We start from the raw sequence: 55,561 nt of genomic DNA on the forward strand, positions 1-55,561 counted from the left end.
AGATTTTAAACCATAAGTTTATTTACGGGTGGATCTTATATGATAATTATATATATATATATATATATTGATAAAAAGGTTAAAAATTCTTTAATAACCATTGAATATATGAAATATTTTAACTAATAAATTAACAATTATGTCTATAAATTCATACATATATTTATTTTTAGCAAATAAATAACCTTCATTAAAAAGGTTTATAGTTGCGATTTTAAAAAATAAAAAAGGTGAGTTTAACACCTTTATTAAATTTTTTTATTTTAAATATTTACTTTTTTAGGATGGATTTTTAGTTGAAATCAATAGTTTTTGAATCTTCTTTTAGCTTTTTTAGCCTTTTTTGCTGTTCATCAATTATCTTATTGATAAAATTGTGCATTTTTTCAACGGCATTATATGGTCTAATATAAAACGGTTCATATGGATTTGATATATATACCTTAAATTGAATTTTTTCTCGCAATTTTTTAAAGGCTTGTTCACGATATTTAATAAGTTCTTCCTTAGGATAAGTAATACCAATATTAGATAAATCAGATTCCTTTATTACTTTTCCATCAGAGGTAATAAATGTATTTCCAAAATCTTTATATTGTGAATATGTTTTTTCTAAAGTTTGAACTTGTTTGATATACTCTTTAACTAAATTAGCTCGTTGTTCAACATCTCAAAGAGTTGTTGTGTCGTCAATTGGACGATTTATCATATTGAAATAATCATAAATTTGATCTTCAATTTCTTCTATTTGAATTTCCAAAACATCTTCAAAAAAATTTTTAACCTTATTAATTTCGGATTCAACAAAACCACTAAATTTAGCACTTATTTCATCTTCCAATTCTTTATGATTTTTTGTATCCTTCTTTAAATCTCTTAATAAAGTATCTTTTTCTTCCTGAGTAAATGGCAATTTTTTACCACTAAAAACTTCGAATAATGCATTTATTTTTTGATCACTTGTTATTATAAAAGGTTCATCATCTTCATCTCAAGGAACATTGTGTTCTGGTTCATTTGGAAACAAAACTATTCCTTTATCATTGTTTAATAAAAAATCAAAACCTTGCTTGCCTTCTTTTGATCTATCATAATGTTTATATAAATTCTTGTAATAAAAATTATCAATTACATTCTTAATTTCTTCATTAGTTGGGTCACTAAGATCAATTTCAATTTTTGGTGCTTCGTTTTTTATATTATTTATAAGATTATTGTTAGTATTGATTGAATCAACTGAGTCTAGATTAATTGCATTCTTAATTAATAGATCTTTAATTGGTTTATTTTGTTTTATTAAGTCTGTAAGAACTTCTTTTGAATGATGTTTCTTTAAATCTTCATAAACAATTTTGGTATTATTGCCAAACTCTTGATTTTTATCTTTATTTGGAGTTTCTGGTTTCTTTGGTTCTGCTGGTTTTTCTGGCTTGCTTGGTTCAATTGGTTTTTTTGGTTCTTCTGGTTTAGCAGGATTTGCACATGATAGAGCTATAATTGGTGTTGCCAAAACAGGCAAAAATCCTAGAAAAAGTAATTTGCTTTTTTTCATTTTTTTTCCTTTCAATTTAGTATTTTTTATAATTATATGACCAACCAAAAAAAAAAAAAAATAGCGCTTTTTTTAAAGAAAAATCATATTTTAAATTAAAAATTTATGGCTAATTTAACTTACTATACACTTTTTTTCCATCACTTAATTTTTGTATAATATTTCTAATTTTAGGCTTAAAAAAACTAAAGTTTTATACTGTCATAAACCAATGCAAATAAAAACATAAATAATTCATTAATACATATTAATAAAAAACGCGATAAAAAAATGAAAGTCACAAATTAAGCTTAAATTAAACATAAAATAAATAGTTTATATATTAATATTTAAGAATTTTTTAACCGATATTTCATTTTTAAAAAATATATACTTTAATAATATATGTTATCGGCCTTGATTATACTCATTTTTTGTTTCACTAGAGGCATTTATAATAATTGATACACGAAATAAAATAATAAAAAACTCAAATCATTATTTGTGACTTGAGTCTAATTATTTTATTTTGCCTAATGTATTCTTATTTTTGGTTATTATCTAAATTTCCTTATTTAATTAGAATGTTCAATATTTTATTTTCAATATAAATAACTTTAATCACTTGCTTGTCTTTTAATCATTTTTTAATTGAATCAAGCTGCATTGCCTGCATAACAATTTCATCATTGTTCCAAATTGGTCGAATTTCTAACTGACCACGCAACTTTCCGTTAATTTGTACACCAATTTGCGGATTTTTTTCAATAATTAAATTAGTTTTGGCAATTGGTCATTTTTGGTAAAATATCGATTTTTCACCAATCATTTCCAAAAATTCTTCTGCTATATGAGGAGCGAAAGGTGAAAATAAAATAGCAAAGTTTTTAATAATTTCTAATGAATTAATTTTTTCAATATTCACAAGAAAATTAATAAAGACCATAAACTTGCTTATTGCTATATTAAACTTATATTTTTCAATATTTTCACTAATATCCAAAATAAGTTGATTAATATTGCTATCAAGTTCCTGATTTTCGTCAGTTATATCGATGTTTTTTCTTAATTTATCAACAATAAGATAAATTCTATCGAGTCATTTTCTAATTCCGTTGAGAGAATCTGTATTTCATGACTTTGGCTCAGTTAAGGGGCCCATAAACATCTCATATAACCTTAGGGCATCAGCACCATGTGATTCAACTAGACCATCAGGATTGATGACATTGCCAAGAGATTTTGACATTTTTTGTCCATCTGGTCCTAAAATTAAACCTTGGTTTATTAACTTTTGAAATGGTTCCTTGGTATTGACAATGCCTAAATCATATAAAAATCTATGTCAAAATCTAGCATATAATAAGTGTAATACGGCATGCTCTTGGCCGCCAATGTATAAATCCACTGGCAACCATTGATTAAATCTTTCCTTTGCTTCTTGACTATCAAGCGGCAAATATGTTCCGTCATCATTTTTTAAAATATAGGCCAGAAAATATCAACTAGACCCTGCTCATTGGGGCATTACATTAGTATCATGTCGATATATCTTATTATCAACTTCAACATATAATCAATCCTTAATGTTGGCAAGCGGTCCTTCTGTTGAGCCTGATGCTTTAATATTATTAACCTCAGGAAGTTTTACTAAATTATCAACTAAATAAATTTTATTATTTTCATCAAATAAAACCGGAAACGGTTCGCCCCAATATCGTTGACGTGAAAATACTCAATCTCTCAATTTAAAATTAGTTTTATTATCAACGACACCCATCGCATTTAATTTATGATAAATAACTTCTGTTGCTTGTGCTTTTTTAAGGCCATTTGCGATATCAGAATTAATATGTTTAGAATCGTCAACAAACGGTAACTTCTCCGCTTCTAATACTTGTTTAATAGTTAAATTATATTTTCTTGCAAACTCATAATCCCTGGCATCATGAGCAGGAACAGACATTATTGCCCCTTCGCCATAACTCATTAAAACATAGTCAGAAACTCAAACCGGAATATTTTCATTTGTTAGGGGATGGCTAACATATGCCCCAGTGAACAAGCCTGTCTTGTCTTTATTAAGTTGTGTTCTTTCAAGGTCGTTTTTTGTTTTTGTTATATTTATATAATCGATAATTAATTTCTTATATTCATCTGTACAAATTTCTAAAAGCAATGGATGCTCAGGACTAATAATAATCGATGAAACACCATAGATAGTATCTAATCTGGTTGTGAAGGTTGCAATATTTTTCTTTGAATTTTTAAGATTTCATCTAACAATATGACCTTGTGATTTTCCGATTCAATTTTTTTGTAATAATTTTAAACTTTCGGGTCAATCAAGGCTAGCCAATCCCTCTAGGAGTTTATCAGCATATTTAGTGATCTTTAGGACTCATTGCTTCATCGGCTTCTTGACGACAGGAAAATTACCGCGCTCCGAAACTTTTTGCCCGTTAATTTCAATAATTTCTTCGTTGGCCAATACTGTGCCCAATCCTTCGCATCAATTAACGTCAATTTCCTCAATTGAAGCAAGTCCATGTTTATATAATTCCTTAAAAATTCATTGAGTTCAGATATAAAACTTGGGATCAGTAGTGTTAATTTCTTTATCATAATCATATGAAAATCCCATTAGTTTTAATTGTCTACGAAAGTTATTAATATTTTTTATTGTGAAGGGGGCTGGGTGGTTTCCAGTCTTAATTGCATATTGCTCAGCAGGTAACCCAAAAGCATCTCAGCCAATTGGATGCAATACATCAAATCCGTTTAATCTTTTGTAACGTGAAATTATATCTGTTGCAGTATAGCCTTCAAGATGTCCAACATGTAAACCAGACCCCGAAGGATATGGGAACATATCAAGAATATAGGCCTTTTTATTGCTTTTTTTTGTTGTCTTAAATGATCTATTTTGTTCTCAAAAATCTTGTCATTTTTTTTCTATTAGTTTATGGTTATACATGTTATTAATTTTACATTAATATCTTTTTTTACAAATATAATGTTGTTTAATTTCTTACAAAAAACATTAGCACTGTTTTTACATAAATTATTGTAAAATTTAATATATTATTTTTAACTGTAATACAACAAAACAATAAAGGAAAAAATATGGCTGAAGAAAGTAAAGATTATAAAGACACATTATTAATGCCACAAACAGAATTCTCAATGAAAGCAAATCTTGCTGATAAGGAAATTATCTTCCAAAAAAAATGAGAAGATGAACAACTATATCAAAAAATTTTAGCTTCCAACAAAGGGAATAAAACATTTGTTTTGCATGATGGACCTCCATATGGGAATGGGAATATTCATGTTGGTCATGCGTTAAATAAAATCCTTAAGGACATAATTGTACGATTCAAAAATATGCAAGGCTTTTATGCTCCATTTACACCCGGTTGAGATACTCACGGGCTTCCTATTGAACACAAAATGTTAGTAGAGCGAAAAATGACTGCAAAAGATTTTTCAGTTGTGGAACTAAGAAGAGCATGTGAAGAGTATGCCCTAAGTCAGGTTGCAAAACAAATGGAACAATTTAAAAAGCTTTCATTGCTAACTGATTTTAAAGAAATTTATGTTACTTTAGATAAAAGATTTGAAGCACAACAATTAAGACTTTTTAAAAAAATGCTATTTGATGGTTTGATATACAAGGACCTAAAACCAATATATTGATCGCCTTCTTCACAATCTGCCCTAGCAGAAGCTGAAGTTGAATACGCAGACCATATTTCACCATCAATATTTGTTGCCTTTAAGATTACAAAAGGCAATAATATTGTTTGTAAGGATGAAAAACTAATTATATGAACAACTACTCCGTGAACATTAATTGCAAATTCAGGTGTAGCTATCAATTCAGAATTTGAATACATCAAAATAAAAGTTAATAATATTACTTACATTTTAGCCGAAGGCCTAGTTGAATCAGTTGCTCAACAATGTAAATGAGAAAAATATGAAATTATTAGAAGCAGTTTCAAAGGTAAAGACTTATTAGGAATAAAATACGAAAGTCCAATTAATAAACTAATTTGCCCAGTCGTTGAGGGGCACCATGTTACACTTGAAAATGGGTCAGGATTAGTCCATATGGCACCTTTATTTGGCGAAGATGATTTTATTATTGGAAATAAAAACAACCTTGAAAAAATTATGCACGTCAATGATGATGGGACATTAAATGAAAAAGCACTTCAATTTAAGAACATTTTCTATGATGATGCTAATCCATTAATTGGTAATTTCTTAGAGGAAAATAATTTGTTGCTTGGATTCAAAAAGATAAAACACTCATATCCTCATGATTGAAGAACCCATCTTCCAATTATGTATCGCGCCACTCCTCAGTGATTTGTATCTGTTAAAAAGATTAAAGATAAAATTCTAAATGAAATAAATAATGTTAAAACATATAACGAGTGATCAAAAAACCGTCTTGAATTAATGCTTGAAAATCGCGATACTTGATGTATTTCAAGACAACGAAGTTGAGGTGTTCCTATTATTGTTTTTTATGACAAAAACAAAAATCCAATATTGGAAGAAGAAATATTTGACTATGTCATAAATCTTATAGAAAAACATGGCTCAAACATATGATATGAAAAAACAGCAGACGAATTATTACCTAAAAAATATCAAAAACTTGGATACACTAAGGAAAATGATATTATGGATGTTTGATTTGATTCAGGATCAACTTCACTAGGCGTTAAACCAGCTGCTATTGAGGCGCCATTTGACTTATATCTTGAAGGTTCAGACCAATATCGTGGTTGATTTAATAGTTCAATGATAAATTCGGTTGCTTGAAGAAATAAAAGTCCCTTTAAGTCATTTCTATCGCATGGTTTTACCCTCGATGGCAAGGGGCGCAAGATGTCTAAATCATTAGGAAATACAGTTGACCCGCTAGAAATAGTAAAAAAATATGGTTCAGATATTTTAAGATTATGAGCTGCAAACTCTGAATACACGGCCGATATTACAATTGATAATAAGATTTTGGAACAAAATGTCGAAATTTATCGTAAATTAAGAAATACAATCAAATTTATGCTAGGAGCACTATTTGACTTTGATTTTAATTATGTTAGTCTTGAATCTATTCATGCATTAATGTTTGAAAAAATAAATAACTTGGAAGCTAAAATTCTATCTTTTTATGAAAATTATAAATTTGTAAATGTTATTAAAGAAGTAAATAATTTTATCATTGATTTAAGTTCTTACTACATCACAATTACAAAAGATATTTTATATCTAAATAAACAAGATAACTATGAAAGAAGACAAGTTCAAACCGTTTTTGCTAAAACCATTAAAACTTTATTGCAAATACTTGCTCCTATACTTCCAACAACTATGGAGGAAGTATATCAATATTATAACGAACCTAATAAGCAAGAATCTGTACACTTATTAAAATGAAATCTAAATAAAACTTTTTCAACAAAGCTAAGCGATAAATGACAAGAATTTTTTGATCTAAAAGACGAGGTTTATAGATTAATTGAAGAAAAGATTAAATTGCAAGAAATTAAGAGACAAAACGAGGCATTTGTAACTATTACAACTAAATCAGAATTCATAAAATCATTACCACTAGCTAAATTACTAATGATTGCTAAATTAACCATCGGAAACGAAATGAAGGTTGAAAAACGCGAATCATATAAATGTCTAAGATGTTGAAATCACTTTGAAAAAGATCAATTTAGTTTTAAAAATGAAATTTGCTTTAGATGCGAGGAGGTTATTGATGCAAGAAAATAAAAAGGAAAAATACTTTTCAAAAGAATATTGAAAAACAAATTGAAAATTCATTCTTGTTAACATAGCATTTTTTTTGGGAGCATTATTTATTTTCTTATTAATAGACCAACTTACAAAGGAATATATTTTTAGATGAAAAGATAAAAGCATTTTATCTCCAGATCTAGACTATGAAATCGGCAACAAATTTATAATCTTTAAATCAGTTTTTCACGCTGGCACTACGTTAGGTTTTTTTGAAAGCAATTTGCCAGTCTTGCACACATTTAGTTTTGCCATTATTTTAGGTTCACTATGAGGCGTAACTTTTGTTAGAGAAAAGCATTCAATATGCATAACTATTTTTCTTGGTTTAGTAAGTGCTGGATCTATGGGTAATATGATTGATAGATTTATATTCGGTGGCGTAAGAGATATTATGAATTTTCCGTGAGCAAACCAAGGAGTTTTAAATTTTGCTGATATTTGATTAGTTTTAGGAGCAATAAGTGTGGTTTTATCGATTGTAACCATACATTGAATAAAACATTATAAAAAGAACAAACTAACAAAAGACGAAAATAAGGTTTAACTAAACCTTATTTTTTTCGCTCTTTTTTCATATATTTGTTATATTTCCAAGTTTATAAATTAAAAATTTATAGGGAGGAAAAATGAAAAAATTAAGTGAAAAAGAATGCGATGAAATTGCTGGCGGATTTGCTATATCAGCCTTAATTACTTCTATATTAGGAGCAATTCCAATAATCACCTCAGCAATAAGCTCTACCGTAGGTCTAATAAGATCAGTAAATTCTTCAAAGGGCGAAATTAAAACCAAAGATTTCAATGCAAAATGGGAAGACACTGATAATAACATTGGCTTCAATGTTGGCTTTCATTACTGCTTGTAAATAAAAAACTAGGAAACTTTCCTAGTTTTTTATTATTAATCTTCTTTTTTGAAATAAGTACTTATTTTTTTGATTTTTCTAATATCTTGTTAAATCTTTCTACACGACCACGTGCCTTAACGTCTGTACGATTTCCGGTGTAGAATGCATGACAATTAGAGCAAACATCTAAAGATACTTTTTCAGCGGTTGAACCAAAAATAAAATCTGTGCTACACGATGAACATGTTGCATGAATTTCAGAATATTTTGGATGAATTTCCTTTTTCATAGAATATGCTCCTTATATATTATTTATTGAAGTTAATTAACTAGCAAAAATTATAACATAAAAGCGTTATTTTTTACTCATTAATATTTTTTCATTTTCACTCAACAACTTCTGGCATATCGTAGCCAAATTCATGAATATATTCATTATGTTCTTGTATTTTTTTGTTCATTAAATCGATAAAATTTTGTTCCTTAGAACCATATAATTTCTCTATTGCATCTTTAGCAATGTGATATCTATCCATTTCGCTTAATTGTCTGATATCAAAACTAGTTGTTATATCACCATTTTCACGATAACCATGAATAATTAAATTGTGATTTGTTCGATCAAAGAAAATATCTCTTATTAAACCTTCAAATCCATGGAAAGAAAACACAACTAGTTTATCTCTTGTAAATGCCTTATCAAATTCCTCGTCACTAATTCCACGTGGATCGATCTTAGGATTTCTTAATTTTAATAAATCAACAACATTAATATACTTGATTTTAAGCTTAGGAAAATGACTATGAACAATAGAAATTGCTGCTAGTGTTTCTAGGTTCGGTTCAACACCAGATGATGCAAAGACAATATCAGGCATTTCTGTTTCCTTAACATTTGAAGCTCAATCAATAACCTTATAGCCTTTTTCAACAAGTTCTTTTGCTTCATCGATATTGAAAAATTGTTCTCGCGGTTGCTTAGAAGCAACAATTAGATTGATAACATTTCTTTCAGTTAATGATTTTTCCATAACAGCCAAAAGTGTATTAGAATCTGCAGGCAAATATTCTCTTATTAATTCAGGACGTTTGTCGGCAAGATGGCCTAAAAGGCCAGGATCTTGGTGCGTATAACCATTATGATCTTGTTGAAATGCTGTTGAAGTTGCAATAATATTTAGAGATGGATAATCATTTCTTCATTTCAATTCTAAAGACTTCTTTAATCACTTCATATGTTGAGTTAACATTGAATCGATAACCCGTAAAAATGATTCATATGAAGCAAAAAAACCATGGCGTCCAGTCAAAACATAACCTTCTAAAAAGCCTTCAGCCTGGTGCTCACTTAATTGTGAATCAATAATTCTACCAACAGGACCAACAAATTCATCATATTTGTCCGAATATTCCTCTAACCATTGACGCTTAGTAACTCTAAAAAGTTCAAATAATCTATTTGATTTTGTTTCATCAGGACCAAAGACCCTAAAATTATCAGGATTTTTTGTTACAACATCAGCCATATATTTTCCCAGCTCAACCATATCCTGCCCTTTATTTTTACCAGGATATTCAACATTAGTAGCAAATTTTTCTCATGGAGATAAATCTAGATAGCGTGAATTGATTCCTCCGTTTGTTATTGGATTTGTTGCCATTCTTTGCTTACCTTTTGGAGCCAGGTTTTTAATTTCAGCTAGAATAGTTCCGTTTTCATCAAAAAGTTCTTCAGGTTTATATGATTTTAGTCACTTTTCTAACTCTTTAATGTGAGTAACATTAAAAGCACTAACAGGCAAGGGCACTTGATGTGCTCTAAAACTGCCTTCAATTGCTTGTCCATCTCAATCTTTTGGACATGTCCAACCTTTCGGGGTTCTAACAACTAGCATAGGCCATAATGGTCTTGTTACATTATTTGGCCCGACTAATTCTGCCTTAGCCTTAATATTTAGAATATCTTCAATAGCTTGATCCATAATTTCAGCCATTTCTTGATGAATTTCAACGCTAGTTTTATTACCGCTTCATTCAAAGAAATATGGATTTCAACCTAAACCTAAAAAATATTGTTCAATTTCCTTTTTTGGTTTTCTTGCTAAAAGAGTTGGATTAGAAATTTTCCCACCATTTAGATGAACGATAGGAAGAACAACGCCATCATTCACTGGATTAATAAACGAATTTGAAAATCATCCAGCACAAAGGGGCCCAGTTTCGGCCTCACCATCGCCTATAACCGCAGCTGCAATCACACCAGGATTATCCAATATTGCTCCTGTTGCATGCGATAATGAATAGCCTAACTCTCCACCTTCATGAATTGATCCAGGTGTTTCAGGAGCAGCGTGACTTGCTGTTCCACCAGGAAATGAAAAACGCTTGCACATTCGTTGTATCCCTTTTTCATCCTGTGAAATTTGGGGATAAATTTCTGAATAAGAACCATCCAAATATGAGTTAGATATCATGACTTGGCCACCATGTCCAGGACCCTCTATATAAAACATATTTAAATCATATTTATTAATAACACGGTTTAAATGGGTATAAATAAAATTTTGTCCAGGAATTGTTCCTCAGTGACCAATAGGATATAATTTAATATCATCTTTTGTTAATTCTTTTTTTAATAATGGATTGTTTCTTAAATAGATTTGAGCAACACTTAAATAATTAGCTGCTCTAAATCACTTATCCATTAATTCAAAATATTCTTTTTTATCAAAATTACTATTCATATTCCTCCATAATATATTTTTGCAAAAAATATAGTAATAATATTTTACATCAATTTATTAAGAAGTAAAGGGGTTAATAGCTAATCATACATAAAAACAAAAAATGCCCTACAATAAACATAGTCATTTTTTTAAAAACACATTTTATTGTCAATTTCTCCAAAAAAGCGTATGTAGAGTTTCTTGATTTAATGACAACTGTATTCTTTTTTGTTATATCAATTTATTATAATTTTCTACAATAGTTTTTAGTTATAAAAAGCCATTTTTTTAACATATGTTTAATAACTAAATCTAGACCATTTACTGAAAATAAATTTTAATTGAGAATTTTATTTGTTTTGTGATGAATTACAACTGATAAATAAATATAATTTAATTTTTTGATGTTTCAATATATGAAACTACAATATTTGGCGTATCTCTATTACAATTTCTTTTTTTACATAATCAATAAACAAAGAACTCAAACCTCTTATTTCTTCTTCTTCTTCTTTTCTTTTAGCTATTTCCTATTAGCAACTAATTAAAAAATCCAAGCACAAATGTGACTGGATTTTTTATCTATGTTCAACAAAAGCAAGTAATTTTATAATCCTAATTCCTCATCAGTCGGAATATCTAGATTTGAACCAACATAAGCAAAAATTTCGGGACTTTGTTTTAAATATTTACCATCTAAAATTCTTTGAACAGATTTTATCGTATCTTCCAACGAAACATAAACACCGGGAGATTTTGTAAAGTGTTCAGTCATAAAGAAGTTTTGAGTAAAGAAATTTTCCAATTGAAGAGCCTTTTTAACTGCATTCTTACTTTGTTCATCTAATTCATCAAATCCTAGAATCAAAATAACATCTTCAAGGTCTTTATATGCTTTTAAAATTCTTTTTGTTTCTATGATAGCGTCAAAGTGTGCTTTACCAATAATTTTTTCATCAACAGAATGTGATGAAGAAGCTAGAGGGTCAAAAGCAGGGAAAATATTTTTTGAGGTTTGATTACGCGATAAAACAAGATTACCATCAAGGTGGTTAAATACTGCAACGGCTGATGGATCACTTAAATCATCCATTGGCAAGAAAATAGTTTGGAATGATGTTATTGATCCATTTTTGTTTCTAAATAATCTATTTTCAACATTAGCAACATCTGATTCTAATGTAGATTGATAACCACCTACAGAAGGTTTTTTACCCAATGAAGCAGAAACCTCATTTTCAGCCTGAATAAAACGATAAATATTATCAATAAATAATAAGACATCATCTTTTTCATAATCTCTTAAATATTCGGCAGCTGTAATACCAATTGGTACAATCGACATTCTAGCTCCTGGTGATTCATTCATTTTTGAAATATACATTACTGAATTCTTCATTAAATTTGATGATTCTAACTCATCAAATAATTCAATAGCTTCACGTGATCTTTCTCCGGAACCAATAAAAATATTTGAAGTCTTTGTTGATTTTTTATTAACATTAAAAATAATTTCCTTCATTAAAACAGTTTTACCAACGCCGGCACCACCAAATATACCCAATTTATATCCTTTAATAATTGGCATAAAGAAGTCAATTGCCTTAATTCCTGTTTCAACTATTTCTAGATTACTCTCTAGATAGCGATCGTTATTAATAATTGAATTCATTTCAATATATATAGGTTTTGTTCCACGTTTTTCAAGTAACGGTTTTCCCTCAAATGAATAGATATTATTTTTGGAACCTGAACCAACTGGAACCATAAAACTTTGTTTGGTATTAATAATTTCATCATTGATGTTAATTTCTTTTGAAGAATAGATAATAATAGCTCTAATTGTTTCCTCATCAATAATTCTTTTTACCAATAAATAAGTTTTGCCGTCATTCGTTGTTAGTAATTGATTAACTAATGGCAACTCTTTTTTATTAAATTTAACTTCAATAATGTCAGATCATAATTTAACTATTTTTCCCATTATTTATCTCCTAACTTTTTAGCAACTAATTCTAAATATTCCTTACTAAATTCAACAAACTCATGTTCATATTCAACATCTCATCCTAAATTTAAATAATCTGAATATTGTTTTAAAGCATATGCAAAAAAGTTTTTCATAATCTTATCATCATAATCTGTACTTGTTTGCATAGTATTATAAGCATTTTTAGCTTCCTGATTTGTTTCAATTAAAAGATCGATAAATCTTAGCGCTTTTTCTTCATCCTTAATTCCATGTAATATAGTTCATGAAATTAGTTTAGACATCAATAAAACAAATTTATTCGAATATAATGTATATCCTTTTTGAATAAACATCTTATCAATCATTTTTCCTTTGTACAATAATGTTGCGGTTTCTTTATTCAATTCATAATCAAGAGCAGCAAGTTTTAAATGTCTCTTATATTGTTTAAAGATTTTGCCTACTTCTGAAGCTACTTTTGACATAATTCTATTTTGTACTGATGAACCAGTTCTTGAAACTGATAAATTAATATTGATAGCCGGTAAAACACCTTGAGAAAATAAGTCAGCGCTAGTTACAATTTGACCATCAGTAATTGATATAACATTAGAAGAAATTAATGAAGTTATATCGCCATCAATAGTTTGTAAAATTGGCAAAGCAGTAATTGTTTTTCTATTTTTAAATGAACCAGCACGTTCTAATAATTGTGAATGAGCAAAAAATATGTCGCCGGGCATTGCTTCCTTACCAACAGGCTTATCAGTTAATAAAGCAATTTCTCGAATAATATTAGCATGCTTTGTTAAGTCATCAAATATAATAACAACATCATCAGTTAATGAAATGTTTTCAGCATGTGCCATACCTACATACGGAGCTAGATATTGCTCGTATGCACTAGTAGCAGGCGCATCAACAATAATAGTATTTTTTAAAGCATCATGTTCTTTTAAGGTATTATAAATTTTAGATATGCTTTCTCTTTTTTGTCCAATTGCAACATAAACACACTTGGTATTGGTTTTTGCTTGATTTAAGATAACATTAATTGCTATATGAGTTTTTCCGGTTTGTCTATCCCCAATAATTAATTCACGTTGTCCTTTTCCGATAGGAATTAATAAATCTATTGATGTGAATCCTGTATATAGTTGCTCATTTAATGTTTGAACACTCATTAATTGATGAGCAAGTTTAAATGTGGCACTTTCAGGATCATTTTTTTGTTTTTCAACAGCAAGCTTTTTAGGTAAAACAAGATCTCCAAAAATATCGACTACATTTCCAAAATGTTGTTTTGAAGTAAATACATCACGCTTTTGGGTAGCGATTATTGTATCATTAATTTTTAACTCTTTATTTTCATTATTAGCTAATAAAAACGCGTGATCATTTGTAGCGCTAATAAGAATTAATTTAATATTTGTATCTCTTTCGCAAACAAATTGTTGTCCTTGTTCATAAGGAAATTGTCCTGATACTTCAACAATATAACCAAAAATAGAAATTATCTTGGGATTTTTATTTGGTTTAGCATTACTATTTTCCATTTTCTTCTCCTTTATTATTCATAAAATAACTTTTTTTAATATATAACTTCAAAATTCCTGCTATGTCTGAGAAATATAAAATAATGTTAGGCAAGAATTCAACATAATATCCATCTTTTATTAGGTCCTTAAGAATCTCATTATATAATTTTTCGAAGTCATTATTTCATTCAAATTCTTCATTATTCACATAAATTAATGGAACTTTTTTATAAATGCTAAATATAGCGTTTTCTTCGAAGTTAACAATAAAATTGGCAAATTTTATAGGTAGATAATCCATAAGTGATTTCTTAATTCTCTCTAGAAAGTCAATTACACGGGAATCCTTTGTATTAAAATTACCTTTAAATAAAATAGTTGAAATAAGTTTATTAAAATCAATTAATTTAATTTCATTTTGATTTTTTTGATCTTCAAACCAGAACAAAATTCTATCTTTATTTCCATCTATTAATATAGATTTTTTTTCAGGCATTTTTCTCCTTAAAATAAGTTAAATAATAAAACAACATTATTATAACCATAATTTCCTAATAATTTAGGAATTGATAATAAAAAAATAATAGCAAAGCCATTATTTTTCTACAATAGGATATACTGAAGCAAATTTTCTATTAATTCTATTTTCGAATTTTACAATACCATCTATTAAAGCAAATAATGTATCATCTTTTCCTTTGCCTACGTTATTGCCAGGAAAGATTTTTGTTCCTCTTTGTCTATAAATAATGCTTCCGGCTGTTACAAATTGTCCATCAGTAGCCTTAACTCCTAATCTTCTACCAGCCGAGTCTCTACTATTCGAGGTTGTTCCACCAGATTTCGTATGTGCCATGTCTTATTTCTCCTTAATTTCTGTAATTTGAACTTTTGTATAAGGTTGACGGTGACCTAATTTACGTTTATGAGTTGATTTAGCATTGTGTCTATAAACAACAATTTTCTTTGCTTTCCCTTGTTTTTCAATGATACCTAAAACAGAAGCAGCTTCTAAATATGGAGTTCCAATTTTATTTTCGACTGCTAAAACTTTATCAAAAACAACCTTGTCCCCTGCATTTCCATCGATTTTTTCGATATAAATAGAATCGCCTTTTTTAACGATTAATTGTTTACCACCTGTTTCGATAATTGCAAACATTTAAAATCTCCTTATATTTTGTCACATCTTTGAGGTACTTTTAAAAAGTTTAAAAACCTGTTTAGAATGGTTACTCTATAAGTAACTTGATAATTTTACCACAAATTTGCGTATATTTCGGCAAAATAAAAAAACAAGGAAATTATTCCTTGTCCTTATTCTAATTAATTATTCGTAATCTATTTTATTATCATCAAATTCTTCTGATTCATTATCATCAGTCTCAAAATCTTCATTATCATAAAAATCATCAGCAAAGTCATTAACAAAGCCTTTATCGCTAAGACCTTCTTCATCATATTCTTGTGTCAAAGTATCTAAATCAATCATATTTTCATCGCCTAATTCAATATCGTCTTGTTCTTCATTTTCATCAAAATTTGTAAAGTATTTAATCGATGGTTTAATATCGTATTTAGAATGTTCTTCAAATGAATATAATGCAGTTCCTGAAGGGATTTTCTTTCCAACAATAATATTTTCTTTTAGACCACTTAAATTATCTGTTCTAGAAGAAATGGCAGCATTAACAAGAATTTTCGAAGTTTCTTGATATGAAGCGGCAGCCAAAAACGAATCAGACAACAGCGGAACTTGTTTAGCACCTTTAATAACAACACTTCCATATGCTGGAATTTTGTTTTGAGATAATAATAACGAATTTTCTTCTTGATAATCAAAGATATCAACAATAGCACCAGCAAAGAATTTTGAATCTCCAGGATCACTAATAACAATTTTAGACATCATTTGTCTAATAATAATTTCAATATATTTATCACTAATAGCAATACCTTGAATACGATAAATTCTTTGAATTTCTTTTAGTAAGTAATTTTGGACTGTTCTAACATCAGTTAGCGCTAATAACTCTTTTAGAATAATTGGGCCTTCTGAAAGCTTTTGGCCGACTTTAACATCATCACCAATAGAAACTCTTAATTTCTTATTAGTATTAACTAAAATAGATCTAGTTTCAATTTGATTTTTATTATTCAGAATTTCGATATAAACAACATAATCGTTATCAGATTTTTCAAGTTTTTCAATATCAACTACAATACCTTGATATGGCGAAATTGTTGCTGGTCTACCTCATGGTTGTTCATGAGCATCAATTAATTCAATTAATCTAGTAAAACCACCAGTAATATCTTCAACACCAGCAACCCCACCAGTATGGAATGTACGCATAGTTAGCTGTGTACCAGGTTCACCAATTGATTGAGCAGCTATGATACCTACTGCTTCACCAATATTAACAACACGGTTTGTTGCTAAGTCCTTACCAAAACACATTTTACATACACCATTACGAGTATTACATCCAAGGATCGATCTAATTTCAACTTCTTCAATACCAGCGTCAATAATTTTTTGTGCTATCTTATTAGTAATTAAGATGTTTCGGCTACAAATCAAATTACCTTCTTTATCATAAATTGGCTTATTTGAAAATCGACCAATTATTCTTTCTTTTAGAGATACAATAATTTGTTTTGTTTTAGTATCAATGATATTTCTAGCTAAAAATCCATATTCCGAACCACAATTTTCTTCTCTAACCACAATATTTTGAGCAACGTCAACCAATCTTCTTGTTAAATAACCTGATTTAGCAGTATTAAGTGCAGTATCAGTAAGACCTTTTCTAGCACCATGGGTTGACGAATAGAATTCAAATGCGGTTAGGCCCTCAATAAATGATGATTTAACGGGAACTTCAACGGTCGAACGAACAACCCTATCATTTTTAGCATCAGCTTTAGTGGTTTTTGTATTGTTAGCCATCAGTCCACGCATACCAGCTAATTGAACATAGTTTGAAATGTTTCCACGAGCACCTGAGTTAATCATAGTGATAACTGGGTTTTGTGGATTTTCTTTGATGATTGTTTGCAATTCTTGTTGGATTTTATCTTTGATTTCAGCTCATTTTTTAATAGTTAACGAGTATCTATCATCATCAGTTATATAACCTAATTTGTAATAGTTTTTTAATTTAGCAATATATTCATCACCTTCAGCGATATATTCTTTCTTCTTTTCAGTTTCTAAAATATCCGAGAAGGAAATAGAAATACCTGAGGTAGTTGAATAATCAAAGCCAAGTTGTTTAATATCATCAAGAATAGAAGCAACAATATTTGTATATTTAAATCAAACCTTGTCTAACAATTTAGCTTTCTCTTTAGCACTTAATGGAATATGAATTTGTCCGCGGTATCTCTCTTCATTTTCTAAATTTAATTTTTGTTTTTCTTCTAAAACAAATTCAGTCAATAAATCCGCATGTTCTCTTTCAAGATTTTGGCCCTTGTAGGTTTTTAATTTTAAAAATTCTAAAACAATATCTGAATCTTGCAAATCATTAATTTTATCAATAACGCTAGCAACTTCCGCTATGCTTATTGTTGCAACATAGTTATCAAACATGTAACGAATAATCTTGGCAATATTCTTTTTATTAAAGGCATCTAGCAATGGTAAGGTCTTAATATATTCAGGAATATTTATACCAGCTTTAACTACATATGTTTTATTAAACTCATTCTTATATTCCTCTAAATTAATTGCCTTTATTACTTTATTATCAAAGATAAAAGGAAAATCTTTTGGAAACACATTATTAAAAATAAATTTACCAACTGTTGAAATAACATAAAGTTGTTGATTAATTGTATTTTTATTAAATATTTTAGAGTTTTTTACCTCTTCAGCAGGTAATGCTACCCTTGCATGTAAAGAAACTTTTTTAGCCTCAAGGTTCCTTATCATGTGATCATAATTGTCAAAGACTCTTCCTTCGCCCTTAGCATCTTTTTGTTCAATTGTTAAATAATATAAACCCAAAATCATATCTTGTGAAGGATTAATAATAGGTTCTCCATCCTTAGGGCCTAGAATATTTTTATTGGCAAGCATCAATTCACGACTTTCCAATAATGATTGTTCCGAAATAGGCACATGAACAGCCATTTGGTCACCATCAAAATCGGCATTAAAAGGGGTACATACTAAAGGGTGTAATCTTATAGCCTTTCCTCTAACTAAAACCGGTTCAAATGCTTGAATAGACAAACGGTGAAGCGTAGGAGCACGGTTAAGAAGTACTAATTTTCCTTTAATTGCTTCAGCAACATGAGGTCAAATAATTGGATTTTGATCTTCAATTATTTTCTTAGCATTTTTAACAGTTGTTGCAACCTGTTGATCAATTAAGCGAGCAATAATTCATGGCTCAAATAATTTTGCAGCCATCTCTCTTGGAATACCACATTGATGCATCTTTAAATTTGGCCCAACAACAATAACAGAACGGCCAGAATAGTCTACACGTTTTCCAAGTAAATTCTGTCTAAAACGTCCTTTTTTACCTGTTAGTGCATCTGAAATAGATTTAAATGGACGATTGTCCTTTGATAAAACAGGGTTAGGGGTTCTTCTTTGATTATCAATTAAAGCATCGACGGCTTCTTGAACCATACGTAATTCGTTTTGCGTTACGAGTTCAGGAGCATCTTTTTCTTGTCATTCTTGTAAACGATTATTTCTAATAATAACTCTACGATATAGCTCATTTATATCACTTGTTGAGTGTCTACCACCATCCAATTGAATTAATGGTCTAAGATCAGCCGGAATAACTGGTAAATTGTAAATTAGCATATTTGTTGGCGATTGTTTTGATTCAATAAACGCGTTAATAACTTGCAATCTTTTATATAATTTTTCCCTATTTTGTTTAGTAGTAGTTGCAAACTTTTCGGGATTTTTAGATTCTTGTAAATTGAGCTGATTAATTTGCTCTGTTACATAAGCTTTTTCAGCGACTAGATCTAAATTCTTCAATAGATACTCAATAGCTCTTGCCCCAGTCATAATTTTTGCGTCTGAGTAATGTTGGATGATATCATTTAATTCATAAAAGTCAATTCCATATTCTTGACCGATTTTTGAAGTGGCTTTTTCAACCAATTGCTCAATTGTTTCTGAAATTTCATCATAAGCTTCTTTATGATCTGGATTTTTTGGATCAAATCGTGTTAATAATTCATCCAATGCTTCTTTATATATAACAGCAGCATCATTGATTTCGATTATTAAGTTTTTAGGTAATGATTTAAGTCCACCATCTTCTACAACAATATGATTTTTATAATAAATAAGATTTTCAAGTTCCTCTCTTCTAACTGTTTCAGATGAATTTTGACTCGAAATTCTTAAACCTAATAATTTATAAATAATTGAATGGTCAACCTTAAAAAACCAAAAATGAACAACAGGGCTATTTAACTTAATATGCCCCATATGATTTCTACGTGCTATTTTAGGCAAGATTTGAACATTTTCTTTACGGCACAAATCAGTTCTTGTACAATATGAACCTTCATTTATTTTCTTATATTTATAACCACAAGTAGGACAACGATAATCTATCATTGGTCCAAAAATAATTTCATCAAACAAACCACCACGTTCAGGTTTATATGATTTATAGTTAATAGTTTCTGGTTTTGTAACTTCCCCATGCGATCAAGATTCAACATCCTCAGGAGTAGCTAATGATAAAGAAATTTTTCTAATTTTTGATTCATCTAATAAATCGAATTTTGCATTATTTTTCATTATTCTGCTCCCCCATCTCAATCTTGTTGATATTTAGTATCAATTCTTTCATATTCAAGCTCATTTTCTTCTCGTGAATCATCATGAGTTTCAAGTTTGATGCACAAACCTCTTAGTTCATATGCCAAAACATTAAACGACTCAGGCATACCTGGCTTTGGCAACTTTGTTTTTCTTGCGAGCGAGTTATAAAGCTGATTACGTCCATTAATATTATCTGACTTATATGTTAATAGTTCTTGTAATAAATTTGCTGCACCATATGATTCAATGGCTCATGTTTCCATTTCCCCAAATCTTTGCCCACCATTTTGCGACTTACCACCAAGCGGTTGTTGCGTAATTAATGAATATGGTCCAACTGAACGAGCATGCATTTTATCATCAACCATATGATATAGTTTTAAATAGTACATTATCCCAACCGATATTGGTTGATCAAATGGTTCACCAGTGCGACCATCATACACAACAGATTTACCTGATGGATTAATTTTTGCTTCTTCAAGAATTTCTTTAATTTGATTATGAGTAATTCCATCAAACGTTGGAGTAACAAATTTTGTATTTAATTTTTGCGCAGCTAAACCAAGGTGCAATTCTAGAACTTGTCCAATATTCATCCGTGATGGAACACCTTGAGGGTTAAGAACAATATCCAGTGGAGTACCATCTTCTAAATAAGGCATTTCCTCAACTGGTAAAACAACGGAAACAACGCCTTTATTACCGTGACGACCTGCCATCTTGTCCCCAACTTTAATTTTTCTCTTTTGGGCAATTGAGACTTTAACAATCTTTTCAATACCGTCTTCTAGAACATCGCCAAATTCACGACTCAAAACATCAACAGCAACAACTGTACCATTATGACCATGTTTAACTTTTAGTGATGTATCCTTTTTTGAAGCAGTCTTTTGTCCAAAGATAGCTCCCATCAGTTTTTCCTCAGGAGTTGGGTTTTCTTCACCTTTTGGCGATGTTCTACCAACCAAAATATCACCTGCAGAAACTTCAGAACCGACTCTAACGATACCATTATCATCTAAGAAACGCTTTGAGTGGTTTGAAACATTAGGAATATCAGTTGTTAAAATATCTTCACCGGCTTTTGAATGTCTAAATTGAATAGTTTGTTCTTCAATGTGAATCGAAGTATAGACATCATCCTTAACTAGTCTTTCTGATAAAACAACAGCATCCTCATAATTAAAACCATGTCATGTTGTGAAACCGACCAAAACATTCTTGCCTAATGCCATTTCACCATTTTTCATTGATGGACCATCAACTAGTAAATCTCCAGTTTTAACACTTTGACCTACCTTAACTAATGGAACCTGATGAATTAAGGTACCTTGATTAGATCTCTCGAAAGTTCTTAAATGGTATTCATCTTTCTTATTACTTTCATCTCTCTTAATGATGATAACGTTAGCATCAACATAAGATACCACACCATCATATTTAGCAATAATGTTTGTTGAGGAATATTTAGCAATATCAGCTTCAACACCAGTTGCAACTAATGGAGCTTCAGGGAATAATACAGGTACAGCTTGACGTTGCATATTAGAACCCATTAATGCCCGGTTAGCGTCATCGTTTTCTAAAAAAGGAATAGCAGAAGCAGCAATCGAGGTCATTTGACGGTTTGAAACCCCAACAAAATTAACTTCATTAGCTGGGACTTCAAGATATTCATTATCACGACGAACCATTACCATTTTATCCACAATTATATCATTTTCAATATTGACGGTTGATTGCGCAAATGTATACCCAGCTTCTTCGATGGCTGTTAAATAGTGCGGACTTGAAAAATCTACCTTTTTGTTTTCAACCTTAAAATATGGCGATTTAATAAATCCGTATTTATCAATGTCTGCGAATGATGCAAGATTAAGAATAAGTCCAATATTCGGCCCCTCAGGAGTTTCGATTGGGCAGATTCTTCCATAATGGGTAGGGTGAACATCACGAACCTCAAATTGGGCGGTATCACGGTTTAGACCTCTTGGCCCCAGCGAGGTAATACGACGTTTGTTCGAAATTTCGGCTAGCGGATTACATTGGTCCATAAATTGTGAAAGTTTTGATGTATTGAAAAATGATTTAAACTGGTTAAATATTGGTTTATTATTTGTTACATTCTTTGGCGTAATCTTTGATGTTTCCTTGGTTGAAATTCTTTCACGAGTATTTTTTTCTAATTTAATTAGACCGATTCTAAATTGATTTTGCAAAAGCTCACCAATAGTAACAATTCTTTTATTTACTAATGAGTCAGGATCATCATCGACACCAATATTAAACAATAAATTAAAATAGTATGATATTGTTGCAATTAAATCAGGAATTAGTAAAAAGTTTTCAGTTGAATTAGGATCATTACCTAACACTTGAACTTTATTAATGTCATTTATCATGTCATTTTCTGTAGGATAAACTCATACCCTCGGAACAGATAAACGCAAAGCAAGTTTTTCATTTCCAGGCATATCCAATTGATTACCATATACTGAAGGATCAACATCAGGTAATTTTCACAAGGGAAGAATGCCTAATCTAAATTCCTCCGCAATCTTTCTTGCTATTTCTCAAGTAATTAACAAACCTTTTTCATACTTAACTTCGCCATCCATATTAATGATATGCTCAGCTAAATAGGTGTTTACTAATCTTTCGGCGATATTTAACTTACGGTTCAAAGTAAAACGACCAGTTTCAGTTAAACTGTATCTTTTTTCATTAAAAATAGTTGATGGAATTAAATTACGGGCCGATTCGGCGGTCATTCTATCACCCTTTCTAATTAAGCGATATATTGTTTCCTGGGCATCCCTTGTAATTTCCTCATCAGTATTACCTAATGTTTTATCTTTTCGTAAAGTTTCATTTAATTCTGGAATATCACCAAACATTTTCTTAATACCTTTTTCAGTAAAACCAAGTGCTTTCAAAAAGGTAGATAATAGGAATGATTTATTTTTATCGATATGCACCTTAACGGTGTCCGGGTTAGATGAAGTAGTTTTGTGGTATATTTCAACTCATGAACCGACTTGAGGAATAATTTCAACTTTATTAAACAAGTCATTAGCCTGTTTATTTCTTACATTAACTCCAAAGTAAGCACCAGTTGAACGAATTAATTGAGAGACAATAACCTTTTCTGAACCATTAATGACAAATGAGCCTCCATATGTCATAATAGGAATTTCAGCAAAAACAACTTCAGCAGGTGTAACTTCACCTGTTTCTTCATTAACTTGCTTTAATTTAGCCTTTAACTTACCTTGATATGAAGAACCTTTTTGTTTTGCCTCTTTAATACACTCAAATTCAGTTTTATTAGGATATTCAAAAGTAGCAGAATTTTCAATATACTCAATTCTTACTTTTCCGCGTGATTCAATTGGATATATGTTTCTCAATTCCTCTTCAACACCTTTGGTTAAAAATTGTTCAACAGAGTCTCTTTGCATTTTTAAGAAATCAGGAGTATCGAATTTCTTTTGACTAATTGAATAATCTCTACGTTCGGTAACCGGTCCAAATTTTCTTAAAACATATTCTGGTTTTTTGTTCATATCTAACCTCATTTTTTGTTTAAATTTACTAAAATATACTCAAAGTATTTACAACAGTTTACACATACGCATGTATGCGCATTATTTATATTATATAAAAAACACAAAAACGGCTTTTTAAGCCAGTTTTTTATGTTATCTTTATTAGTCTAAAACTACTTCAGCCTTAACTTCAGCTAATTTAGCCTTTAATTCTTCTGCTTCTTCCTTCTTAACATTTTCTTTTAATAAGGCAGGTGCTGACTCAACCAATTTCTTAGCATCCATTAAACCTAAACCTAGTAAATCCTTAACTGCCTTAATAACAGCAAGTTTATTTCCACCGTCTGATTTTAATGTAACATTAAATGTTGTTTTTTCTTCAACAACTTCAGCAGAAGCTGGAGCAGCGGCAGCAACAACAGCACTAGGATCAATTCCAAATTCTTCTTTTAGTCCTTCTACAAGTTCCATAACTTCTTTAATATTCATTTCTTTCAATGCTGAAACGAATTCTTCTTTTGTTAATTTAGCCATATTTTTCTCCTTAAAATTTTATTTTATATTTTGATTATTAAGTTTTACATTTCCTTTTGTTTAACTAACTCGTTTAGACCAATTGCAAGATTTCTAATTGGTGCAAGCAATGAGTTTCCAAGAATCATAAGTGATTCTTCATATGAAGGAAGTTTTGAAATTTCTTCAAGATTTTTTGCATCAACAACTTTGTTTTCATAAATACCAGCGACCAATTGTAAGGCAGGGTATTCTTTTTTGAATTTAGCTAATGCTTTTAGTGTGATTAAGTCATCTTCATTAGCAAAAATAAATATATTTTGGCCAACAAGATAATCATTTAATGTTTTGTGTTCTGTCGATAATAAGGCTTGTTTAACTAAACGATTTTTATAAACTTTTATTAAAACGCCATACTTAGCCAATTCTCTACGAATTGCTTGCAACGAACTAACATCTAAAGTTTTATACATAGCAACATATAAAGCCTTAGACTGATTTAGGTTTTTAGAAATTTCATCAACTACTAAGACCTTAGCATCCCTTAATGCGCTCATTTCTCCTCCTATTTTAAATTATGTTTTTGCAATATCAATAGTCAAGCATACTCGGTAACTTATTAAGCTTAAGCGTTTGCCGTTACTGTCTTCATATATTGCAAAAGCATTATACCATAGAAAAAATAAAAATTTAATATCATTATCATAATTTTCCATTATTTAATGTGTTTTATAGTATACAATAATTTTGACTCATTTTCTATTTTTGATTATTTAAATAGGAGTCAAAACAAAATTCAAGCATTTTTTGATGTTTGACTCTTCCATTTTTTCAATCTATTTGTAGCAAACAAAAAAATTGGAATGGAAACTTTTTTACAAAATACAAGAATTTTATTATGACAGGTAAAAATGCAGCAATTGCATCTTTTATAATATCTATTTTAGGTGCACTTTTTTTAACAATATCGTTAGTTATGTTTTTGTTTTTAGCTTTGGTTAACATAAAATCTAATTCTAATGAAAAAATATTTGATATTTTACCTTTTTTACCTTTGGGACCAGCGTTGATATCAAATATTATAGGTTTAGTATTTTATTTTATAGCTATGGTTAAAACACGTTTATCAGCAGCTAGAATATTAATGATAATCGGGTTATTTCTTCCACTTTTAGGATTAATAGGTTTAATTATTGCTATGACTGAACAAACAAATTTTAATAAAGCAAAAATTTATATAAATAATGGAAAATATTGTAGTATATGTGGACGATTGTTACAAAAAAACAATCAAACAATACAAAATCCGCAAATCAACACTCAATAAGAGGCCACTATTATTAGAGAAGTAATACATGTTAGTGGTAATGATGCAAATCTAGAATAAAACAAAAATTAAAATAAACCTTAATACGCAAAGTATTAAGGGGAAAAATGGAAAACTCAAATGTGAAAAAATTTCATTTTTTCATTTTTCAGATTTTCTTAAGTTTTTGAGCAAAAAATAAAAAGTGTAAAATTAACCATTATTTTCAAGCAAAACACACTTTTTATTTTTTTATATACAATTTTTTACAATTTCTAAAATTTCATTATAAGTTTCTTCATTGCTCTTATTAATAGCGGGGTTAATAAATCTTTCTTCAATTATTTTCGCGTTTCTTAACTTAGTTAACTTATTACAGTCTTTTAAAAAAACAATTAACTTAGTATTGGTTATTTTTCAATAAAACCTTGTTGATGATAGAATTCATTAATTTCAAATATTGTAAAATAAAACAATTAATGCAATGAAATTTAGTAAAAAATGCCCTCGAATATGTTTTTCAGTTCGGATAAATATCGGTCAGGTTTTTAGTGATTATTTCAAAGTTTTGAGGTTTTCTTCAATTTGATATTGTTTGCGATAAACTAAAACAATTTCTTCAAGTTTAAGATCTTTTCTTGATGTTTCATAAACAAAGTAACCATCAAATTTTTCATCTTCTTCGATTTTGTCTAGATCAAGAATAAAACTCATTTTTCAACTCTTTATTTAAGAAAATATCTAACAAAGATGCTTTTATTGCAGATCCTTAACACTATACAAATTCAAAAAAAGAAATGAGTTTATTATCCCATATGATATTTTACTTACTTATAAGTCTATAGGAAGTCATTTAGGTCAAAATCTAAGTGTCATAAACCTAAGAAAAAACTGCTGGCAAAATAATGCGTGAACAACCTAAAGAAATTAATGATTGATTAACTTTGAATGACTATGAAATGGATATAGTCTATAGAAATATAAAATCAAAGAAAGTCATATTAACTTTGATAAATCGCTTAACAAAAAATCTTATGCAATCATATCAAGACTCAATGCTAGAGCAATAAAAAGAGCTATCGAAAAATTGGCTGCTAGATTTAACTTTAAGATTAACACTTTATTAATAGATAACAGATCTGAAAACTATATGTTGGACAAGATAAAGAGTATCAAACAAATTTTTCACACAAATGCATTTGCTTCATCTCAAAAGGGTTCGATTGAGAATATGCATAAACTTATATTCTAAAAGAAAAAATTATTCGACTGATACAGCAATGATGAAACCTGATCCATGATGGACAAAATTAATAACGTTGTTCGGCATAATATTAAGCAATTTCCATTTCTGATGTCGGTTAATGCAGCTCAAAATTTCTTTCAAAATAATTAAAAGTTTAATGAATGAAATTGTATGTTAGATTAGTTATCCATGCAAACAAAAAAGCAATTAGATATATGCAACTCTCAAATCCTTAGATATTAAAAATCAATGCAAATTGATTATTTTGTTATTGATTTTAATTAAAAATTCGCGTTTTTTTAGGAATGCTTTTGCATTTTTTTACATAAAATTATTCTAATAAAATTTAGTGAAGATGCACTTTTTCGTTTTATATTTAACAAATAATGTATATAATTAGGTGCATTAGGTATTTAAAATGAAAAATAAATTTAGTGAAAAAAGTTTTTTCTTATATGGTATTAATTTTATAGTTGGTTTTGGTTTTATAACAACAATCACAGGAATAATTGCTCAAGGTATATGAGGTATGTTGGTTTTTGCACTAACATCATTCATCAGTTTTAGTGTTATTTTAGCATTTGCGCGTGGAGCTCAAGCATTTGGTAATGAGGCCGGCGGTTCATATGTTTATGCCAAAAAGGCTTCGGCAAATAAATTTTGAGTCTTTTTTAATGGCTGGAATCAATTCTCACAGATACCGCTTTTTTCAGCCACGACAATTTTATTTTTTTCAACATTGCTATCAGAATTTGATAAATCACATCAATTAATCTATCAAATTGTTTCTCTTGTATTCTTTCTTTCTTTGACATTAATTGCAACGTTTGGAATAAAAACATCTAAATGATTTATTTTATTTTCCGCATCAGTAAAATGAATAACGATAATATTAGGTGTATCTTTAGGTATTTATTTATCCTTTAGTTCACTCGATTTTGCTAATAACATCTTGACAAATAGCAAAGTTTCAGTCTCAATAATTACTATAAATGTATTGAATTTTATTTATGCATTTGGTGGTGCAGAAGGTCTTGCAGGAATAAGCGCTAACGTAGAAACAAAACGCTTTAAAAAGATATTATTACTAATTTTTGCTGCTGTACTTGCAATTTACTTTACTTTATATCTCTTACTGTTAGGACTGCAAAAAGGATTTATTGGTGAATCCACTTCATTTTCAAAATTCTTTCAATCGTTATGAGGTTTAGCTGGACTTATAATTTTTATGATAGGTACACTATTCAATAGAATTTCAAGCACTCTTTCGGCAAACATATACTATTCAAGAATTGTTGCTCCTTTAGCTCATGATGGATTCTTACCTTCAAAACTAGGCAAGAAAAACAAGCATGGGGAATATAGAAACGCATTATTATTTGCAACAGGTTTTAGTGTTATATCAATGATTATTTTTACAGCAATACCATATGCATTAGGTATAAAAGATCAATTTAGTTTTATCCTTAATGCTGGTAACGTGGTTTTCTTAATGCAGTACCTTTTAGTAATAATTTCGATTTTAGTTATTGCATTCAAACATAGAACATTTAGGCTTACTTGATGAGAAACTACAATATTTATTTTGTCTATTATTTTAATAATCTTTATATTAGTAGTTAATTTTATTCCTCCGATTGTAGGTGATGAATACACAAAAGGAACTATATTTTTAGCACCTAGTTATCTAGGTGTAATGTTGATTGGCTTTGTCATTTGAGGAATATATTCAGCAGTAAAACGACGTAAAAAGAAAAATATTTCAAAAACTTATGAGCTCAAAATATAGCTATATTATCAACTCAAATTTAGCATCAGATATTAGTCTCGATTTTTTGCCTAAATACTCATTTTTTAATGTAATATGACAATAAAATTCTTGCTTTGTAGGCAAGAATTTTATTATTATTTGTTGTGAAATTATTTAAGTTCTACCGCGGCACCAGCTTCACCTAATTTTTCTTTTAGTTCTTCAGCTTCATTCATCGAAACACCTTCTTTAACAATGGCAAGTTTTTTTAGCGTTGTCTAAAGGTAATAACAACATTAACTGTTGATTTGGTTTCGGTAGGTTCAGCAGCAGGAGTAGCAGCAACTGCGGCAGCTGCGGGGTACATACAAAATTCTTCTTTTATTGCTTCAACTAATTCCTTAACTTCTTTGATTGACATTTCTTTAAGTGCAGAAATGAATGTGTCTTTTTCTAATTTAGCCATTAATATTTTTTTTCTTCCGATGTTAAATTAAATTAATTTGCTTTCTTTTTCACTACATAGTTTTAAAGAAAGAGATAGTTGTTGTAGAGGCAAGATAAGTGAACAAGCAAGAATACAAAGTGCTTCTTTATAGTTTGAAAAAGCAGCAACTTCAGCAACACCTTTAGCGTCAATCACTTTACCTCCAAAAACACCAGCTTTAAGCACTAACAATTTATTTTCTTTTGCAAATTTGACAATACTTTAGCAGCCGATAATTCATCTTCATTACTAAATGCATAAATGTTTAGACCAGCGAGCAATTCACCTAATGATTCAAATTCAGTATTAGCTAATCCATATTTGAAAATTCTATTTTTGTAAGCTACCAATTCAACTCCTGCTTTTTTATTAGCTTCAACACGTAAATTAGTTAATTCTTGAACTGTCAAACCACGATATTCAGCAACAACAAGTGCTTTAGCATCAACTTTTTTTAGCAATCTCTTTACTTTGTTCTTTTTTCATTAATTTAAAATTAGATTCTTTTTACATGGATTTCCCCCTTTAAATATTATTGCAACACAAAAAATGATTTCAGGATATCAATAAGATATACACTTGGTAACAAATTAAGTTTTTTACAGTTACTGTCCTTATGCATTGCGTAAGGAATTGCGACTTATATTTAAGTAAATATGTGTAATGTTTTGTGAATATTAGGTGCTTTTTTCAATAAAGTAAATAAGCTTTTTTAATTAAAATACTAAAAGATATTAAAAATTATTCATAAATTGGCTTTAAAAACTAATAAATTCATAGCACACATAGAATAAAATTTTTTTAAAAAAAATCAAACCACCTAGCGTGATTTAATGTTTTTTTATTGAATAATTTATGAATATTCTAGATTAAATTTTTTTGTCAATCTTTTATATAAGGAACAGAGTATTTTTTGCATTGTTGTATAACTTTTTTATCTCAATAATCAAGACTCTTGTTTCAATCGTTAAATCATAATTGAAGCGGAATCATCATGCCATTGTTAGGCAATGTTGTTTGAGCCATTACAATAATGTAATGCAAAAATAAATGCTCATCAAACGATATTAAAATTGATTTACCAATTTTATAATATTGCTTCATTTCTGGTGCTTTTGAAAATATTGCACCACTTATTTTTATTTCATCAATATGGTGTCTGCAAAAATTTCATTGACCAATCTCATTTTTGGAATTTTTACGATGCTTACTAATAACTATGTTCATGTATGAACCAACAATTGCACCATCTTGCACTAATTTTTCAATTATTTCATAATAGATTTTTACTCATTTATTTCTTTTTATTGTCTTTTCTTCTCAATCTTTTGCAAAAAAATTGTTTTTTTGATATTCAACAGTTGGAAAAGTATTTTTATCTGCAAAACCTATAAGTAGTTGCAATAAATGATTTAGTCCATCTTTATTATTCATAATTATTTTTCCTTATTTTATACTTAATGAGTGTTGTTGCTTTGAGTGCAATTAAAATTGCAATTCATTTTCTTGGTTTTTATGTTTATATTAGGCTAAATATTTTGACTTTATGCAGTATAGCAAAACCAAAATACAATTAATGATAAATTCCATCATCATTTTGATTTTTTCACAAGATAAACCAATCAAAAAAAGATGAATCACAGCACTAATTAAATGTTAAATAACACATAAATATGAAGCAAAATATTGACTTGATTTTGTTTGTTAATTTTTATATTTATTTAGTTAGCAAAAATTTATAAAATGCAATTCAACCATCTAATAATTTTTCATATGCATCATCAGAAGTATGACTTTAGTTAAGTATTTCCTTTATGTTCTAAATATTCTGTGCTGTAAATATGATCAATATATAGTATCGCCTAAAAATGATTTTGTTTTCAATTGTAATTTATCAATACTCTCCCATCATTGTAGGAATCATATGCTACATATATGTAACTACCATCTCTATATACATATTTACCGTTTTCGAACTTTTTTTGTTTTTGATCATAGAAATAAAGGGATTTTTTAATTATTAAATTTAAATTCAGAAGGTATTTCACTCAATCCGTTTTTAAATAGATTGGTTTTAAAATCCGGGGTTGAATAGATTTTTTCTAGCGCTTCACGATATGAATTTTGTTGTTCTTTACCACCACCATAAATTAGATCATATTGTGGAAGATTATATTTGCCATATAAACCATCATAGTTATAACCTTCAGATCTAAAAGCAACCGATAGGCCGACACGTGCCAAAGTATTTGATGCATAAAATATTGAAACTAGCTCATTATGTTGATTTCGAATTGAAGTTCCAGAAGAACCACCAATCGGTGCATATCTACGTGGAATATAAGCTAAGCCCATATTTACATATCTTTTACCATTAACATAGTAAAAATCTTCGCCAATTTTTGGAGCCGCTATAAATGTATCTAAAACACCGGGTTTATCAATAAACGAACGATAACCAATTTGGTAAGAAAGAAAACTTCCTCGATCAAGTTTTTCTTTTGGATATGAAGAAGGTGTACCATCTTCGCCATTAGTTATTTTTGCATCATAATATTCATATTCGCTATTAATTCACAAGCTAAAACTATTGTTTTTTCTTTTAGTTTGATCATCATCAATGTATTTCTTCAAATAATAATCTTCACGTGATGAAGGCCACCCTACAGCATACAAGAAATCTATATCTTGAGGTAATTTAGATTTTAGAGGAAAATCAATTTTTGAATAATCATTTAAGTATGATTTTTGTTTAAATTTAACTTGTTTATCAGCGTGATTAGCATAATCATTAGTAATTTCTTTTGCTAAATTTTGTGCAAAATCATTGCTACCGACTTTTGGATATCTTTGAGTTACATCTTGGTCATTTGAAGTTGCATAATATTTATTAATCTTAGTAAAATCAATTTCTAAAACAGCAAAATCAACAAATTCTTCCACATCACCATATTTTTTCTTTTGACGCTCAGATAAGAAATCAGATGGATGAGATCTTAAATAGTCAGTTCCATCAAAAACCTTTCTAATTGCACTAGGATCTTCAAACGAAAAGCGAGTAATATTATCATCTAATTCAGAAATACGCAAACTTTGTCCAACCTGTAATTTATTGTCAATCTTAGCTATTGAAAAACTTGTCAAATTATCAGTCAATGCCCTTGCAACGTGAGAATTAGTTCCTAAATATCATTTTGTTGGATAACCATTACTATCAAGTTGGTAATCAAGAATTCAAGTGGTTCCATTTTCGCCAATTACATGTTTTTTTGATTGTGCTTTTAGTTTTAAATCAAGAATAGCTGCTTGTTGCTTTTGGATTTCGATTTCACGAGTTCTTTTTTGATATTCCGCAATAGCGTCATCATATTTTTTTAGTTCAGTTTCTTTTTCTTTTTGAAGACTTTCAGTTAAATGAACATCGGTGTTCTTAGCAATTTTGTCATCTAATTCTTTTGTTAGAGCTTCTTTTTGTTCTTTTAATTCAGCAACCTTTTTGTCAATTAATTTTCTAAATTCTGATTCATTATTAGGATCTTGCCAATGTTTAATAGCTAATTCAATTTTTGCTATTTCATCTTTAAAATCATTAGCTCTTGTTAAAGCAATTGTAAAAGTCTGTTTGGCTATATCAAGATATTTTTGATTAACAATTTTTCTTGCTAAGCCATTAGTTTTAAAGGGATCATTTTTACCTAGTGTATCAACTCATGAAGGTTGTTTTCCTAATTCTGAAGGCTCAAATAGTTCAATTCCATCGACTTCACCATTTGCTTTATATGAAGGCAAGCTAAAACCTTTATATGCGGCATTTTCATAAGAATCTTGACCTAACGTTTTTGCTTTTTCATCATATTTTTTAATTTGTTCGCTAGTTGCCTTAGTATTTTCTCTTAATTTAGTTCAATCATCAATACCAGCAGAAAAAGCCAAATATTGCTTTAGCGAACCAACGTATTTATCATTATCATATTTAAAACGCTCTTTTTGGTTTAAACTAACATATTTTGAAACTTCATTATCTTCTGGATTTGAATCAATTTTGTTATTCGGTTTATCACCATTTGAATCGCTATTAAATGGTGAAGTTTTTAAACCTGATAATTCAAATATATGATTTTTTCTTGTTAATGTTGCTTTATTTTTAAAAACAACATTAAATTTAGCTTTTCCGGTAGTATTAGCGTCATCTTCTAAAATAATACCTTCAATTGATATGTTGATTTTATTATTTAGATTTACATCCTTAAAATTAATTTTTATATTGGAAACATTCTTTTGTAGCTCACTAGCAAATAGCTGTGACTTTGTATTGCCTGTTAAAAAGTTACTAAAAATAAGTTCAAAATTATCTTCAATATTTGCATTAACAATTAATTTGTTAAAATCATCATTAAATTCATTATCCGAATATTTTATGCTTGTGTCTGGTGTCTCACTAGACTGATTTTTCTTAATGTTTTCCTTAATATTTGCAATTTCGCTTTTTATGGCATTAATGGCTTGATCTGCCTTATTTTTAGCCTTACGCAAATCAAATACGCCACTGCTTTCATTAGTTAGAATATCATTAATTTCTTTTTGAACTTTTATTCCTTCAGTATAAGCGCTCGATTGTTTAGCATCACTACGGGTATCTTTTAATTCTCTTAAAGATGTCTCTAATTCGGTTAATTGTTTTTTAATGTTGTCTTTTAGCGATGTTATGTCATCCTGACATGATATCAATGCAAATGTTGGAGAAAAAAGTAACGGCATTCCAAAAAACGCAGTAATAATTGCCTTGTTTCTTTTTGTTAATTTCATAATTTTAAGATTCCTTACATACTTTTCTAAAATTAGTTGAATGCTTCATCACTAGCAAAACTTACTTTGTAACCATTAGATTCAAGTTGACTCTTCAATGTAGTTGCCCCCTGTGGAACTTGAACTTCCCTCGAAATTCCTGATAAATTAATTAAGATGCTTAAATTTGTTAAGGCTGAACTGGTCAAATTATCTTTAGTTGTTAATCTAACATTTTGCGTAACACTACCATTACTAAATTCAATTTTAGTTGGAGGAAATCCAGGTTCACCGCGTGACATTACGGTGTCAAATTGTGCACCATCTAAATCATCACCACTAATTTCGTATCAGGCTTTATCACTAAAGAATTTAGCATTTTTTAATTTTCTTGGTTTATTTGATGATTTAATGTAATCATAAAAAATTAAGCCTTTTAATGATCTGATAGAAGGAGCTCTTGAGAAATCAATTCTTGTTGGATAACTATTTCCACCTTCATTGGTATCTGGATTTAGACCAGGGCCGAACCCACCTTGAAATATCCCTTCATTATTTCTAGTGTAATAAGCCATTCTTAAACCATTGTTAATTCTTTCATATTTCTTTTGCGGATCCGATTCATCTCTTATTAAATCAGACTCTTCAAATGCTAAGGTGTTAAATGTAATTCTTGAAGCAATTTCGGCTCCGGGTCTAGTATCTCAACTAACATTGTAATCAATAGTATTAATTCACTCAACATTACGCAATGCTCATGGGTTAATCGATCAATCATCAAGTAGAGAATTACCTAAGGTAAATAACGCTAGTTCCTTAATGTTTTTATTTTCTAATTCAACTAATGCTGATGTATTAGTTGCTCTATGATCAAAGAAAAGTTCTAATTGCGGCAAGTTATCAGGTAAAGCTCTTAAAATATCTTTGAATTTTTGGTTAGGATCTTTTTTACCCATATTTTTTATACGATATGAAGTAATTTCAATACCTTTATTCTTTAATGATTCAATTAAATTCTTAGTTTTCTCATAACCATCATAGTTAGCAGCATCAATTTCCACAATGTAGCCTTTATTTAACTTACCTTCTTGCGGTTTTTGTCTTGTTAATTCAGTTATGGTTATACCATCATTATTTCCAACATTGAATTGTTTAAATTGTTCAGATTGGGTAACATCTCTTTTATTTCATCCTGGATATACACCATTTTGAATTTGTTCTGGATTTCGACCAAAATATCCCTCAATGCCAAAAGCACGACGGTCACGATTATCTCTTTCACGTCTAGCTATCTCGCCATTATAACCAGGAGCTGGTGAATAGCTATATGAGTCAATTTCTCCATTTTCATTAATATATGCATTATTAGGAGAAGCAGTATAACCTTGTTTTAAATATTCTTCTGCTCCTTTACCTAATTTTGTAAATTTTGTATAATCTAAATTTTTAATTAATCAAGCATATTTAACATTTTTACTCTTAAATTGTTTATTAGGATATTGTTTTTTTGCATCCTCTTTTAAGAAATTAACAACATTAGGGCTATCTAGAAGACGTCTGAATTTATCAATTAATTGAGTTCATACTTGACTATTTAATTCAATATATCTATCAGGGTCAAATAATTCAGTTTCATCAAGTAGTACATCATCGATAAGGCTTGGGAAATAGTTTTGTAGTCCATCTGCATTATTATTAATAAGTTGTTTAAGAGTTGCTTTTCTTAACTCATCTGTTACTTCAACACTTTTAACATTTCCAACAATTTCATTTACATAAGGATTTTTATTAGTAATTCCTGCAGCAACATCGCGAGGGTCTAATGGTCTAGTTGGAGGTGGTGTTACTTCAGCTAGAACCTGAACACCATTAATTGTAATAGTAATTCTTTCGCTTCTAGGTGTAGGGGCAGGTTTAGGGGCAGGGGCCGGTTTTGGCGCTGGTTTGGGAGTTGGTTTTGGTTTCGGCGGAACCGGAACAGGTTTCGGCGGAACTGGGATAGGTTTAGGTTTTGGTTTGGGTTGTGGAAGGGGGACTGGGTTTGTTTTTGGTTCAGGTTTTGGTTCGGGTTTGGGTTGTGGTTTGGGTTCAGGTTTTGGTTCGGGTTTGGGTTGTGGAGGAACTGGGATAGGTTCTGGTTCGGGTTTGGGTTGTGGAGGCACAACAACAGGAGGTTTTGGAATTTCTTTTAAATTCTTATCAGTTATAGACACATCAGCTTTAGTTACATCGGGTGTACCTTTGTGAAATATTTCAGAGTTTTCACCATAAATATTGTTAAATTCTATACCATTTTTATTCTTTTGGTTAGCAGCAAAAATAGCATTACCTATAATTGCTGAACCTAATATTGTTGATCCTAAGGTAAATAAAACGATCTTATTCTTTTTACTCTTTAAAAGCTTCATATTTTCTCCTTAAAATAATTTCAATTCATAAAAAATCTTATGAACCTTTAATTTAACCTACATTATACTAAAATTTATATAATAATACACAAAAATAAGCATAAGTTAACTACTATCTATTTTCTCCAAACTAACAATAGTTAGTCTAAAATAATAAAAAGAGATTTTACTACTTAATTTAAGGTGTTTTTTTATTTTTAATTCCTATCATATTATATTGCAAATAAAATAGGATTGTTAATTTGCAAATATACTAAGAATATACAAGTATAATAAAAATGCCTAGGCAATTTTGCCCTAGACCTTTTTATTATTTTAAAATTTATTTAAATTAATCTTCGTCAACCGAAACTTTTCCGCCACGTTTCTTAATAATTTCATCAGCTAAATTGCGAGGTAATTTTTCATAATGATCAAATCACATTTGATATGTACCACGTCCAGTTGTCATTGATCTTAATTGAGTTGCATATCCAAACATTTCGTTTAATGGAATGTATGCTTTAATAACATGCGCTCCATCATTTCGAGTTTCGTTATCTCTAACTTGACCTCTTCTACGAGAGATATCTCCCATAACATCACCAAAGAAATCTTCTGGCACAACAACAGCAACATCCATAATTGGTTCTAATAAAACAGTCCCCAATTGTTCACGGCCCTTGGTCAATGATTTTGAAGCAGCAATTTTATAAGCAAGTTCTGATGAATCGACTTCATGGTAGGAACCATCAAATAGAGTTGCCTTAATATCGATCATTGGATAACCGGCAAGAATACCAATTTCCATTTTTTCTTTAAGACCTTTTTCGATCGATTTAATGTACTCTTTAGGGATTTTACCACCAACAATTTTATCAATAAATTCAAATCCACCATCAGGGTTTGGTTCATATTTAATTCACACGTGTCCATATTGCCCCTTACCACCAGATTGCTTCTTATGAATACCTTCAACTTCTGCTGACTTAGTAATTGTTTCACGATATGATACTTGTGGAGCCCCAACACTTACTTCAACCTTAAACTCACGTTTTAGTCTATCAACAATAATGTCTAAATGAAGTTCACCCATACCAGCAATAATAGTTTGCCCAGTTTCTTCATCTGTATAGTATTTAAATGTAGGATCTTCTGCTCCTAAACGTTGTAGAGCTAATGAAAGTTTCTCAGAAGCATCTTTTGTTTTAGGTTCAATTGCTTGTGAAATAACTGGCTCAGGAAAATTCATATTTTCCAAAACAATTTCTTTATGTTTTTCATCGATAAGTGTGTCACCAGTTGTTGTGTATTTTAAACCAACAGCAGCACCAATATCACCAGTTCTAACCTCATCAATATCAGTTCTTGAATTAGCATGCATTAATAAAATTCTACTAAATCTTTCTTTTTCACCTTTTGTTGAATTTATTACATATGAGCCTTTTGAGATAACCCCACTATATACTCTAAAGAAGGTTAAATTACCAACAAATGGGTCATTCATAACTTTAAATGCTAATGCTGAGAAAAATTCATCATCAGAAGCAGGAATTGAAATTTCTTGTTCACCTTTGTATGCCTTCATTGCGGTAATATCCAATGGTGAAGGTAAATATTCAACAATAGCATCAAGCATTAACTTAACACCTTTATTCTTAAACGAAGTTCCGCAAACAACTGGGAAATATGTTGAAGTTAAAGTAGCCTTTCTAATAGCTTTTTTCATTAATTCAGCCGAAACTTCTTGTTCCGTTAGGATTAATTCAGTAATTTCTTCATCAAAATCTGCTAGTGATTCGGCAAGAGAAGCACGCATTAAATTTGCTTCGTCCTTTAGATAATCAGGAATTTCGATTTCCTTCATATTTTCGTCGACACCACCATCAAATTCATAGGCTTTCATGGTTACTAAATCAATAATTCCATTAAATTGTGATTCTTCACCAATATTAAGTTGGATAGCATGTGCATTAGCACCTAATAGCTTTCTTAGCGACTCAACAGATGCTTTGAAATTAGCACCCATTTTATCCATTTTGTTAACATAAACAATTCTTGGAACTTTATAGTTGGTTGCTTGTCTCCAAACAGTTTCTGTTTGAGGTTCAACACCTGATTGAGCATCTAGAACAGCGACAGCACCATCTAAAACACGCAACGAACGCTCAACTTCAATAGTAAAATCAACGTGTCCAGGTGTGTCAATAATGTTTAATCTTTTATTCTTTCAATATGCAGTTGTAGCTGCGGAAGTAATAGTAATACCACGTTCTTGTTCTTGAACCATTCAATCCATTTGTGAAGCACCTTCATGTGTTTCACCGATTTTATGAATTTTTCCTGTGTGGTATAAAACTCTTTCTGTAGTTGTAGTTTTACCTGCATCAATATGAGCCATAATTCCGATGTTACGATAATCTTCTAATTTATATTCTCTTGACATACTTTGTTCCTAAATAAAATAAATAATTTAAATAAAAATAGGTAATTATCATCTAAAGTGAGCAAATGCCTTGTTTGATTCAGCCATCTTGTGGGTATCGTCACGCTTTTTGATAGCTCCACCCATTTTATTTGCTGCATCAATGATTTCATGTGCTAACTTTTCTTCCATTGTTTTGTCATTTCTTAATCTGGCATATTGAATAATTCATCTTAGTGCTAATGTTTGTTTTCTTTTAGCACTAACTTCACATGGAACTTGGTAATTAGAACCACCAACTCTTCTTGAACGAACTTCAAGTTGTGGACTTACATTTTCTAGTGCAGAATTGAATACTTCCATTGGTTCTTTACCGGTTTTGTTTTTAATAATTTCAAAGGCACTGTATAAAATATTCTCGGCAACAGATTTTTTACCATCTAGCATAATTGTGTTAATTAATTTGGTAATAATTTTTGAGTTAAAAACTGGATCTGCTAAGACATCTCTCACAGGTGCTTTATGCTTTCTTGACATATTCTTTCCTTTCTATTTAACTTTCTAATTAATTACTTTTTGGTTTTTTTGTTCCATATAGAGAACGACCTTGTTTTCTATTGTTTACCCCAGCGGCATCTTGAGTACCACGGATGATAGTATATCTAACCCCAGGTAAATCTTTAACTTTACCTCCACGGATTAATACAACTGAGTGTTCTTGTAAATTGTGCCCTTCACCAGGAATATAAGCAGTAACTTCTTGTCCATTAGATAATCTAACACGGGCGTATTTACGAATAGCTGAGTTAGGTTTCTTAGGAGTCATTGTAGCAACCCGAGTACATACACCACGTTTAAATGGGGCTGGAATTGCTTTTTCTTTTTTTTGTAAAGAGTTGTACATCTTTAATAAAGCAGGGGCTTTAGATTTAGTTGTCTTATCTTTACGGCCTTGTTTAACTAATTGCGCAACTGTAGGCATTTTTTTCCTTTCTTAACATTGTTTTACATATTTTCAGATATTTTTAACTCTTATTTTAAAAATACTAAATTATTATACAACAACTAAACCAGTGTTTTTACTTTTTTATGTTTTTTATTAATAAAAAAGCAGCCAGATATAATTAGGCTACTAAAATTTCTTGGTAATAATATCAATTTGCTCTTTTTCTTTCTTTATTTGTTGTTCAAATGCCTTAAGTTTGCTTATTTCTTTGGTGATTTGGCTAATATTTCAATCATATCTAAATACATGATCTTGCAAATATTTCTTAATTTTTAAAATCAAGGGCGTGTATTTAACATTAATCAAATTATCTAGTGTTCATTGTGAAAAATTACTTAGTTCTTCAAAAAATTCAGAAACAAGGCGAGTATTATTATTGTACATATCCACAAATTTCTGTACTAAGTTTTTAAATTTTTGTTTAGCTTTATTTATAAAAACGTCAATATTATTTTCATGAGTTATCTTTTCTTCTTTTAGAGACCTTAGAAGATTGCTAATTTCATCCTTTAATTTAATAACTTCTTCATTCTTAGAACTTCCAAATAATGCATCAACATTTGCTAATAAATTTATAATATCATTCTTAAGTGAGTTAATTACATTATATTTTAACTTTTCGAGATTTTGACTACATGAAGCAACAAGGGGTGCAATAGTAATAACCGGCAAAAAACCTAGTACTAATTTTATTTTTTTAGCCATAGCAAAAGCAAATTATTTAGTTGCTAAAAATTTTGAAATTAAAAATTGTTTATATTCATGCATAAAATCAATAAGTTCTTTTTCATAAATAATATTTGAATCTTCATAATAATATGAAACATTCGAATGTGGATTAAAGAATAAATCTTCAACTTCATTATCACGATAAAATAATCATGAATTTTTAGTGGCGCTTTGATATAAAGGATCATTAGCACGAGCCGTGTATACATATTCCTCATATTTTTTATTAAATTCAGCTTTTGACATTGCTGCTAATTCCTTAGTTTCGTTAAGAATTTTAGCTTTTTTGTCCATTTTATCCATCCAAATAATTTCCTGCTCAATCTTTGATAAATCTTGATTGTGAATTGGTGTAGTAAATTCCGCAATATCAGAAATTTTTTGAGCATTACTTTTAATTTCGTTTTGGACTTCTGCAAAATACTCTACTTTAAATAATTGATTTAAAAATAAGTTATATTGTTTCTCGAATTTTATTTGATCCATATTATTATAAAATTTCATTCATCTTAATAACACATTAGATAATAAAAGATTAGAAGATTTTAACTTATCAAACTCTATATTAATTTTTTCAGGATATTTGGCTAATTCTTGTTTTTTTAATTCCTTAAGAGAAATAATTTCATTATACACTGCCTCATTTTTATGTTTATATTGAGGATAGTTAAAACTTATGTAATAAATCACAACAAATGCGATACCAAACGAAATTAAAAGAACGATAGCAAAAGAAATAAATGTTATAAATAAAGGAATATATGAGGTAATGGTGTCTTTATATTCTAGATACTTCATTTCTGTAACCAGACCTGAATTAAATTTCTGGGTTGCAGTTCCCATATATGAATATACTTTTGACAATGATACAGATGAAAAAATAATTTGGATAGCTAGAATAACTAAAATTGTAACTATATTATAAAACGCGGTACTTTTTATATTTAACCCTTGTATATATTTTTTAAATAAAAACCCATCTAGTACTGCTTTTGTTTTATTAATGCTACGCTTAAAATTAATAAAAAACTTAATTATTAAATATAAATTAACTATTGCCAAAAGTGTCAATATTAAACCATAAATTAGAAAAGGATTAGAACCGACACTTTCAGAATTATTGGGAACCTTTGAATTCTGTCCTTGTAAAAACAGCTGGCTCATTTTACCTCCTAAAAATTAATCATAATCATTATTATTCTCAATATCTTTTATTTCTTTGGCATTATCAGATTCATCTTCTTTATTATTTTCATTGTTACTCATATTAGCTTTTTCGTTATGACTATTATTATTTTCAAATATGGCACTGATTTTTTCAATTAATTGCTTACGCTTTAATTCGCTAGCACCAAATATATTTAATTTTTGCGCCATAATTATCAGTTTTTCATCGCTTAATGTTTCTAATTGTGAGCTATATGATTTATTATTTTTTTCCTCAATAATCTCATCATTGTTTTTTTGTTCATTATTATCAAATATAGAAGGTTGTGTAGAATAAGTTTGTTGGTTAGTTTGTGAAAACTTTTGCCCAAAAATTTCATTTATTCTACCTTGTTCATTGTTGATTCTTACAATTCTAAATAATTTTACAATTCTTGAAAACGGCCAATATATTGTGAAATATCCTATTAAAAATATGATTGTAACAATAAGATTTAAAATTTGGTTTATATCCCATGGTTTAATTCTAAAAATACCACCGGCTGAGAAAAATAAATTAATAAATATAATCATAACAGTCATGCTATATAAAGTCAGTAACCAAGGCGAATATTTTGTGAAATCTTTTTCTTTTAGTGAAAGTGTCAAAGAAACGATATGTCAAATCAATACAGCTCCAGAGAATAATGCCACAACGATAGAAAATGCAAATTTTCTTATAAACAAATCTTCAACTGAAGCATTAATGGTAGATATCTCATAACTAGGATTTGCATTTGAAAATGCTTCTTTATAATTCAATAAATAGACTTGTTTTCTAACTGCATACTCAATAAATATGGCCATTAATGATAAAAACATCACAACTAAAAATGCTGTAAATAATATTGATTTTACTAAAATTGCCTTTTTGTTGTGTTTGTAAAGTTCATCAATTGAGTTGTATTTATTTATATCAATATTTTTCATAAACACCTCCTTTTTGGTTTTAATGAGTTTACTTAATTTTAAAATATATTAGAATTATAACTAAATTTTATCTACCTTGCTCGATTTCTCTTTGCATTAGTTCGGGAATAGGAGCCTCAAGATGTATGTTTCTTCCCTTATTATCAATAAAATCTAGTTGTGCAGCGTGGAGCCTTTGATTAAAAGAATCAATTCTTTTATTATAAACAGGGTCCCCATAAACTGGATGCTTAATATATCCTAAATGCACTCTTATTTGATGAGTTCGTCCTGTCTTTAAATTACATTTTACTAATGTTTTATCTTTATTATCAATTTTCAAATATTCAAGACATTCAATCATTGTATATGCATTTTTCGAGTTTTGATCGCTAACAGCAAATTTTTGACGATTTTTTATATCTCTTCCAATGGGCAAATTAATATGCATTTTTTTGTTAGCTATTCTTCCATCAACTATAGCAATATATGTCCTGTTAATCTTATGTTCTTTAAGCAAGGAAGCAAAATAATTGTGGGTTGAATTATTTTTAGCAATAATTAATAGCCCGCTAGTATCTTTATCTATCCTATGGACTATGCCAAGTCTTAAAAGCCCATTAACATTACTTAAATTATTTTTAAAGTGGTACATTAAGCCGTTGACCAAAGTATTATTCCTGTGGCCAGGGGCCGGATGAACTACTAAACCCGAAGGTTTATTTATAACCAAATAATCTTCATTTTCATATACAATGTCAAGGCTGATTTCTTGTTCCTCAATCTTTATTTGTTTATCGATGACTCTAACAATTTCTATTTCATCATTGTTTTTAATAACAAATTTGTTTTTATTAATTTTAATTCCGTTAACAAAAACAGCCCCCTCTTTAATTAATTCTTGAATATCATTTCTAGTTATTGAAGAATTATTTGCTATATATTTATCAATTCTTTCAGAATAGTTTGCAACAAGTTTCAACATAATTTTTAAATTATAACAAATGTTATAATAATAGCATGAAGTTTTTGGAAATCAAAAAATCAAAATTTATCCCCATTTTATTTAATATCAATTCAAAAGAAGATGTAAGAAAAAATATCGAATCTCTTTGAAAAGAACATAAAAAAGCAAAGCACATCGTTTATGCTTATATTATAAAAGACAATAATGTTATTATCAATGGATATACTGATGACCGTGAACCAAAAGGTGTGGCTGGGATTCCTCTTTATAGCTATTTAAATAGTAAAAATTTAAAAAATAAATTATTAGTTGTTATTCGTTATTTCGGTGGTATTGAATTAGGAAGAAGTAATCTATTAAGAGCTTACTTGCAAGCAGCCAAACTACTTTTTAATGAGTAAATAAGATTAAAATTCAAATATAAGTCTCGCTTTTTTTAAAATTAATGTTTTAAATATTTTTAATATTTAAAAGCTCTATCATTACACTAGATTGAAATTTAGCAAAATAATGGAGGAAAAATTTAAAGAATTTATTTTTAGATTTAGTTGAAACTACATGTCTTTTTAAAATTAACATCAATTATATCCTTGTATAATAACTAGTTTTATTAGTGGTTTTTTATAGTTATCATACTATCAATGGTTATAACCTATTCTAACTTAAAGATATTAAACAAAACATATCAATGTAACATGAAAGAAAGTAAAAAGCAATTATAAAAACTAAGAAAAACCCAAATATACTTTTTCTAATTCTTTCGAACCTTTTAAGGCAATCCTTTGAATTAAAATTATTTAATAAATTAAAGCAAAACTCCATCTTGAGATCCTAAAAAAATAACTAACAAACTAGTATAGAAAAAACCAAAATTGCAAATCCAAGAAATAATGAGAAAGATAAAAAATCCCCTTTTAAAGATATAATAATATAAAATTTTTCCTAATTTTGAATTCTAATTTGTTTTGTATCCTTAGATTTTAATTTTATTTTGTGTTAAAAAACTTAGAACCCAACTAAAATAACAATAGTTTCAAAAAATGCTATTTTCACCCAATGTTCAAAAATTATGAATTATTTATAAATAAAAAGTAATAATTTTATATAATTTTTTATTTATTTAGATTTAGCAATTATTAAAAAACTATAAACACTAATTTGCCTATTTTTTTCTTGAAATAAAACTATTTTTTTGTTCTATTAATCTGGCATATTTATTAATATAATAATAAGATATATTTTATACCTAAAATAGCATAATAATAAATTGATTTATAGTAAATTTTTTCATTAAAAGGAGTAATATGAAGTTTAAGTTAAGCCCATTGTTAAGTGCAGTTATAATAGCTGCAACACCATTAGTAATTAGTGCTCAAAACAATATGGCCAACAATATCGAAAAAGAGGAAAAAAATTCTAGCAATAATGTTAGCGTTTATGCAACTGAGGCAATATCGATACCCACAAATGATGACTATAATGATGTTGAAAGTTATAACATTTACTGAGAGACTGAAGCTTTTAAAACTCATTACAAAATGTTATTTGCATATAGAGTACTAAAAAAATTAATTAATTTTCAAGGTGAGAAATTAGAGATACTTCCATATAAAGAAAAATTAATGGAATTTAAGATTTTTCCTGATGGTGTTTTTGATAAATTTAACAATGAATACTTTTTTTATGACCATAATCTTTTACATTGGGCAACCTTTATTAAATTATGATCAGATGTTAATTTTGACTATAATGTTTTCTTACTTAATGAATACAAAAAATTAAACATTGATAGTGTTTATAAGGTTGCGGATGATTTAAGATCAAATGTAACTTCCGGAAAATTTTCATCAAAAATTAGTGATATTTATATAGTCCAAACTATTATTGCTCATTTTGAAGCCATTAATTTATTGATTAAACACAAAGAAAATTCAAATATTAAAAATTTGATAAAAGATCTATTTAAGGTGCAAAGTGGCATTAATTCTGCAGATCCTGCTTATTTAAATACCTTAAAAGATTCACTGCCAATTCTCGAAAAAATTAAAAAAGAAGCGAATGATAGTATTATTGAAGAAATTATAAAAGAAGTTGAATCAGAATTTTCACATGATAAGTTAATGTATGATGCATTAATTTCCGCACAAAAATCATACGGTTCTATCGAATACGATGAAAAAATTAAACCATTAGTTAAACTAGTTTCGAATTCTAGCACAATGGAATTTTTGGAAAATCTTAAAAATTCAGCTAACAATATTTATCTTAGTGAAAAACAAAAAGTCGATATGGCATTTAATAATTTAAGAAACAAAGACCCTAATATTAAAGAAAAAATTAATAAAGCACGTAATGTAGGAATTTTAAGGGAACTTTATGCTGATATTATGGCTAAAAAAATACAGGAATATCAAAACGATGTAATGATATTAATCGAAAAAACAAAGGGTTCTAGCATGTATGATGATTTTATGAGAACATTTAGTACCATAAAAGAAAAAAATGAGCAGCAAATTGAACAAAGAAAAGTTGCAATAGAAGCTTTTGATAAAAAATGAAAAGATTTTGGCCGTAACCATACTAAAATTAATATTGATATTAAAAAAGAAAAAGATGAACTTAATACTAAATTATCAAGTCAAATAGAAAACCAAAGGATTACTATTAAACAATTTAATGCTCTTAATGATGAATCAACTAATTTGTTTTCTGATGAAAACAACAAAACAAAATTGCTTATAAATAGCATCAACTCAGTAGACCAAAGAACTAAAAAACTTGAAGAATTAAAAAAAGCAAAAAACATTGAAGATCTACAAAAATTAATAGTAGAGGCACAAAAAATTAAGAATGTAGAAGATTTAACAAAAGCAAGGGAAGAAGCTACAAAAGCACTGAAAAAAATTGAAGGTTCAGTGAATTATGAAGAATATAAAAAACAACATAGTGAAGCGCAAGATGATATTACCAAACTAACTAAGTTAGCGGATAAAATAAATGCTGAATACAAATTAAAAAGAAATGAAGTTGAAAAAAATCTAAAAAGTTTAGATGATAAAACAGGATTCGAACAAGCGCTAGAAGAAGCTGATAATATTCAAAAATTAAATAAATTAAATGAAGCACTATTAAATCAAATAAAAGAGCAAGATTTAAACAAATTAATAAAAAGAGCACAAAAAGCCGTTGATCAAACTGAAGGTTCAGAAAGATTTGAAGAATTTAAAACGTTGTTCGCCAATGCAAAAAATGATGTTGTTAAACTTACTAATGTAGCAGAAAAAGCAGAAGAAATTTATAACATAGAAAAGCAAAAAATATTAGATACGTTTAACAAATTGTTAGATAAAAAGGATTATCAAACAAAAATTAATAATGCAAATAATATAAAGAATCTAAAAATTCTATTAAAAGAAATAACTCAAGAAAAAATACTTCAAGAAAATGCCCAAATAAAAAAAGAGGCGAATGATGCTATTGACAGACTAGAAGGTTCTGAATTAAAAAAACAACTAGGTAGGGAATTAAGCAACAACAAAGAAAATACTAATAAAATAAAAGATATTGCAGCTAAAGCAACACAAGAATTTAATATGGAACTTAATTCTACAAAAGAAGAACTAAACAAGCTAATAAATTCAAATACAAAAAAAGAGTTAGAAAAATTGATAGAAAACGCCCAAAATATAAAAGAATTAAGAATTATTAAATTGAAGATTCAAAAAGCAATTACTGAGCAAGAAACAAAATCTAAAAAAGAAGGCAAATCAAAGATAAATGTAGCAGCGATTGTAGGGCCTCTTGTGGTAATACTAGCATTAGCTGGCGCAAGTGTTGGGACTTGATATGCAGTTAAACGTCATAAGATTCAAAAAAGAAAAGAAATAAACAAAAATTAGGTCAAAATAAGAAAGTCTTGAATCTCTTATGAGGTTTTAGACTTTTTTTTGACAATTTTTAGCTAATAAAAAGCAAAAAAGTGTTACCATAAATAATTTTGTGCATTTTTTTAAAAAGCTTATTTCTTTTTGATGGCTCTTTAATAAGAGTTTATTTTACAACCCAAAATCAGTTAGAAAAATGAAATAAAGTTGTTCCTAATTGGGGGCCTGTTTTTAATCGATCACAAATTATTTTTGAAAAAAATAAATAATTAAAACAACCAAACAACATAATGTTGCTTGGTTGTTTTTGTATAATAAATTTAGATTTGTGTGGTTGCTATTCTCAAATCTCTTACTAAAAATAAGCCAGAGATAAATTTACACAAAATTATCTACACTACCACATTATTTTTTTATCAATCTTATTAATGATATTAGTGACAATATACCAAATATCGCAGCTATCGCTATACCAACATAAGATATAATTCTTATATCACCAAGTTTCAAAAAGCCGTTTAGTTTAAACACTAGTTTTCCAAGCGGTGTAGTAGCATTTGATAATAATGCTTCATTACTAAATGTAATAGAAGCAATTATTGAAGAAACAACAAGTATTGGGAAGCTTATTATCAAACATATTACCCAACCAATTTTATGACCCATATTTTTTCCTTTCAATCTTAAAATAATTATATATGTTTTTTAAATGAAAAACTATTTTTTGACCAGTTCATCATGCACATATTTTAGAAGTAGCATACAAACAATAAATAGTTTTTGAAGCTTTGTTTAATTTTTTTGTATTGTCCACTATTAAATTAAAACAGGTTTTTTATAAAATAAATAAAAAAGAGACTTTGATATATTTCAAGTCAAGGCCTCTAAAAATATAGAATCTTATTTTTGTTCCATTGCATCATCTTGTATCATCATAGTTCTTTTATGCAAAACCTCGCACTTTTTCATTTTCACTTCATATGATATAACAAATGAAAATTGCACTGTATAAACAATTAATGATACAATTTGCCATACAAGAGCCCCGATTAAACCATTCAAGGCAGCTTCCTCACCTTTGATATTTTTATCTACAATACTCAAAATAAAGAAAATAATTCATCATAAGTTATTTAAAATAAAAATAAATAGCATTCAAGGACTTATTGATTTAAAGTTTCTTGTTTTTAATCCTTTTATTAGTTGGGGCATAAAAGCTAAGGTTGTTCCCGCAGGCGTAATTAAACCAATAATAAGTGATGTAACTTTATCAAATACCGCAATTCTATTCCCAACAATTGGATAAAAATAGCCAGTATTAATCTTTTGAAATACTAATACTATAAATACAGCGAATATCGAAGTTGCAAATAATTCTACTAAAACTATAGCTGCCGTTGCAAATTTTTTTTGATTTTTGGTAATTGCTTTATTATAGTGATATAAAAAATACATTGTAAAAGCATATATAAAAGAACAAATTAAGTTTGCTAAAAAAATGTATCAACCGTTTTCATCACCTGTAAATACACCATAAATTAACCAAATAATAATTCCAATATAAAAAATTCAAAATGAATAATAATTTATGTTTTCAGCTTTTTTGGTTTTAACAACCCTAACTAGTTGAGGAACACCTAAAAGAATTGTCGCTATCGCTCCTAATGCTCCAAAAAACTGAATAGATATTTCTAATGCTGTCATAACTAAAAAATTATACATTAATACTAATTTATAAACATAATATTGCCTAGTTTTTAATATTTTTTTATAGCAAAAACATATTATTAAAAATTATTATAAAAACCATCTAAATTTTGCTATGTAAAATTAGAACGTTCAAAAAAAAAAAAAACACCAATTTGGTGTTAAGTCATTTCTGAAATGGTGGCTCCGGCAGGAATCGAACCAGCGACACACGGAGCTTCAGTCCGTTGCTCTACCAACTGAGCTACAGAGCCATGGCGGTCCAGACGGGAATTGAACCCGCGATCTCTTCCGTGACAGGGAAGCGTATTAAACCACTTTACCACTGGACCGTGGTTGCGGAGATTGGAATCGAACCAATGACCTTTGGGTTATGAGCCCAACGAGCTGCCGCCTGCTCTACTCCGCTATATTATGGCGGGCAATGAGGGATTTGAACCCCCGCGGGCCGTGAAGCCCCTGGCAGTTTTCAAGACTGCTCCCTTCAGCCTCTTGGGTAATTGCCCATGGTGGACCCAACAGGACTCGAACCTGTAACCGACCGGTTATGAGCCGGTTGCTCTAACCATTGAGCTATGGGTCCTAAAATTTCACTATTGGGTTTTACATTTGGTAGCACCGAAGAGAGTCGAACTCTTGACCTTCCGGGTATGAACCGGATGCTCTAACCAACTGAGCTACAGTGCCATAATGGTGGAGAGGAAGGGACTCGAACCCTCTACCTCCTGCGTGCAAGGCAGGCGCTCTGGCCAGGTGAGCTACCCCCCCATAAATGGTGAAGAAGACAGGATTCGAACCTGCGACCGCTTGAGCCCAAGTCAAGTGCTCTACCAAGCTGAGCTACTTCTCCACACAGAAATTTTTGCTAAATGCTTTATTATTATATATTATTTTTTATGTTAGTTATTAATTTTTTTAAAAATCTTCGCTGTTTCAAATAAACTCATAATCCTTAATTTTAATAGTATCACCATCTTTAATATCGGAATTTTTAATTAAATCAAATACACCTAATGATTTTAATTTGTAATTAAATCTTCATAAATTATCAATAGAAATAACAGGAATTTTTTCATAAACCTTATAAATATCACTGCCAACAATTTCATAAGTATCATCAGACAGTTTGATAATTTCTATTTTCTTTTTATCTAGCGAAATAACAACAACTTCTTCAGATTCTTTTAATTCATTAACAATATTAATTTTAGCTTCTTGTAGAGTTTCTCATAACACCTTTTTTATTTCTTCTATATGCGAGTCAAGCAATGATGAATTTTCTATTAATTTAATATTAGGGTACTTACTTTTAAATTTTTCTAAATGAGTTTGATATGATTCGAGATCAGATTTGTTAGCTACAACAATCTGTGGTAATTTTTCAAGTCTAAGATTATAAGATCTTAGTTCATTATTAATAATTTCATAATCCAAAATTGGGTTTTTATTTGAATCACCAAAATCAATAATGTGGCATATAACCCTACAACGCTCAATATGCTTTAAAAATTGAATCCCAAGGCCTTTGCCCTCCGAAGCTTTTTCTATCAATCCAGGCAAATCTGCCACTACAAAAGTATTTTCATAAAATTTAACTAAACCCAATTGTGGAACAAGTGTTGTAAAATCATAATCGGCTATTTTGGGTTTAGCATTAGAAATTTGAGATAAGATTGTGCTTTTCCCTGCGCTTGGTTTTCCAACAAAGCCCACATCAGCTAAAACCTTTAATGTTAGATGCAAATTAAATCTTTCACCTAATGTTCCGTTTTCGCAAATTCTTGGAGCAGTATTTCTTGATGATTTAAATCTTAAATTGCCCTTACCACCTTTACCGCCTTTAGCAATCAGATATTTTTCTTCTGTAACAATATCAGCAACTAACTTGCCATCATTATAAACCATAGTGCCCAATGGCACCTTAACAATTAAATCATCAGCGCCTCTGCCAAAAGCATTTTTAGGTTTCCCGTTTTCCCCATCATTAGCAACAATCTTTTTTTGGTAGTAAAATGGCAATAATGTATTTTGCCCAGGATCACCCTGAAAATATATTGAACCTCCATTTCCTCCATCGCCGCCGTCCGGACCGCCTTTATCAACATTAGCCTCACGACGAAAACTAATGATCCCATCACCGCCTTTTCCGGCAATAACCAAAATATCAACTTCATCTATAAATTTCATGTGTTTTATTTTATCAAAAATTTAGATAAATTTAGCCATTATGAGTAATTATTAAATAGTTTAAAAGCAACCTTTTTAAAATTGACAAGGTTGCTTTTCTATTATTTAATTTACTTTTTTTATGATTCAATGGTTTTATTTAATTGTTGCAATAATTCATCTGTTAGTGACAATTTTTTATAAAGATCTTCGATATTTTTCTTCCAATCTTCTTTTGCTTCTGAATCCGTTATTTTTTCTAGAAGCTTAATTAGTTTTTCATATAATTCTTTCTGCTTTGCAAGGTTCTTAGTTCATGTTTCTTCTGCTTTGGCTCTTGCTTTTTGTGAAAATTCTTCAATTAACTTATCACCTTTTTCTTTGGAAAATTCCGTTATAAGTTCTTTTATTTTTCTAAGAAGTTCTTCATCAACATCTTTATTCATACTTTTTTCTTCTTTAAGTTCCGAGAATCTACTATTAATTTTTAGATTTATTTCGTTAGCTAAATTAAGCAAGAAGGAAAGTTCTGTTTTATCTTGAGCTACTTTTTCTCTAGTTAGTTTATTTATTTCATCTCCATTAAGTTTAGATTGTAAATCATCAATCTTTTTATTAACATCATTTCATTTTTTTTCATAATAGGCAAGTAACTCTTCAAATTTTTTTATAATGCCATTTTTATCATTTGGTATATTATCATCTTCTTTTTTGATCTTTGATTGATCATCCTTTTTTGGTTTATCATCATGTTTATCCATAGGATCATTTGGGAGGGGTGTTTGTTCAGGTTTTTGTTCAGGTGTTTGGGGATTTTTTTCTTCTTTTTTATTGTCATGTTTTGGATTATCTTGTTGAGGATTTTTACTTGACTGATCTTCTTGCTTTCCTTCGCCGGGTTTTTGGGGATTCACTATTGGAGGAGTAGTATTACTTCCTTGATCTGGTGTCTCATGCTTATCAGGTTGTTTTTCTTTTGGCTTATTTTCAGGGTTGCCTTGATCGCCAGGTTTGCCGGGACTATGCGGATTGCTTGGTTCAGCTGGTTTTTCTGGTTTTTTAGGCCCTGGGTTAGATGGATTTGAACACGAAACCAACGCAGCTCCTGTAATGACTGGTAACGAAATAGATGTCAATGCTAATAGCAATTTATTTGATTTTTTCACTTGTTCTCCTTATTGTTAAATTCCTTATTTTGATAAAAAAGAATCTTTTTTGCTTTTATAGATATTCCATAATTTCAATTATATTATAAATGAAAAATGGTCTTATTTCTTAATAACTCTTGCAAATAAGATTTCGTTAGCCTCAGGGTACAAATTATCAAATTTGGCAAAATTAGTTATTTGTTCGTAATTAATCAAATCTATCTTAATAAAACTAAATATTTTTTTCATCTTTTGAGGCATGACAACAGATAACATTAAGGCTATGCTATAAATCCCGTTAAGCAAGGTATTTAAAACGCAATTAAGTCTATCTAAATCTTCCTTCAACAATCATGGTTTTGTTAAATCTATATATTCATTTAATTTCGAAGACAAATTAATAGCATTTTTAATTGCCTTATCAGCATGAAATTGATCAAATTCTTTTTTATATTCCTCATAATAAACACTTAATGAGTCTAATATTTTTTGATCGATTTCAAGCAAATTATTCTTATCAAAGTATGTGCCATTTGCAAAGTTTTGATTAACCATTTTGATAGTACGATTAACAAGATTACCAAAATTATTTGCCAAATCTGCATTTAGGACGTTAATTAAAAGTTCTTCACTAAAAGAAAAGTCATTATCGATATTAACCTGCGAACAAAAGAAATATTTAATTTCCTCAGCTCCGTATTTGTTAATTAAGGGAATTGGTTCCACAATGTTTCCTTTTGATTTTGACATTTTACCCTCGGGAGTAATAATTCATGAATGAACAACTTCTTTTGTCGGTAGATTGATATCAAGTGATTTTAAAAATATTGGTCAGTAAATTGAGTGAAAACGCGAAATTTCCTTCGCTAAAACGTGAACACGTTCATTACCATTACGCCAAAATTTATGATAATTATCATCGTTATTTGTTTCATATCCCAAAGCAGTTAAATAGCTGAATAATGCATCTAATCAAACATAAATAACATGTTGCTTTTCATCATTATTTTTTTGTTTAGGTACATTGATTCCCCAATCAAAGGAAACCCGAGTAATTGATAGATCTTCAATTCCTTTGGAAAGAAAATTACTCTTTAGCTCCTTGGCAATATTTTTATTAGTTAAAAAGTTAGAATTTATATCAAAAAATTCATTTATTCAAGGTTCCAACTTTTTCATATCAAAGAAATAGCTTTCTTCTTTAATTTCTTGAAGCTCATGACCTGATGTCGGATGGTAATATCTTCCGTCTTTATAGATAGCTTGTGTTTTAGTGAAAAATTCTTCATCGCTAACCGAATAAAGACCTACATACTTATCTTTAAAAATAAATCCCTTTTCGTACATTTTTTCGAAAATTTTAATAATTGCTTGTTCATGTTGTTTACTTGTAGTACGACTGTAGAAATCATAGTTAATTTTCAATAAATCTCATAAATCAATAAATTTCCGAGATTGAATATCAACATATTCTTGAGGGGACAAATTATATTCCTCAGCTTTTTTTTGAATTTTTTGACCATGTTCATCAATACCGGTCACAAATAAAGTTTCGTATCCTTGAGTTTTTTTATAATTTGCAAAAACTCATGCCAGTGTCGTTGTTAAGACATGACCAATATGTAAATTTCCGCTAGGATAATATATTGGAGTAGTTATATAAAATGTTTTTTTTGAATTATTCATGTTTTTCTCCTTTTTGTTTCATTGGGATATAAAGTTTTTGCGTTTCTGGGCGATATGAATGGTCGTTTTTATCATCATTATGAAGATAAATATTTGGTTCAAAATACGTGCCTCAACCCGAGTTAAATCGTGATTCAACTAAACAAAATTTAGGTTGAGAATTGATTCTAGTGAAAACTAGTTGCACTCTTTTTGGTTCAAAATTATATTTGCGCAATAATGATATTAAATCAATATATCTAGCAATTGGAAGCACAACACTAAAATAACCTTTTTGCTCAATTATTTTAGAAGATAAAGAAATAAGTGTTTCTAAATCTAAATTAATTTCATGTGTAGCCAGTTTTTGCGCATATGTACCAGTTTTTCTAACTTGATTATAGTTTTCATTGTAGTAGGGGGGGTTAGCAACAATTGAAGAGTATTTCTTAGCAAGATTATTCCCACATTTAAAAGCATAATCTTTTGCATATTCTTTAAAATCAGCTTCAAAAATTTTTATTTGGTCTTCCAAATTATTTAAACATACATTTTGCTTAGCCAACAAAACTGCTTTTGGTTGAATTTCAACTGCGTCAATTTTTATTTTCTTGGATCTAGCGGCCATAAAGATTGATAATGCTCCATTATTTGTACCAACCTCGAGCATATTCGATACATTGCGATTAATTGAAACGAAATTACCTAATAAAATTGTATCAACAGAATAATTAAACATCTCCTTATCTTGATAAACAAAGAGGTCATTACCATATCCTAAGTTATTTTTAAAAACACCGATTTTTTTCATAATAACTAATTATAAATTAATATTTTTTTTGATACTGCATTAAGTTAGATTAATCTTTTTGTTTTAATAAAATGTTTAAAACCTCATAATTTATAAAAGCCTTATACATAATGATAAATAACAACAAACTAGTTATCAAAAAAACAAATATTTTCCTTAAGCAAATTAAAAACCAGAATGAACCTGGTTTTTAGTTTGAATTTCTATTTTTTTTCATCGGGGATGCCATATATATCAATAATCGGACCTTTACCCTTAATTCCGCCTGAGAAAAGATCATAAAGATTATCTCATTTTGATGGCCCACTTAAATCTTGAACTTTCGGTTTAGAATCACTTTTTTGTTCTTGTTTAGATTGCGCTTTTGGTAAGGATTGCATTGGTTTTGCTATACCGGGTTCATCATCTTCGTACCATGGTTCATTATGTTCTTTTTCATTATTTTTTGAAAAAATATCTAAATCACCATAAAATGCATCATCTAATGGAAAATCAAATCCATGATTGACATCATCCTTAGTTTTGTCGTATTCTTTATATAAATTCTTGTAATAGAAGTTTTCAATTACATTCTTAATTTCTTCATTAGTTGGGTCACCAAAATCAATTTCAATTTTTGGTGCTTCATTTTTTATATTATTTATAAGATTATTG

42 protein-coding genes, 8 tRNA genes and 1 pseudogene are annotated in these 55,561 nt (G+C 29.1%); 8 read left to right on the top strand and 43 right to left on the bottom strand.

Translation table 4 applies throughout. The features are described 5' to 3' along the window. Positions 1 to 292 precede the first annotated feature (292 nt). Both ACWXVK_RS01765 and leuS read right to left on the bottom strand, forming a co-directional pair. Entirely contained in the window at positions 293 to 1,552 is a 1,260-nt protein-coding gene (locus ACWXVK_RS01765; protein WP_456017061.1) for a hypothetical protein, read from the bottom strand. 550 nt (positions 1,553 to 2,102) lie between these two features. Next, positions 2,103 to 4,508, bottom strand: coding sequence for a leucine--tRNA ligase (gene leuS / locus ACWXVK_RS01770; protein WP_456017062.1), 2,406 nt, complete (start codon positions 4,506 to 4,508; stop codon positions 2,103 to 2,105). Positions 4,509 to 4,657: 149 nt separating this feature from the next. Between leuS and ileS the strand changes: the two genes are divergently transcribed. From ileS to ACWXVK_RS01785, 3 genes are all read left to right on the top strand, one after another. Further along, positions 4,658 to 7,333, top strand: a complete 2,676-nt coding sequence (ileS, locus tag ACWXVK_RS01775) for an isoleucine--tRNA ligase (protein ID WP_456017064.1) — start codon at positions 4,658 to 4,660, stop codon at positions 7,331 to 7,333. Next, positions 7,320 to 7,904 carry a signal peptidase II gene (locus ACWXVK_RS01780; RefSeq protein ID WP_456017065.1) on the top strand — a complete coding sequence of 195 codons (585 nt, stop codon included), beginning with the start codon at positions 7,320 to 7,322 and terminating at the stop codon, positions 7,902 to 7,904. Before ileS ends, ACWXVK_RS01780 begins: the two co-directional genes overlap by 14 nt. An 82-nt stretch (positions 7,905 to 7,986) precedes the next feature. Further along, positions 7,987 to 8,226, top strand: a complete 240-nt coding sequence (locus tag ACWXVK_RS01785; protein ID WP_444704768.1) for a hypothetical protein — start codon at positions 7,987 to 7,989, stop codon at positions 8,224 to 8,226. 61 nt (positions 8,227 to 8,287) lie between these two features. Here the strand turns inward: ACWXVK_RS01785 and rpmE are convergent, their stop codons facing one another. From rpmE to rplJ (ACWXVK_RS01840), 11 genes are all read right to left on the bottom strand, one after another. Then, positions 8,288 to 8,497 (bottom strand): 50S ribosomal protein L31, encoded by a 210-nt coding sequence (gene rpmE / locus ACWXVK_RS01790; protein ID WP_438340297.1) that lies wholly within the window; start codon positions 8,495 to 8,497, stop codon positions 8,288 to 8,290. Positions 8,498 to 8,570: 73 nt separating this feature from the next. Then, positions 8,571 to 10,952 (bottom strand): phosphoketolase family protein, encoded by a 2,382-nt coding sequence (locus tag ACWXVK_RS01795; protein WP_456017066.1) that lies wholly within the window; start codon positions 10,950 to 10,952, stop codon positions 8,571 to 8,573. Between the two features lie 589 nt (positions 10,953 to 11,541). After that, on the bottom strand, positions 11,542 to 12,918 hold the full coding sequence (locus ACWXVK_RS01800; protein ID WP_456017067.1) for an MSC_0618 family F1-like ATPase beta subunit: 1,377 nt from the start codon (positions 12,916 to 12,918) through the stop codon (positions 11,542 to 11,544). Beyond that, positions 12,918 to 14,462, bottom strand: coding sequence for an MSC_0619 family F1-like ATPase alpha subunit (locus ACWXVK_RS01805; protein WP_456017068.1), 1,545 nt, complete (start codon positions 14,460 to 14,462; stop codon positions 12,918 to 12,920). The genes ACWXVK_RS01800 and ACWXVK_RS01805 overlap by 1 nt, the downstream gene beginning before the upstream one ends. Next, positions 14,452 to 14,940, bottom strand: a complete 489-nt coding sequence (locus tag ACWXVK_RS01810) for an MSC_0623 family F1-like ATPase-associated protein (protein ID WP_438340301.1) — start codon at positions 14,938 to 14,940, stop codon at positions 14,452 to 14,454. Before ACWXVK_RS01810 ends, ACWXVK_RS01805 begins: the two co-directional genes overlap by 11 nt. 99 nt (positions 14,941 to 15,039) lie before the next feature. Beyond that, entirely contained in the window at positions 15,040 to 15,300 is a 261-nt protein-coding gene (rpmA, locus tag ACWXVK_RS01815; protein ID WP_438340302.1) for a 50S ribosomal protein L27, read from the bottom strand. A 3-nt stretch (positions 15,301 to 15,303) separates the two neighbouring features. After that, positions 15,304 to 15,606: a 50S ribosomal protein L21 gene (gene rplU / locus ACWXVK_RS01820; protein WP_455993612.1), complete on the bottom strand. Its 303-nt coding sequence runs from the start codon at positions 15,604 to 15,606 to the stop codon at positions 15,304 to 15,306. 168 nt (positions 15,607 to 15,774) lie between these two features. Then, positions 15,775 to 20,235 (bottom strand): DNA-directed RNA polymerase subunit beta', encoded by a 4,461-nt coding sequence (locus ACWXVK_RS01825; protein ID WP_438340304.1) that lies wholly within the window; start codon positions 20,233 to 20,235, stop codon positions 15,775 to 15,777. Then, positions 20,235 to 23,828 carry a DNA-directed RNA polymerase subunit beta gene (gene rpoB / locus ACWXVK_RS01830; protein WP_438340305.1) on the bottom strand — a complete coding sequence of 1,198 codons (3,594 nt, stop codon included), beginning with the start codon at positions 23,826 to 23,828 and terminating at the stop codon, positions 20,235 to 20,237. Before rpoB ends, ACWXVK_RS01825 begins: the two co-directional genes overlap by 1 nt. Positions 23,829 to 23,972: 144 nt before the next feature. Continuing rightward, positions 23,973 to 24,344, bottom strand: a complete 372-nt coding sequence (gene rplL / locus ACWXVK_RS01835) for a 50S ribosomal protein L7/L12 (RefSeq protein WP_438340306.1) — start codon at positions 24,342 to 24,344, stop codon at positions 23,973 to 23,975. 44 nt (positions 24,345 to 24,388) lie between these two features. Further along, on the bottom strand, positions 24,389 to 24,880 hold the full coding sequence (gene rplJ, locus ACWXVK_RS01840) for a 50S ribosomal protein L10 (RefSeq protein ID WP_438340307.1): 492 nt from the start codon (positions 24,878 to 24,880) through the stop codon (positions 24,389 to 24,391). 341 nt (positions 24,881 to 25,221) lie between these two features. Here rplJ (ACWXVK_RS01840) and ACWXVK_RS01845 point away from each other — a divergent pair, with 341 nt between their 5' ends. After that, entirely contained in the window at positions 25,222 to 25,650 is a 429-nt protein-coding gene (locus tag ACWXVK_RS01845; RefSeq protein ID WP_456017069.1) for a hypothetical protein, read from the top strand. Positions 25,651 to 26,184: 534 nt separating this feature from the next. Here ACWXVK_RS01845 and ACWXVK_RS01850 read toward each other — a convergent pair. Then, positions 26,185 to 26,343, bottom strand: coding sequence for a hypothetical protein (locus ACWXVK_RS01850; RefSeq protein WP_444704774.1), 159 nt, complete (start codon positions 26,341 to 26,343; stop codon positions 26,185 to 26,187). A 191-nt stretch (positions 26,344 to 26,534) separates the two neighbouring features. On the opposite strand from ACWXVK_RS01850, the gene ACWXVK_RS01855 reads away from it, so the two are divergent. After that, complete coding sequence (locus ACWXVK_RS01855; protein WP_455994698.1) at positions 26,535 to 26,699, top strand: hypothetical protein; 165 nt, start codon at positions 26,535 to 26,537, stop codon at positions 26,697 to 26,699. A gap of 594 nt (positions 26,700 to 27,293) precedes the next feature. Next, on the top strand, positions 27,294 to 28,664 hold the full coding sequence (locus tag ACWXVK_RS01860; RefSeq protein ID WP_438340311.1) for an amino acid permease: 1,371 nt from the start codon (positions 27,294 to 27,296) through the stop codon (positions 28,662 to 28,664). A gap of 131 nt (positions 28,665 to 28,795) precedes the next feature. Here the strand turns inward: ACWXVK_RS01860 and ACWXVK_RS01865 are convergent, their stop codons facing one another. The 14 genes and pseudogenes from ACWXVK_RS01865 to ACWXVK_RS01930 form a co-directional block, all read right to left on the bottom strand. Beyond that, positions 28,796 to 28,861, bottom strand: a complete 66-nt coding sequence (locus ACWXVK_RS01865; RefSeq protein WP_456017086.1) for a hypothetical protein — start codon at positions 28,859 to 28,861, stop codon at positions 28,796 to 28,798. A gap of 32 nt (positions 28,862 to 28,893) precedes the next feature. Then, positions 28,894 to 29,091 (bottom strand): hypothetical protein, encoded by a 198-nt coding sequence (locus ACWXVK_RS01870; protein WP_456017070.1) that lies wholly within the window; start codon positions 29,089 to 29,091, stop codon positions 28,894 to 28,896. Positions 29,092 to 29,118: 27 nt separating this feature from the next. Further along, complete coding sequence (locus tag ACWXVK_RS01875) at positions 29,119 to 29,268, bottom strand: hypothetical protein (RefSeq protein WP_456017071.1); 150 nt, start codon at positions 29,266 to 29,268, stop codon at positions 29,119 to 29,121. Between the two features lie 29 nt (positions 29,269 to 29,297). Then, positions 29,298 to 29,579 (bottom strand): annotated as a pseudogene (gene rplJ / locus ACWXVK_RS01880) (50S ribosomal protein L10); the annotation flags it as partial. 397 nt (positions 29,580 to 29,976) lie between these two features. Further along, the gene (locus ACWXVK_RS01885; RefSeq protein ID WP_456017072.1) at positions 29,977 to 30,546 is read right to left on the bottom strand and encodes a hypothetical protein; all 570 of its coding nucleotides are present in this window, start codon (positions 30,544 to 30,546) and stop codon (positions 29,977 to 29,979) included. A gap of 579 nt (positions 30,547 to 31,125) precedes the next feature. Next, complete coding sequence (gene mip / locus ACWXVK_RS01890) at positions 31,126 to 33,918, bottom strand: Ig-specific serine endopeptidase MIP (protein WP_456017074.1); 2,793 nt, start codon at positions 33,916 to 33,918, stop codon at positions 31,126 to 31,128. Between the two features lie 32 nt (positions 33,919 to 33,950). Further along, positions 33,951 to 36,305, bottom strand: a complete 2,355-nt coding sequence (locus ACWXVK_RS01895) for a putative immunoglobulin-blocking virulence protein (protein ID WP_456017075.1) — start codon at positions 36,303 to 36,305, stop codon at positions 33,951 to 33,953. Positions 36,306 to 36,636: 331 nt separating this feature from the next. After that, positions 36,637 to 38,730: an elongation factor G gene (fusA, locus tag ACWXVK_RS01900; RefSeq protein WP_456013528.1), complete on the bottom strand. Its 2,094-nt coding sequence runs from the start codon at positions 38,728 to 38,730 to the stop codon at positions 36,637 to 36,639. A gap of 45 nt (positions 38,731 to 38,775) precedes the next feature. After that, positions 38,776 to 39,246, bottom strand: coding sequence for a 30S ribosomal protein S7 (gene rpsG, locus ACWXVK_RS01905; RefSeq protein ID WP_438340318.1), 471 nt, complete (start codon positions 39,244 to 39,246; stop codon positions 38,776 to 38,778). 28 nt (positions 39,247 to 39,274) lie between these two features. Next, positions 39,275 to 39,691 carry a 30S ribosomal protein S12 gene (gene rpsL / locus ACWXVK_RS01910; protein WP_438340319.1) on the bottom strand — a complete coding sequence of 139 codons (417 nt, stop codon included), beginning with the start codon at positions 39,689 to 39,691 and terminating at the stop codon, positions 39,275 to 39,277. Positions 39,692 to 39,841: 150 nt separating this feature from the next. Then, positions 39,842 to 40,420, bottom strand: coding sequence for a hypothetical protein (locus ACWXVK_RS01915; RefSeq protein ID WP_438340320.1), 579 nt, complete (start codon positions 40,418 to 40,420; stop codon positions 39,842 to 39,844). Positions 40,421 to 40,432: 12 nt separating this feature from the next. Beyond that, complete coding sequence (locus tag ACWXVK_RS01920) at positions 40,433 to 41,608, bottom strand: hypothetical protein (RefSeq protein ID WP_456017076.1); 1,176 nt, start codon at positions 41,606 to 41,608, stop codon at positions 40,433 to 40,435. Positions 41,609 to 41,623: 15 nt separating this feature from the next. Continuing rightward, positions 41,624 to 42,580: a hypothetical protein gene (locus ACWXVK_RS01925; RefSeq protein ID WP_456017077.1), complete on the bottom strand. Its 957-nt coding sequence runs from the start codon at positions 42,578 to 42,580 to the stop codon at positions 41,624 to 41,626. Between the two features lie 67 nt (positions 42,581 to 42,647). After that, complete coding sequence (locus ACWXVK_RS01930) at positions 42,648 to 43,544, bottom strand: RluA family pseudouridine synthase (protein ID WP_438340323.1); 897 nt, start codon at positions 43,542 to 43,544, stop codon at positions 42,648 to 42,650. 35 nt (positions 43,545 to 43,579) lie between these two features. Between ACWXVK_RS01930 and ACWXVK_RS01935 the strand changes: the two genes are divergently transcribed. Continuing rightward, entirely contained in the window at positions 43,580 to 43,927 is a 348-nt protein-coding gene (locus tag ACWXVK_RS01935; protein ID WP_455966342.1) for a YigZ family protein, read from the top strand. A gap of 903 nt (positions 43,928 to 44,830) precedes the next feature. Continuing rightward, entirely contained in the window at positions 44,831 to 47,425 is a 2,595-nt protein-coding gene (locus ACWXVK_RS01940; protein WP_456017079.1) for a hypothetical protein, read from the top strand. Positions 47,426 to 47,815: 390 nt separating this feature from the next. On the opposite strand, the gene ACWXVK_RS01945 is transcribed toward ACWXVK_RS01940, so the two are convergent. From ACWXVK_RS01945 to ACWXVK_RS02015, 15 genes are all read right to left on the bottom strand, one after another. Continuing rightward, complete coding sequence (locus ACWXVK_RS01945) at positions 47,816 to 48,076, bottom strand: hypothetical protein (protein ID WP_438340326.1); 261 nt, start codon at positions 48,074 to 48,076, stop codon at positions 47,816 to 47,818. Between the two features lie 234 nt (positions 48,077 to 48,310). Then, positions 48,311 to 49,114: a SemiSWEET family transporter gene (locus ACWXVK_RS01950; protein WP_455966346.1), complete on the bottom strand. Its 804-nt coding sequence runs from the start codon at positions 49,112 to 49,114 to the stop codon at positions 48,311 to 48,313. A 181-nt stretch (positions 49,115 to 49,295) separates the two neighbouring features. Next, a tRNA-Phe gene (locus ACWXVK_RS01955) sits at positions 49,296 to 49,371 on the bottom strand. 1 nt (position 49,372) lies between these two features. Continuing rightward, positions 49,373 to 49,449, bottom strand: a tRNA-Asp gene (locus ACWXVK_RS01960). Between the two features lies 1 nt (position 49,450). Continuing rightward, positions 49,451 to 49,526: transfer RNA gene (locus tag ACWXVK_RS01965), tRNA-Met, on the bottom strand. A 6-nt stretch (positions 49,527 to 49,532) separates the two neighbouring features. Continuing rightward, a tRNA-Ser gene (locus tag ACWXVK_RS01970) sits at positions 49,533 to 49,623 on the bottom strand. A gap of 1 nt (position 49,624) precedes the next feature. Next, a tRNA-Ile gene (locus ACWXVK_RS01975) sits at positions 49,625 to 49,700 on the bottom strand. 27 nt (positions 49,701 to 49,727) lie between these two features. Continuing rightward, a tRNA-Met gene (locus ACWXVK_RS01980) sits at positions 49,728 to 49,804 on the bottom strand. 4 nt (positions 49,805 to 49,808) lie between these two features. Beyond that, positions 49,809 to 49,885 (bottom strand) — tRNA-Ala (locus ACWXVK_RS01985). A gap of 5 nt (positions 49,886 to 49,890) precedes the next feature. Then, positions 49,891 to 49,967, bottom strand: a tRNA-Pro gene (locus ACWXVK_RS01990). Between the two features lie 65 nt (positions 49,968 to 50,032). Continuing rightward, positions 50,033 to 51,304, bottom strand: a complete 1,272-nt coding sequence (gene obgE / locus ACWXVK_RS01995) for a GTPase ObgE (protein WP_456017080.1) — start codon at positions 51,302 to 51,304, stop codon at positions 50,033 to 50,035. Between the two features lie 119 nt (positions 51,305 to 51,423). Then, complete coding sequence (locus ACWXVK_RS02000; RefSeq protein WP_456017081.1) at positions 51,424 to 52,449, bottom strand: hypothetical protein; 1,026 nt, start codon at positions 52,447 to 52,449, stop codon at positions 51,424 to 51,426. Between the two features lie 102 nt (positions 52,450 to 52,551). Further along, positions 52,552 to 54,117: a methionine--tRNA ligase gene (metG, locus tag ACWXVK_RS02005; protein ID WP_456012822.1), complete on the bottom strand. Its 1,566-nt coding sequence runs from the start codon at positions 54,115 to 54,117 to the stop codon at positions 52,552 to 52,554. Beyond that, the gene (locus ACWXVK_RS02010) at positions 54,110 to 54,907 is read right to left on the bottom strand and encodes a tRNA1(Val) (adenine(37)-N6)-methyltransferase (protein WP_456017083.1); all 798 of its coding nucleotides are present in this window, start codon (positions 54,905 to 54,907) and stop codon (positions 54,110 to 54,112) included. The genes metG and ACWXVK_RS02010 overlap by 8 nt, the downstream gene beginning before the upstream one ends. Before the next feature lie 203 nt (positions 54,908 to 55,110). Next, on the bottom strand, positions 55,111 to 55,561 hold a 451-nt coding region (locus ACWXVK_RS02015; protein WP_456017084.1), incomplete at its 5' end, for a hypothetical protein.

It is taken from the genome of Mycoplasma sp. 3398 (assembly GCF_053851555.1).